The following is a 57,671-nucleotide window of genomic DNA, read 5'->3' on the forward strand; positions in this document are numbered from 1 at the left end:
CCTAAGGTTATAACAAGCCAGTTGGCTGTTTTCAAAAACTGATGCGCTTCCTGTTGTGAAGCATTAATGCCACGCAGGCATTCCTGCAAGTCAGTTTTGGAAAACCGGCTATGGTGTTGCCAGCTTTGCCACACTTCGTTATAGTAAAAAAGCTCTTCGGTTTGATATTGTTTGTTCTGAATATAGGAAACCAGGCTGCTCACTACACTGGCCGGGTCAAACAAAATCCCATTGGGATTTTGCAGCACACTGAATTTAAGTTCATCTAGCTTATCACCTATATGCTCAGTAAAGCATGATCCCATTAAAAGGATGTTGTCCTGGTAGTTGATGGGATTCGACAAAGTGGAGATCTGAATCGGTATCGTTAGGTCCATAATCACTCCCTAATAGTGATTTTCATAAGGTAAATATTTCGTTAGCTAAGGTAAGACTTTTAGCCAGCGCTGATTTATTTAAACCGGGCATTTTCTCATATTGTTCTAAATATGATATGAGCCACTCGGTATCGATGTTGCCTACCAGATCATCATTGGCCATGGGGCAACCGCCAATGCCTTTTAACGCGCCATCGAACCGCCGGCAGCCGGCTTGCCAGGCCGCTTCTATTTTCGCCTGCCGGTTGTGCAAACTACTGTGTAAATGCACCCCGATCTCGTGTTGCGGCAATTTGTTGATCACATAACTGGTAAGGTCGGTCACCTGTTCAGGAGTGGCCAGGCCAACTGTGTCGGCCAGTGAAATTATCTGCACACCCAGCGCCGCGATCCGGTTCACCCAATCAAAAACGATGGCGGGTGAATAAGGGTCGCCATAAGGATTGCCAAAACCCATGGAGATATAAATGACCAGTTGTTTGTTGCTTTGCTCACAAATGCGTTGGATCTCTTTTACCCTTTCCAGCGATTCCCGAATGCTGCTGTTGGTATTTCGCTGTTGAAAGGTTTCACTGACCGAAAAAGGAAAACCCAGGTAACTGATCTCCTCATAAGCAGCCGCGTCTTCAGCTCCGCGTACATTGGCAATGATAGCCAACAATTGGGTCGTTGTATCAACAGGGTGGCTCTTTAATCCCTTCAGCACCTCAGCTGTATCGGCCAGTTGCGGGATGGCTTTGGCGGAAACAAAACTGCCAAAATCAAGGGTATGAAACCCAACCTGTAACAAAGACTGCAGGTATTCGATCTTTTTTTCGGTGGGAATAAAAGTCTTCCAACCCTGCATGGCGTCTCTGGGACATTCAATCAAATGAATATGCTTATTATTCAAGGTAAATGATTTCATTTTACAGGTTCTGTTAACAGGTCCTGAGCGGGCTTGCTCTGAGCGGAGTCGAAGGTCGAAGGACTTGCCAGCCGACCGAGCGCCCTAAGCGGAGCCGAAGGGTCGAGGGCGGCCTTCAGGGTTCTGAGTTCCAGGTCCTGAAGAGTGCCGCGACGAGGGGTCTGCCGTCTGCCTTCGGTCGCCGAAGCCTCGGCGTAGGCGCCCCATTGCCTATTTCCTATTGCCCATCCGTGACTTCATCGCCTCATATAAAACTATCCCGGTAGCCACCGACACATTGAACGATTCAAAGCTGCCTGCCATGGGGATCTTTATTTTTTCATCACATATTTTCATCAGCGCGGGAAAAACACCGTTCTCTTCATTTCCCATAACTAAACAACAAGGCTCGGTATAATCCAGTTCGTACAGCATTTTACTGGCTGTCATTTCAGTGGCAAAAACCTTAATACCATTGAGGTGCAGGGTATCTACCGCCTTCATCAAACTGTTCACCCGGCAAATATTGATCCTTTCCAGGGCGCCGGCCGAGGATTTCAGCGCTTCTTCATTCAGGGCACCTACCCCTTTATCGGGTATTATAATGGCCTGGGCGCCACAACAAACCGCACTGCGGGCAATAGCACCAATATTGCGCACATCGGTTATCCCATCCAGGATCACAAACAAAGGGGTTTCACCATTACCCATCACATGGTCTATCACCTGTTGCAGGTCCATATACTGTACCAGTCCTGCAATGGCAATAGTTCCCTGGTGATTGGCCTTGGTAAATGATTGTAGCTTTTCGGGCGGCACCTGTTGAATAGGGATGTTTTGCTCCCGTGCCAGTTGCCGGATGGTACCAATGGCATCCCCGCTTACGTTCCGCTGAAATAATATTTTGTCTATGGGCCGGCCCGATTGAATAGCTTCAATAATAGGCTGTCGGCCTATGATCAATTGTGACTTGTTAATACCTGGTCTTTTTTTATGAAATCCTTCCATCTGCCAACATCAGTTTTACTTTTAAAATAGCCGCTACCGACATGGAATCGGTGATCTCTCCCCGTTCCACCATTTGATAGGCTTCCTCAAACGGTATTTTCTTTACCTGTAATTGTTCGGTTTCTTCCGGACTGGCCAGATGCTGGCTCAGTTTCCGCGCAAGATACACAACTGCATATTCGTCGGTAACAGAATTACTCAGGTGCATCTCCACTATTTTGGTCCATTCCTCTGCTACCAGACCGGTTTCTTCGAGTAACTCCCGTTTGGCCGATTCTACCGGATCAACGCCCATTTTACCCCCACCTTCCGGTATCTCCCAGCTGTACTGATCTATGGTAAAGCGATACTGGCCAACCAGGTAGGTATTTAACTCCTCATCAAGCACCAGGGCGCCGGTAGCAATGCCCTTAAAGAACACTTTACCATATATGCCCTTTCCCCCCGATGGATTGATCACATCATATTCGTTCACTTTTATCCAGGGGTTTTCGTAGATCTTCTTTTCACCTAAAACCTTCCAGGGATTAAGATGTTCATTCATAGGCCGAAAATAAAGCATCTGGTACAAATAAACAGCCCCCCCGATGTATCGGGAGGGCTGAATAATAAGTTTGTAACTAAACATAATTATTTAAGCTTAAATATTATGGTAACCAATAAACCAGCTAATCCCATCATCATCCCAATGATCCATTTCAATTGCTCTTTAAACCCTTGTTCCATTCGGACTTCCACCCGGTTAATTTCCTTTTTAACTTCGTTCATTTCCTTTTTAACTTCATTCACGTCCTTTCTAACTTCGTTAACAGCATTGTGCAAATCTGATTTTGTAGCTAATCTGTCCCTTTCAACCTCAAACTTACAGTCGATCATGCCTTCTATTTCCTGCACAAGTACATTGGCATCCTCCCCATTCTTGAAGTGTTTATTAAACAACTCATAAATTTTTAAAGTTTGTGATGCTGTAACCATGCGTTCAATCTTTTAACAAATATAAAAAAATCCCCCAATACAAACAAGCATAAAATAAACATAAACAAATTATATTCAACAACTTATGTGTACCGTTATGAGTTCAAATTATTACCGCATACCGAAAACTTGGTTGATCTTTCTTACATAATCTATCTGGTTGAACCCATAGAAGATGCTACAAATAAACAGTCCGATCTCAGCTTTAACCGAGCGGCGATGAATTATCTCTTAGCCATGAAAACCAAACGGTCCGTCATATTTTACAATGTAGTATAGCATATTATGTTATTTTAATGAACCGTAACCTACTCCCGTTGAATTTCCAAATCCCACCTCCCAGGCAAAAGCATTTTGTTCCGGCGTTCCTTCAATAATTACTGGGCATATGTTTACCCTGTAGCTTATTTCGATCCGGTTGGATCAATAGAAGCGACTACAAATAAACAGCCCCCCCGATAAATCGGGGGGGCTGAATAATATGTTGTTCTATAAATTCGAATTATTACCGGATACCAAAAGCCTGTTTGATCTTTCTTACATAATCCAGCTTCTCCCAGGTAAACAGTTCCACTTTTTTCTTTACAGTTTTGCCATCAGGAGCAGTGAAGGTTTTTTCTACTATCTCAGGTTGACGGCCCATGTGACCATAAGCAGCTGTTTCGCTGTAGATAGGATTACGCAGTTTCAGGCGCTGCTCAATAAAGTAAGGACGCATATCGAAGATCTGAGAAACGCGTTTTGCGATCTCGCCATCGGTCAGTTCTACCTTAGCAGTGCCATAAGTATTGATGTACAATCCCATTGGCTGGGCAACACCGATAGCATATGAAACCTGTACCAGTACTTCATCACACAAACCGGCAGCTACCAGGTTCTTGGCAATGTGACGGGTTGCATAAGCAGCAGAACGGTCAACTTTTGAAGGATCTTTTCCGCTGAATGCACCACCACCGTGAGCACCTTTACCACCATAAGTATCAACGATGATCTTACGACCAGTTAAACCAGTATCGCCGTGTGGACCACCGATCACGAATTTACCGGTAGGGTTTACGTGATACTTGATCTTGTCGTTGAACAGGTGAGCATATTTTTTATACTTGGCCTTAACGCGTGGGATCAGGATGTTGATCACATCTTCCTTGATCTTTTTAGCCATTTTTGCTTCCGTATCAAAATCATCGTGTTGTGTACTTACAACAATAGCATCAATACGAACGGGCTTGTTGTTATCATCGTACTCGAGGGTAACCTGGCTCTTTGCATCAGGACGCAGGTACTCGATCTTTTTGTTTTCGCGACGCAGCGCAGCCAGCTCGATCAATAATTTATGGGCAATGTCCAAAGCCAGTGGCATATAATCTTCCGTTTCGTTACTGGCGTAACCAAACATCATACCCTGGTCACCGGCGCCTTGGTCTTCTTTTTTGGTTCTGTCAACACCCTGATTGATATCAGAAGATTGTTCGTGAATAGCAGATAATACCCCGCAAGAACTTGCTTCAAACATGTATTCGCTCTTGGTATAACCAATTTTGCGGATCACTTCACGGGCAATTGTCTGCACATCAAGATATGCCTTAGATTTTACTTCACCTGCCAGAACCACCTGACCGGTTGTTACCAAGGTTTCACAAGCTACTTTTGATTGGGCGTCAAAAGCCAGGAAGTTATCAATCAGAGCATCAGAGATCTGGTCAGCTACTTTATCAGGATGACCTTCCGAAACACTTTCAGAAGTAAATAAATAAGGCATACTAATTTTTGTTTGATGGAATTGTATAGAATATTAATGGGTAAATATATAAGTTCTCCGCTATAAGTGCTAAGTATTATGCTGTTGAATTGTAAACATCATGTTATTAACTTATCACTTATGGTACGTACTACTTATTTGGTAAGATCGTTGTATAGTTGCAGATAATCTGTTAAATCAGACTCGGCATTATAGGTGAGTACCTTCTTGCCTTTTACTTTCCCAAATTCCTCTACCAGTTTCTTATCTACTTTATCAGCACCAAAGGTAATAGCATCAGCATAGGTTGCTCCACCCCGCATCATAGCAGTGGTTGTACCTTCTTTATAAGGTTCCAGGTCCTTTTCTTTTACAACAGAACTGATGGATGCAATTTTCAGAAAATCATCACCCAGCTTTTCCTTTGCCGTATTGTTTCCAATGGTATAGATAACCTTGCTGTGAGAGAACACGGGCTCTTTCTTATACGCCGTCTTTTGATACAGGGGAATTAACCCGGTCATCCAGCCACTGCAATGTATAATGTCAGGAGGCCAGCCAAATTTCTTTACGGTTTCCAGGGCGCCTTTGCAAAAAAATACGGTACGCAGGTCATTGTCTTCATGCCACTTTTCACTTTCATCGTGAAAGATGGTTTTACGCTTGAACAGATCTTCATTGTCCAAAAAGTAAACCTGTAAACGTGCATTGGGTAAAGAAGCTACTTTAATCTGCAGGGGATAATCATCATTACCAACCGATACATTAATGCCCGACAATCTAACCACTTCATGAAGGCGATGACGTCTTTCGTTGATGACCCCAAATCTGGGCATAATACAACGTACCTCAAAGCCATTTTCATTTGCCTTTATTGCCAACCGGTTTACCGTTTCGGAAAATTCCGTTAACTCCAGATAGGGGGACATTTCGTTAGCAATAAATAAAATTCTTTTCTTTGTCAGCATTATAGATAATAGTTAATGAGCTAACTTTTAAAAATCAGGGTGCAAAGTTAAGGTTTTTTTATTAGTTCTAATTTGTATGTTCCTGGACCCCCGCTTTGCTGCCCTTAAACTGAATGAATGATGAACCAGGTTCCCATAGAAACAGGAACAGGGAACCGGCAAAACTTAAAATTTCGTTAAATGATCATATTTAAATATGCCGAACCGCTTGCCAGGTATATTCAGCAGCAGAAAGCCGCCGGAAAACAAGTAGGGTTTGTACCTACCATGGGCGCCCTGCACAATGGACACATTGCCCTTATTGACCAGTCAAAACAGGCTACGGCGGTAACCGTTTGCAGTATTTTTGTAAATCCCACCCAGTTCAATAACCCCAATGATTATCAATTATATCCCCAAACCATTGAACAGGATATAGTTAAACTGGAAGCCGCGGGTTGCGACGCCCTGTTCCTGCCCTCCATAGCTGAAATGTACCCCCAGGGCACTACCGGTTTGGAACATTATGACCTGGGTTACCTGGAAACCCTGCTGGAAGGAAAATACCGCCCCGGCCATTTTCAGGGCGTATGCCAGGTGATGTTCCGTTTACTCAGCATGGTTCAGCCGCATCAATTATTTATGGGCCAGAAGGATTATCAGCAGTGTATGGTGGTTAGCCGGCTGTTGACGCTGATGCAGTCCCCCATCCAACTGATCACCTGCCCTACCCTGCGCGAACCCGACGGACTGGCCATGAGCAGCCGTAATATGCGTTTAACGCCCGAAGACCGGCAAAAAGCCACCGCTATATACCAATGTCTTATCCTTATAAAACAACAACTCAACCAGGGAGTGTTCTGGCCTGTTATTAAAGAGAAGGCTGAAAAAATGCTCACCGATGCCGGTTTCAGGATCGATTATGTGGAACTGGCCGATGCCAATACCCTGCAGCCTGCCACTGCCAACCTGGCTACTGTTTACCAGGGCGCCCGGGTAGCTTTAATTGCCGCCTTCCTGCATGATGTAAGATTAATTGATAATATGTTGATGTAATTGTTATATAATAAATTCACTAGCTTGCGCCCGTTTTAAATAAAACAGAATAACAAGAACTACAGTATGCAAATTGAAATATTAAAATCGAAAGTACACCGCGCCGTGATCACTGAAGCGAACCTGAATTATGTGGGCAGTTTAACCCTCGATGAAGACCTGATGGAGGCGGCCAATATGATCGAAAATGAGAAAGTACAAATAGTAAACGTAAATAACGGTACCCGAATTGAAACCTACCTCATAAAAGGCAAACGCGGCTCTGGCGTATGCTGTTTGAACGGTCCCGCTGCCCGACAGGGCGCCGTAGGCGATATTGTGATCGTTATTTCCTACGCCATCATGGATTTTGAAGAAGCAAAAAAACACAAACCATTTATTGTATTTCCCAAAGAAGGAAATAAATTGTAACTATTTACATGATAATAAGTTCGCATGTTTACAGGCTGGTTGAAAGAACCGGTCCTGCAAAAAACTTGTCAACTTGTTAACCTGTCACTTACTAACTTGTAACCGGCATAACTTAAATTTGTAGTTATAATCGCCCCCGTATGAATAAAAAAATCCTGAGCATATTACAGTATCTCCTATTCCTGGGACTCAGTATTTTTTTAGTATGGTGGTCGGTTCGAAAAATTACCGATAAAGGCTGGGAAGATATTAAAGATGCATTCCGTAATGCCAACTACCTGCTTATTGTTCCGGTAATGATCACCTTGTTATTAAGTCATTACAGCAGGGCGTTGCGTTGGAAGATATTAATGGAACCCTTGGGCTATAAACCCAGGGTTTTTAATATTTACATGGCCGTGCTCATTGGCTATATGGCTAATCTGGCTGTTCCCCGGCTGGGTGAAGTACTCAAATGCACCATACTGGCACGGTATGAAAAAGTGCCAGCAGATAAACTGGTAGGTACCATTGTTGCTGAACGCGCGTTTGATGTGTTATGTCTGGTATTGGTTATTTTGATCACTTTTTTTACCCAGGCCGACCTCATTGGCGGGTACCTCAACGACACCCTGAATACCATTGTTCAATCAAAGACCAGTTCGCTCTCCCTATCCAAAATAATGGTCCTGGTTGGCGTGCTGTTACTGGGCATAACGGCCGTGATCGTTGTATTTAAAAAGTTCTCACACATTAAGTTCATTCAAAAGATCAAGACCATTTTCGAAGGGATCTGGCATGGCATTACCAGTGTACGGTACCTGAAAAATAAAGGCTGGTTCGTATTTCATACCATTTTCATTTGGAGTATGTACCTGCTAAGTGTGCAGATCGGTTTCTGGGCCATGAAAGATACCGCTGTGTACACCATTCCGAACGCATTATCAGTATTGACCATGGGCAGTCTGGCTATGATTGTACCAGCACCCGGCGGCGGTATTGGTGTGTATGCCTGGTTTGTACAAAACACCATGCTGATCTACGGGCTAAAAGAAACCATTGGTTTTGCTTTTGGACAGCTGATGTGGTCGGTTCAATTCTTTTTTGCCTTGCTCAGTGGATTTTTGGCCCTGAGCCTGTTGCCGTATTTTAACAAAAGAACTACAGTAAATGAGAAAAGCTGATATCATCACAACCAGGATCTGTAATTGGAATGAAGCCAAACATAAAATTGCTCAATGGCGGGTTACTGGTAAAACAGTTTCCTTTACCAACGGCGTTTTTGATATCCTGCATCGCGGCCATATTTTCTCCCTTTCGCAGGCCGCTGTGGAAGCAGATTATTTAATAGTGGGGTTGAATTCTGACGCCAGCACTAAACGCCTGAAAGGTAATAGCCGCCCGGTGAATGATGAACAATCAAGAGCACTGGTGCTGGCATCCCTTTTAATGGTTGACATGGTGGTTATTTTCGAAGAAGATACACCACTGAACCTCATTACCACCCTGCAGCCCGATGTGCTGGTTAAAGGCGGTGATTATACCCTCGAACAGATCGTAGGCGCTAAAGAAGTTATGGAAGCGGGGGGAAAAGTGATCATTAATCCTATTGTTGAGGGATTTTCTACCACTGGCATCATTCAGAAAATAAGTTCCTAGTTATTAAGTTCGTAGGTTATTAGGTTGGTAAGTTCTCTTACGAACCTAATAACTCAATAACTTGAAATCGGGAGTGAAGAGAATAATAGCGAGGCTTGCAATTGAATTTACATCCTATGCATTCGTTCAACTTCCTGAACGATCTTTTCAATTTCACTTTCGTCGCCATTAGCATTGTAGGGTTGCTTGAGGTTGCTGCCAAATACAAAGGCAACGGTTTGCCAGGCTCTGGCGGTAAAACCACCTTTATATTCCTTTATAATTTCGTAGCAGTTATTACCGGTTTGCCGGTTAATGAGCTTCATTAACACTTTTCCCTGGTAGATCGACAATTCACTTAATGGTTCAGCAAACTGTTTCTTTAATTCCTTTTCGCGCGATTTTATGTAGGTCTTTTTATCCTTATCAGGCAGATTGGCAATGTGCCTGTTAATATCGTTCATGATGTCACCGGCCCGGCGGGCATAGGGATAACATACATAAACCGCATTACGTAAACGCGTCCACTCCTGTCTTCTTTTTAATAAATGTTTGGGATAGGGGACCTGTACCCAGGTCCACTCCAGCGTTTGTGCCGGCACATATTCATTTCCAACAATCTGTGCCGGAACTGGTATAGTGTCATTGGGCCCCAACTTAGGTAAGGGGATAGTATCCGGGGTCGTTTGGGCAATAGCCGGACGAATTGATACCGCTACTATTGTCAAAACCGCTACTAAAAACCTGAATATTTTTCTTTGTTCAGTCATTCCAGTGGTACAATATAATACAAATTCCTTTGTAATTATAATTCCAAAAGACAGGGCAAGTAACCCCCTTCGCTGCCAGCAAAATCTTAAAAAATGTTTAAGATCCGGCAAACAAAGGTACTATACGAATCACTCAGGGAAAACGGTTGGGTGATACTGATTTGATAGAATAAGACTATTCATTTAGATCTTAGAGATGGCGCTCCGACGAGTCGGAGTGCCTAATAGAAAAGGGTGAGCCCCGCTCTCAGCAGGACCCACCCTTTATTATAAAGACTATCAATAAGCTCTATAACAACTTTACTCTCCTTACCAAACTCATCACAAAACCAGCTATCATCAAAAGGGTTCCCAACCACACCAGGTTGATAAAAGGGAACTGAAGGATCTTCAACGCCAGGAAAGGCGCCAGTTTCGATGATTCCTTTACACTGATTTCCAGATGTTTGTCGTCCGCAATGCGCGTAAGACCAATGGCCAGCCCCTGCGAATACAAGGTATCCAGCATGTATTGGGCGGCATTGTCACGTACATAAAATACGGGCTTGGCAGTAAGCTTTTGTTGGTCACGGGTAATAACGGTCAAATTGGCCATTAAAGCCGTATCCTTGCCGGTGAATTTATATTTTTCGTTGTGCGGATTTACGGTAACACTATCCAGGATCATATACCCTTCTGAGTAAAAGACGGTATCACCGGTTTTTACCACATGATTTTTAAACTGTGACGTATCTGCACCTTCCTGCACCGAGCTGGCATGGTTCACATAGCTGAAAATATCTTTATGCAGATAATGCCTTGAATCAGGGTTGTTCGACATCCCCTCCTGTCCCTTGGTATTCTTGATCAGGTCAGGGTATAATGTAAATTTATCTTTACCATCTTTCCGCTCCATATCAACCTGGAACCAGGTCATTTTACCATTGGTGGAGTCTTTTACATAGGTAGCCCAATAAGCGCCCATATCGGTTTTTATACCGCGGAACAGGGTCAGGTTTTCAAATCCTTCTTTCGGCTTATCGGGACCAAAATTGAGCGGATTGAAAGTATTTACTGAAAGCACTTCTTTTTTAGAAGAAGAGATCAGGATACCAACCAGCAGCAGTCCAAAACCCAGGTGGGCAACAGAGGCGCCGGCAGATTTTAACTTACCATGAAGTCCGGTAAAGATATAACCAGCGTTGGCAATCACGGCATATACGGAAGCAAACAGCGCCAGGTGAATGGCAGCCAGGAAACCAACTCCGTATTTATTATAATTGATGTGTCCAAAATAGCTGATAGAGACCGATGCCACTAAAGAGATCAACGTAGCCCACAAGAGTTTTTTTGTAAAATACGCTCTTGAAGTGTTCTTGTATTTAAGGTACTGGCTAATGGCGGTCAATATGCCAATTACCACCGCAACAAAGATCTGTATCCGGTTATAAGGGAATTCTTTGTCTTCCCCGATCACCAGGTTGGTACCAAACAGTTTATTGATAATGGGGAACGAAGTTGGGATAATAATGGCCATGGCCGACAGGAACAACACCAGTGAACCAATGAACATCCAGAATTCGCGGCTGCTGAATTCCTCCTCTTTAGCAATATGGGGGATCTTTTTGTACCTGGTTATCAATAATGTCAGCGAACCAATGACAAAAATGAGCACCCAGATCCGCATTTGCCAGTTCATGCCCGAATCAACAAAGGCGTGTACGGAAGTATCCTGCAGGTCGCCGCTGCGGGTAAGATAAGTTGAATATAATACCAGCAAAAAGCTCAACACAAAAAAGGTGTTGGTGGCCCGCAGGGAATGACCGGTTGAATTGTAAATAACCTGGGTATGAATACCCGCTACCATCACCAGCCAGGGTACCAGGGAAGCATTTTCCACCGGGTCCCAGGCCCAGTAACCACCAAACGTCAATGATTCGTAAGCCCAGGCCGCGCCCATCATAATTCCCAGGCCAAAGATAGCGCCCGAAAATAACGACCAGGGCAACGCCTGTTTCGCCCAGCCACCGAAATCTTTCTTCCACAAACCAGCTATGGCATAAGCAAATGGCACAATAGTACTTGCATAACCCAAAAACAGCACCGGTGGATGGATCACCATCCAGTAATTCTGTAATAACTGATTAAGACCGTTCCCATTATGAATTTTAGGCAGGCTCAGGTAATTTTCGCCCTGGAATATGGGCGCATCCTGAAACTGATGCCGGGTAAGTAAAAACGGACTGCTTCCCACTTTCAGATCAAACACATACACCCCAATAATAAGGGTAGCCAGACAAAACTGGGCAAAGCTCATCACCGTCATTACGGGTGCTTCCCATTTTTTGGCGGTGGCTATTAATAGAATACCCAGTACCGATTGCCAGAGGGTCCAAAGCAAAAAAGCTCCCTCCTGCCCTTCCCAGATACTGCTAAGCAGATATTTGGGGTTCAGGGAAAGATCAGAATGGTTCCAGGCATAAAAATATTCGTGAAAGTGATTGGCGATAACAAAAAAGAGAATGCTGAAGGTTGCCAGTACCGAACCGGCATTAACCAAAAAAGCAATGCGGGCCAGTTTTCTCCAGCTTTCGTGGTCGGGCAATAAAGTGGCGTTGGAAGCTTTGAAATATGCAATACAGGCCACTAATGATGCTACAAGAGAAAGCACAACCAGGAAATGTCCTAACTGACCGGGTAACAGGTGTTCACCGATATACTTCATTACAGGGTTTTAATTTTGTGTCAGGTTGTTCGCGGCAGCTTTGGGATCGTCTTTATACTTGGAAGGACATTTTATCAGAATCCCGTCTTTACGGGTAATTTCAAATACATTGCCTTGCATTTTTCCTTTCAGCACAATACGATCGCTTTTCTCCATATCCATTGGCTTTTCGAAATAATAACGTACCTGTGCGCGATTTCCAAGCGAATCAACCACGTAAAACTTGGTCAAATTGGGGTTTTTAGCAGGGTCGTACTCAATGGGAACAGCTGCCGATTTATCGAGTTTGGCAATAACGGTCACTGTTTTACCTTCTTTTTGACGGGCAGAGGCCAGGGTTTCATAGGTAGAAAGGTCGGCCATAAAGCTCAAGAGGATCATAATGCAGACCGCAATTCCCACCAGAATAACAATATGTATCTTTTTCATCTGAAATATTTATTGTAACGCCTTGACAGCGTGCCACATTGGGGTATTAGCTCCGCAAAGTTAGGTCAAAATTGAATTGAGGATAGATAGATTTTATTTATGTAAGCAGTATGTTTGATTATTAAGTGTTTCTTTAACGATCCTGCCCCTTAGGTTTGTGGTTTGGAGTTTGGAGTTTTGGGTCGGGTTTCGGGGTCCTGGACGTCCTGAGCGGAGTCGAAGGGTCGAAGGACTTGCCAGCCGACTGAGCAGCGCAAAGGATCGAAATCGAGCCGCAGGCGAGAAAGATATACTTCAACCCTGCCGGCCTGTCCTGGCGAAGGTGGATTGCCGACTGCCGATTGCCGACTGCCGATTGCCGATTGCCGAATGAATGCTCGAACATAGTGAACCCTTTCACGTTTCACGTCTCACGTTTCACTATTCAAGATTGCCGTCTGCCGGCCACCTAACTAACAAACGTAAGCTTGTTTTCATAATTTTTTTGCTGCTAACTGTTCGTGGGCTAACTTGCACCCCGTTTTTTTAGAGTGTGACATATGACAGACCTATCACAATTTGATCCCAACGCGGCTAGTAACCCCAACAACAATATTTTTGGATTACCCTTCTCTGAAGAAGATGCCCGTTTGGTTATATTACCTGTTCCCTGGGAAGTGACCGTCAGCTACAATGCCGGTACCGCCCGGGCTGCCGATCATATTTTTAAGGCAAGTATGCACGTTGATCTTTTTGACCCTGACACCAAAGAATCTTGGAGAGAGGGTTTTTTTATGCGTCCGCCCGATAAAAAGATCCTGCTGAAAAGCGATTACCTGCGCAAAGAAGCGGAATTATACATCGATTATATTTGTCATGGCGAGGTGCTGGAAAAGAACCTCTTCATGTGTAAATCACTTCGGGAGATCAATGAAGGCGGTGGGTATTTGAACAAATGGGTGTATGAACAATCCAAACAACTGCTCAACCGGGGCAAACTGGTTGCCATTTTGGGCGGAGACCACAGCGTTGTTTTAGGTTTTTTCAAGGCCATGGCCGAACAGCATGGCGAATTTGGCGTATTGCAAATTGATGCCCATTGCGACCTGCGTGCTTCGTATGAGTTGTTTACATACAGCCACGCCAGTGTTATGTACAATGCCCTGAAAGAAATTCCTACCCTCACCCACCTGGTACAATTGGGCGCCCGCGATTATTGCCAGGAAGAATGGGAATACATTCAGAATAACAAGGGCCGGGTAATCCCCTTTTTCGATAAAGACATAAAAGAACGCCAGTTTGAAGGGGAAACCTGGAAACAGATCACCGATGACATCGTAAGCAAACTACCCGAAAAAGTACTGGTAAGTTTTGATATTGATGGGCTTGATCCTAAATTGTGCCCTAATACAGGCACACCCGTACAGGGCGGATTCGAAACCGAACAGATCTTTTACCTGTTAAAAAAGATCGTGCAGAGTGGTCGTAAATTCATTGGTTTCGATCTGGTAGAAATTGGGGTAGGTGATAACAATGAGTGGGACGCCAACGTGGGTGCGCACATTTTGTGGAGATTAGCCAACCTGCTGGTAGCCAGCAACCAATAAAACACTATGTTATTTAGAAGAGCAGTAGTATACAAATACGTTGTTACCCTGAAAAATCAAAATCGCCGGTATCTTGATATACTGGGACTGCTGCTCAGTATTATATCCATTGTTTGTTTCACCCAGGAATTGCTGCGTAGCCAAAACGTAAGTGTAGGCTACCTCTTGGGCACCCTCGCAGTGCTGGGCTTTGTGATTTATAACCTCACCCAGCAGGCCAAAAAACGGAAAGTTTTTTACAGCCGTGCCCTCCTCATTGCCGGACTGGTATGGATGAAAATGCCGTACTTTTCCTGGCTGTTGTTTGTTTTTGTGATCCTTGCCCTGCTGGAATACCAGGCGAAATATGCGATCGAGATCGGGTTCTCTGATAATGAGATCGTTATAAACACCATGCTCCGGAAGAGGTACAACTGGACCCAGTTCAGTAATATCGTACTCAAAGATGGTCTGCTCACCCTCGACTTTGTCAATAACCGCATTTTACAACGCGAAGTGGAAGACGATGAAGATGATGATGCCGATGAAGATGAATTCAATGCATACTGCAGTCATCAGCTGGCCCTGCATCATAATAGTGCTTCCAGGCAACAATAACGCCATTCCCTGTTTCAAATTACTTAGGTATTGCTTTCTAGAGTCCTGCTATTTGCGCAATGAGACTCTAGTGAGATAGTATTGTGTAGCTATCGAGATATAGTCAATAGCCTATACATACGCTACCGGCCTGCCGGCAAAATAGCACCCGAATGGCACTGGATATGGGGGTTCAGTGCGGGTTTAGTGCGGGTTCAGTGCGGGTTTTAATAGGGAAATGGCTATCTGGAGTGAATCTGGCCAGAACTATTAGCGTATCTGACCAGAATATTTAGCGAGTGAGTTGTAGTTGTTAATGACTCGCGATTATCGTGACTAAGAACTACCTTGTGGCGCCAAAATTCTTTGCCTTCTGCCTTCTGCCTTCTGCCTTCTGCCTTCTGCCTTCTGCCTTCTGCCTTCTGCCTTCTGCCTTCTGCCTTCTGCCTTCTGCCTTCTGCCTTCTGCCTTCTGCCTTCTGCCTTCTGCCGCCCCCTTGCCTGCTTTTGCACACAATGAATTCCACTATATTCCATTGATCATTAACAACTTCCGCACCCTTTCTTCCAATTACCTTACATTTGTTTAAAACGAACTACATGGATTTTCTTGCTCCATTAAAAATAGCCGAAAAAAATTCCGGCGTTTCAACAGGCATCACTGCCTTGCCTGCTCATGGTGAACTTATACAATCCCATTCACCCGTTGATGGTAAACTGATCGCCACGGTTCAGGCCGCCGATAAAAACGATTATGAAGCCGTAATTGTCAAAGCGCAATCTGCCTTTTTGGAATGGCGTACCTGGCCGGCGCCTAAACGGGGCGAAGTGGTGCGCCAGATAGGGGAAGCATTGCGTGCCCATAAAGAACCACTGGGTAAACTGGTGTCGTATGAGATGGGAAAAAGCCTGCAGGAAGGGTATGGCGAAGTTCAGGAAATGATCGATATCTGTGATTTTGCGGTTGGCCTTTCCCGCCAGTTGTATGGTTTATCCATGCACAGCGAACGCCCTGCTCACCGCATGTACGAACAATGGCATCCACTGGGCATTGTAGGCATTATTTCCGCCTTTAACTTCCCTGTGGCTGTATGGAGCTGGAATTCCATGCTGGCCTGGATCTGTGGCAATGTATGCATTTGGAAACCTTCAGAAAAAACACCGCTGTGCGCAGTGGCATGTCAAAATATTATTTCCGAAGTATTTAAACGCAATAATGTGCCCGATGGTGTAAGCGGACTGGTAACAGGTGGCCGTGCCGTTGGTGAATGGCTGAGTGCCGACACAAGGGTACCCCTGCTATCGGCAACCGGATCTACCCGTATGGGCAAAGCCGTTGGCGCTACGGTGGGCGCCCGCCTGGGCCGCGCACTGCTGGAGCTGGGTGGCAACAATGCTATCATTATTTCAGAACATGCCGATCTGGACATTGCCATCCGCGGATCGGTCTTTGGCGCCGTGGGCACTGCCGGTCAGCGATGCACAACCACCCGGCGACTGATCATTCACTCAACGGTATACGATTCTATAAAAACCAAACTCGTAGCGGCCTATCAGCAATTAAGTATTGGCAACCCGCTCGATGAAAACAATCACGTAGGCCCATTGATTGACAAAGATGCCGTTGTAGGGTATCAGAAAGCACTGGAGGCCTGCAAAAAAGAAGGCGGCCGGTTTATTGTGGAAGGCGGTGTATTGGATGGTGATGGTTTTGAAAGCGGTTGTTATGTTAAGCCATGTATTGCCGAAGTGGAACCACATTTCAACATTGTACAACAGGAAACCTTTGCGCCCATTTTGTATTTGATGAAATATAACACCATCGATGAAGCGATTGCCATTCAAAACGGAGTGCCACAAGGTCTGTCGTCAAGTATAATGACATTGAACCTGCGGGAAGCAGAACAGTTTTTATCGGCCAGTGGCAGCGATTGCGGTATTGCCAATGTAAATATTGGCACTTCCGGCGCTGAAATTGGCGGCGCGTTTGGTGGAGAAAAAGAAACCGGTGGCGGTCGCGAAAGCGGCAGTGATGCATGGAAAGCCTATATGCGACGCCAGACTAATACGATCAATTATTCTACGCAACTTCCTTTAGCCCAGGGTATAAAATTTCATGTTTAATTAGACCGATGTAAGAAGTAAGAAGTAGGAAATAAGAAGAAACCTCTATTTCCTACTTCTTACCTCCTACCTCATTCTTCATCCCACCACTCCCAATCGGTTCAGACACCCATCCCATCCATCCCACAGACTCCCAGTCCAGACAATCATCCCAACCATACCAGTTCAGACAACCATCCCGGTTCAGACAATATAAAGCGTTTCAAAAGCGTTACTACCAGTCTTTTAAGCTCAACCGGTATGAAGAAATTTTACACACTGCTGTTATTGACCTCTACCCTACATTTTGCCCACGCTCAAATGCGGGTGGGAATTTTAGGAGGCCCTCAATCTTCCTCAGTAGTTGAAAAAAACTATATACCGGACTGGGAAAATACCACCAAGCCCTTTTACGAAAAAAGAGGCGGGCTCCATGTGGGACTTATAGGCGAAATCCCGTTGGGTTATTCAAATAAAGTTTTCTTTCAACCAGGGGTCATTTTTTCAAATAAGGGTAGAAAATACCAACGTTACTTTGACACCACCAAAGTAAAGACCGATACACTGTTCCATAGCAGTACATTCTACACAAACTATATTGACATGCCGCTAAACATAGCGGTAAAGCTGCCACTGAGTAAGAAAACCAATTTCCTCATCAGTGCAGGTCCTTACTTATCCTTCTTTTATGGTGGTAAACAGAATTTCGAAACAAGGGATACAAATAATCGCTATAAACAGGATGAATCAAGTATTCAAACAGGTAAAAATCCCAATAGTGTTACCACTTTCGATCTGGGGTTGAATGCCCGGATTGGTTTTGAAATAGGTAATGTGCTGTTGACCGGCTTTATTAGCCAGGGACTTACCAATTTTTATAAAGCTTCTTACGATGGCACCTTTAAACACAAAGTGATTGGCGCTTCTCTTGGTTTCTGGCTGAACAAAAGAGTAATCCTGACCAACGATCAGGACCATGATGGCGTGCCCGATAAATCAGACGCCTGTCCAGATGTACCAGGTTCGGCCAAAGCAGGCGGTTGCCCCGATAAAGATGACGATGGTGTTGCCGATGCCGTGGATAAATGTCCTGATGTGCCCGGATTGCCACGCGACAGGGGTTGCCCCATCCTTGACCGGGACCATGATACTGTTCTGGATGACGTTGACCAATGTCCGGATGTGCCAGGTACTTTCAAATACCATGGCTGCCCAATACCCGATACAGATGGCGATGGCCTGAATGATGAAACAGATCTTTGTCCTGACAAAGCTGGTCCTATTGAATTTAATGGATGCCCCATACCTGATACAGATGGCGATGGCATAAATGATAAAGAAGACAAATGCCCCACCGTAGCCGGTTCCATAGCTACAAAGGGTTGTCCGGACATAAAGAAAGAGATCGTTGATAGAGTGAATTATGCCGCTAAAAGAATATTCTTCTTAACGGGCAGCGACAAGATCGCCAATGAATCGTACAGCGCGCTGAATAGTGTTGTGGCCATTCTGCGGAACGATACCACGATGAAACTAATGATTGAAGGGCATACTGATAATGTAGGTAAACCGGCCACCAACCTGCTGTTATCGCAAAAACGTGCGGATGCCGTTAAAAACTACCTGGTGCAAAAAGGCCTTGATGCCAACCGGTTAGAAGCAAAAGGTTATGGACAGGAAAAACCTGTTGCCGACAATACCACACCGGAAGGCAAAGCAGCCAACCGTCGTGTAGAATTGAAGCTATCCCAACAATAGAAAAGAGACACCTGGTACCCCTGCTTTGCGGGGGACCAGCTTTACAAAATATTACGAACAAATTCCCAGCCACTCATGTAATAACATACATGCGTGGCTTTTAATTTTATATTTTGTGGCTTCACAAAAAAATGAACGTTTGTAAAGGCGGGGAAAAACTTCAAATGTTAAGAATTAGTAAAAAACCAGATATTTGAGCCGTATATACCGTTAATAAACTTACGTTACACATCTGTAAATCTGTAAAGCAAAAAACACTTGTAAATGAACAAACTGGTAAAAGTAGCAGGACTATTAACTGCCTTTGTGATTGCTGACCAAACCTCTTTTGCGCAGCAGGAGAAAACCATTAAAACTGGCGATGTGCCGAAGGGATGGCATCTGCTCGACAAAACCAAGGACGGATACTATGGGATCAGTGTAAATAAAGCCTATGATTTCATTCATTCCAAGAACCTGAAGGGTAAAACCGTAGTGGTAGCGATCATCGATTCAGGTATCGATACCCTGCATGAAGACCTGAAGGACATCCTTTGGATAAATTCCAAAGAGATCCCGGGGAATGGCATCGATGATGATGGCAATGGCTACATTGACGATATCCACGGCTGGAACTTTATAGGTGGCAAAGACGGCAAGAACGTAAAACAGGATTCTTACGAAGGCGCCCGCGTTTACCATATGTACAAAAGCAAATACGGCGAGCAGAAGGTAGATACTACCAAAATGAACGCCGATGATAAAGAACAGTATAAAATGTGGCTGAAGGCCAAGGCAAAAGTGGAAGGCGATGGTAATGATGAGCCTATTGACCTGAGCAGACTGAGAAAATATTTGACAAATGCCCAAAAAAGCGACAGCCTGTTACGTGTTGCCATGGGCAAAGAAACATATACTGGTAACGAACTGGATACTTTCAAAACGGAATCTCCCGAACAGAAAGATGCCAAAGGTTTCCTGATGTTCCTTTTCAAGAACAACCAAATGATGGAAACCACCAACAAGGAATTCCTCGATGGTTTTGATGAGTTTGTAAGTGGCGAAGAAAGAAAGGAAGAAGCAAAATCAAAAGCACCTGAAGATTACCGCGGCGAAATAACCCACGATAACGAACAGGACATTAACGATCGTTCTTATGGTAATGCCGATGTAATGGCTTCTACCCCCTTCCACGGCACTCACGTGGCCGGTATCATTGGCGCCATGCGTAATAATGGTAAAGGTATGGATGGTGTTGCCGATAACGTACGCATCATGATGATCCGTGCCGTGCCCGATGGCGATGAGCACGATAAAGATATTGCCCTGGCCATTCGCTATGCAGCCGACAACGGCGCCAAAGTAGTGAACATGAGCTTTGGTAAAGACTTCTCGCCCCAGAAAAAATGGGTAGATGAGGCAGTTAGATACGCAGAAAGCAAAGGCGTGTTACTGGTACATGCGGCAGGTAACGATGCCAAAAACATCGATACCGCAGATAACTTCCCCAATTCAATAATGCAGGATAACCATAAAAAAGCAGCAAACTGGATCACAGTAGGCGCCAGCGGCGACCCCAATGCCGGTGGTTTTACAGCCAGTTTCTCTAATTATGGTAAAAAACAGGTAGATGTATTTGCTCCTGGCGTTAAGATCTGGTCGAGCATTCCCGGTGGCAACACCTATGGCAATGCTCAGGGTACCAGCATGGCCTGCCCGGTAGTAGCCGGAACAGCCGCCTTCCTGCTGGAATACTTCCCTTACCTCACGCCACAGCAATTAAAATATTGCATCATGAAATCGGCCATGTCTCCCGGGGTGAAAGTAAACAAACCAGGGACCGACGAAACCGTGGCCCTGAGCGATATCAGCATCAGCGGTGGCATCATTAATGCCTACGAAGCTGCGAGGGTAGCCGCTACGCTTAACCCATCAGGTAAAAAGGTGGCACCTAAACCGGCGTCGCCCAAACCAACGTTGAAGAACAAAAAAGGATAAGTTTTAATAATAGGTGCAGGGTACAAGGGCTCGCAAAATGAGACTTTGTACCCTGTTTCTTTGTTACCAGGTACCGGGAACCGGAAACTTGAAATGCCGCCCTCGACTATCCGCTAAAGGTGGACACGCGTTCGGTCGACTGGCAAGTCCTTCGACCCTTCGACTCCGCTCAGGGCAGGCCCGCTCATGACCCGCTTACGGCCCCCCTAAGGTGGGGCAACCGGGACCGACAACCGGAAACTTATTCTTAAATATCGGGGACGCCTGATTGCACCATCTTACAACTTGAAACTTTTAAGTACATTTAGAAAAAAAAGTATGGTGAATAAAAAAGACATTACCGTACCTGACTTTTACAAAACCTATATCAATGCCCTGCAGGAAAATAATTTGCAGGAGGCCCTTGCCAACAACACCCGCCGTTTTAGAAAACTTCTGAAACAAATCCCCCACAAAAAGATCAACTATGCCTATGCGGAAGGCAAATGGACCATCAAAGAATTGTTGCAGCACATTATAGACTCAGAGCGGGTATTCGTTTACCGGGCCCTCACCTTTGCGCGGCACGATCCGGCTCCCCTGCCCGGTTTTGACGAAAACAACTGGGCCATAACCGCCAAAGCCCCCAAACGCAAATGGAATGAACTGGTGGAGGAGTTTAAGGCGCTCCGCAGCGCCAATGAATTGTTCCTGAACTCGCTCGATGATGATCAACTACTACAAACCGGTTCTGCTAATAACAGCACCATTAGTGTGGCCGGACTGGCATTTGTTTGTGCAGGCCATGTAGCCCATCACATGCGTATTATCAGGGAAAGGTACCTGGGTGAACAAACAGGGAAGAAGGAGAAAGGGAAGGCCACTCAAAAAGAGATAAAATCTATAAAAAAGAAGAAGAAAAAAGCAACAGTCAAAGTAAAAGTGAAGTAGCAGGTTGAGTTGTGAGTTGTAAGTGAACTCGCGATTGTTGAGATCAATAATTATCTTGCACCGCCTAAATTTTTTTGCCGATTGCCGACTTGTTCACCGAAGCCTTGGCGACGGTGAATTGCCGATTGCCTACTGACCTACTGTCTATTATGCATCTTTTTGATGCTTTCGGTGAACATAATATACATTGTTTTAAGCGCGGGATGCTGACGTAAAAGAGTCAGGTGTTTTTGAATGGTAGCTTCGTCGTTTCGTACAGCCGGGCCAGTTTGTACGGCTGCCGGTTCGTACTCATGCAGTCGCTCTGCTACGGATGTAATAAGCGGCAACAGCATGTTGAAGTCAACGTGTTCCTGTAAACAATAAGCTTTTGCGAGTGCATATAAGTGATTGGTAAAATTACTTACCATTACAGCCGCCACATGCAGCTTCAATCGTTCTTCATCACCGGCCTGCTGCACCTGGTTCGAGATGGTATTGGCAAACTCGGTAATAAGTGCCAGGTCGTCTTCCGTATTTCCATCAACCAGAAAAGGAATATCCGGCAATTCGTTTAATTCGCTGCGCAGACTTTGCAACGGGTACAGAATGCCATAATTCTTACTGCAAACGCTTAAAACGTCTTTTGATACAGCACCAGCCGTATGTACAACCAGCTTGTTATTTACCCGCAGTTCCGATGCAATGGAGGCAACAGCCGTGTCGCTAACGGCCAGCACATACAGATCGGCAGCTGGATTGAGATTATTAAGATCGGTGGTGAACGAGGCAGATAATAAGTCGGCCAGTTCTTCAGCATGCAATTGATCTCTTCCGTAAACCTGAACTATTTCATGGTCTGCCGTTAAAAACCTTTTTCCTAATATAGTGGCAACATTCCCTGTACCGATAATAACTATTCGCAAGCTGAGCTATTTAGTTTGTAAGTTATTTAGTAACTGTAAGTTGTTTTCATTAGGGATTTTTTGTTTAGTTATTCTTGCCTTCAAGCATGGGTACAAATGAAAAATTGTCGAATAACTCTTCTGTTACACTACCATCGCGTTGTTTGGTGAGGCGTAACATACGTTGTATATTTCCCTCGCCTACCGGTATAACCATTTTGCCACCTACTTTTAACTGTTCGATCAGTTTAGGTGGAATATAGGGGGCGGCCGCCGTAACAATTACCTTGTCGAACGGGGCATAGGTAGGCAGGCCTTCATATCCATCGCCATAAAAATATTTGATGTTGGGGTATTTACTTCTCAGTACAAAACCGCGGTGTTCTTCGAACAGTTTCTTCTGTCGTTCAATAGTATATACCTGGGCATTCATTTCGCCCAGAACAATTGCCTGGTAACCACTGCCCGTACCAATTTCCAGTACTTTTTCGTAAGGCTTTACCTCCAACAACTGGGTTTGATAAGCAACAGTATATGGTTGAGATATAGTTTGTCCTTCCGCAATAGGAAAAGCCCGGTCTTCATAAGCGACCCTGTCTAAGGCTGAATCTAAAAAATAATGCCTTGGAATCTGTAGAATAGCTGTTAGCACCCGTTCATCGGTAATGCCTTTCTGTTTTAATTGATCAACGAGCTGTTTACGCAATCCTTTATGCCGGTAAGTATCTTCAAACGTTCTCATTCCCTGCAAAGATAGCTCAATTGTGGTTAACGAGGCAGAAGGCAGAGGGCAGAGGGCAAAGAAAAATACACTGAAAAGAAGGTTCTTAAAATAAAACGCCTAACGCAGTATTGCGTTAGGCGTTTTTATCTTTGCCTTTTGCCGTCTGCCCTCTTCTACAACTCCCCACGTGAAGCGGTATATAACTCATACCAATCCTGGTGATCGAGGTCAATAGCAAATGCATTGGCAATATTGCGGATCCTTTGTTCATTAATGGTGCCTATTAATGGCAACGCACCTAATTTAACCAGCCACGCAACAGCAAGGGATTCTATATCAGCATTGTATTTTTTGCCGATCACTTCCAATGCCGAACGCACTTTTACTGCCTGAGCATCGGTGCCATTAGCAATACGGCCGGCTGCCAGCGGTGCCGAAGCCAGCGGACGCATATATCGTTGTTTGCAATAATCAAGCTGGCCATTGTCGAGCGCGGCCGTGTTCAACAGGTTCAGTTCAAAATGATTGGTAACTATGGGCGTTTTTAATAAAGAGGCCAGTAACTGATGTTGGAACACAGTGAAATTCATTACCCCAATATTTTTCACTTTACCGGAATCTTTCAGGCGTTGTAATGCCAAAGCCGTTTCTTCCACATTTGATAAAGGATCGAGGTGATTGAGCAGAAAAATATCGATATAGTCGGTCTTCAGTTTCCGCAGTGAATTATCTACGCTTTTTAAAATATGTGCGGCAGATGTATTATAGTGGTTAATGCGTACCTCAGGCTGCTCAGGATTTGGTGTAACAAATCCGCATTTTGAAAACAACACTATGTCTTCCCGTTTGAACGACTTACGGTTGATCAGTTTTCCAAACAGTTCTTCGCACTGGTAATTGCCGTAAATATCCGCATGATCGAATGTGTTTATACCCAGTTCCAGACAAAGATTAACGATCTTTTCCATGGTTTGAACTGCATCGCCTGTTACTTCATTCCATCTGTAAAATCCATAAATAGCTGGTGATACTTTGGGGCCCGAATCACTAAGATAAATTTTTTGCATTCGATTACTGTTTTTATACAATTACAATAATCGGGATTAAATTAATACAATACAAACTTTATGGCTTACCAAATTTGTAAGGTGCCCCTGGTAAATAGAACGGGCGGACTCTGTAAATAGGTCCGCCCGTTCTAATTATTTAATATATCAACACCTTAAACTCCCAACACAGCCTCTTCTGCCAGTTCTTCTTTTGTGCTGTTTTCCACTTCAACAATTTCGATCGCCCCATCTGTTTGCCGACGACCAACAAATACCCAGGTAAGCGCCAACGCAACCACCAGCAACAGAATGCTTATCCAGATCACCTCGTGAACGCCAAACCGGGTTATGATAAGACCACCCAGGAATGTGCCTAACGTTACCCCTGCATTACCAAACGATACCATTAAGCTGGCAGCCAGCTCAGGCGCTTCCGGCGCTTCGGAGGTAGAACGGGTTTGACCTATTAAAAATCCGCCGGTATGAATGAAACCCCAAATACCAATGATAGCTGTCATAGGAACAAACAATCCACCAAACATATATGCCAGCATATGCACCGCAATTAACGACAATAGAAAAAAGCGGGTAGTCAGCAATACATTTTTACTCAATGCCAGTCCCGTAACCCAGTTACCGGCAATACCAGTAGCGCCAAACAACAACAGCATAAGGCTTATTTCTTTGCCGTTCATGCTGCTGATCTTGCCCAGGTATTCGGCCAGGAAACTATACGTAGCAAATATGCCGGCGATCATGATCATGGTAGCTACCAGGTTCACCCACATTTGTCCTTTTTGTAAGATCACCAACTGACTTTTTACCGATTGTTTTTCTGTAACCGGCATCGATGGAACAAAGGCCAGCAACGCAGCAAATGCTATCAGATTAATAACCCCCGAAACAACAAAAGCAGCCTGCCAGTTTATTAATTCAGCTACATATGTGGTGATAGGCACTCCCAATACCGTGGCTACACTCAGCCCGCCCAGTACTACGGAAACAGCCTTCGGTGCATCTTTGGGTTCCACCTGTTTTGATGCGGCTACTGTGGCTACTGCCCAGAATACCGGGTGTAAAAATGCTGGCAGGATCCGGGCTATCATCAGCACTGTGAAATTGGGCGATACAGCCGATAAAATATTGGAGGCCACAAACGTCAACAGTACCAGACACATCATCCATTTTCGGTTGAATTTTGATGTTAGTAAAACCGAAAAGGGACCTGTTAATGCAATGGTCAATGCAAAACCACTTAACAGCCAGCCAGCCGTGTCAATTGACACCTGAAAATGTTTAGCAATCGCGGGCATGATACCAATAATTCCAAATTCTGTTGTAATAATGCCAAAAGCCCCCAACGCCATAATGTAAATAGACTTCTTCATAGATTCAATTATTGAAATATTTCGATATAATGGTCAATAAGTTTACCTGCCGCATTATGCAGCCGGTCTTCCCGACAAGTCGGGAGAGTGGGTTATTTTGTTAACTTTTTTTTCTTACCCCTTCAGGGTTGTAAGGAAAGCAATGTAATCGTTGAGTACTTCCTGGTTTAAATTGTACTTGAGGTTGCGACCTTCTTTTTCAGGGATCAACAGGTCGGCTTCTACCAGTTGTTTCAGGTGATGTGATACAGATGGCTGAGCCAGGTCCAGGAAATCGTGAATTTCTGAACAGTATAATGGATCGTGTTTCTTTTTAAATTTCTCCAATATCCGCAACCGGTGCGGATCGGCTAAAGCCCGGGATATTTTTTCAATCTTTTTACTGTCCATACCTGCACATTTTAAATACCAGCACAAATATACATAGATACATCGAAATGTTTCGATGTATTTTTTGTTAAATAAAAATAAACCCTCCCGATAAATCGGGAAGGTTTCAAGATGCGAAGTATGACCGTTTGCTTAAAATTTAGAAATTATGCCGCCCATATTCTCGTAGCCCGTGAGCGATGGGCCCCAGGCCGAGCCATTCCACCATTTATGGTACAGGGCAGAATTGGTGCCGATTACAAATACATCTAACCGGTTCGAACCCCAGGAGGCTACCTTCGGCTGGCCAATAATGGTACCGCCCATATTTTCATACCCGGTGAGCGAAGGCCCCCAGGCTGTGCCATTCCACCATTTATGGTACAGGGCAGAATTGGTGCCTACTACAAATACATCGAGGCGGTTCGGGCCCCACGATACCACTTCGGGTGAACCAACGATGGTGCCGCCCATATTTTCATACCCAGTGAGTGATGGACCCCAGCTGGCGCCGTTCCACCATTTATGGTACAATGCTGAGTTGGTTCCAACTACAAATAGATCGAGGCGGTTCGGGCCCCATGCTACTGCCTTAGGCTGGCCGAGGATGGTGCCTCCCAAATTTTCCCAGCCGGTAATGGATGGTCCCCAGGCTGAACCATTCCACCATTTATGGTACAGGCTCTTGTCGGTACCAACTACAAAGATGTCTATGCGGTTTGGTCCCCAGCAAACAACCTCAGGTGAACCAACGATAGTTCCGCCCAGGTTTTCATAACCGGTGAGGGAGGGTCCCCAGGCTGAGCCATTCCACCATTTGTGATACAGCGCCCTGTCTGTCCCAACTACAAATACATCGAGGCGGTTTGGTCCCCACGACACAACTTTAGGCTGGCCCATAATAATGCCGCCCATATTTTCGTACCCGGTAAGGGATGGTCCCCAGCTGGCGCCGTTCCACCATTTATGGTACAACGCAGAATTGGTGCCTACCACAAACACATCAAGGCGGTTAGGCCCCCACGATACTACTTCTGGTGCGCTTATAACCGTTCCCCCCATATTTTCATACCCATTAAGTGATGGCCCCCAGCTGGCGCCATTCCACCATTTATGGTACAAGGCAGAATCAGTACCAACCACAAAAACATCTAACCGGTTAGGTCCCCAGGCCACTACCGGTCCTGAAGCGGATGGTGATGCCGAAATAGATTCCAATGCCAGTTTTGGCCGTATTATCCCGGCGCCGGAGTGTTGGTCCCAGCCGGAAGGGCCAATGTCCTTGGCTGTATTTTTAAGAACGGTTTTTACCTGATCTTGTGTTAAGGAGGGTTTTGCCTGTTTTAACAGGGCCACGCAACCTGCGGCAATAGGTGTAGCAGCAGAGGTGCCGCTATCGCTGTTAAAGAAACCGGTAAAGTGTGTAACGGAGCAGAAGTCGGGCTTTTGCGGATCAAGCGATCCAGGTCCCTGGCTGCTATACCCTACAAACTGTTCGTTTTTATTTACGGCACCTACTGTCATAACGCGTGGATGGCTGTTGGCGCCCCAGATGCTATTACCCGGGCCGTTATCAGTTCCGCAGCGTCCATCGGGGCAGGAACCACCGCAGTTACCGGCTGCAAACAAAACAATAATACCTTCATTCAACGCATCTTCCACCTTACGGGTGAATGGATGGTTTGGATTGGTGGCATAATCGGGGTCCCAGTTTTCCTGGAAGATGCCCCAGCTATTGGTTAAGATCTGTGGCGTGCCATCGGCTTTGTGCTGATCGATGGCCCATTGAAAACCAGCTATGGCTTGTGAAAGCGTGGCCCCCATATCGGGCGCATCAATACGAATATCATAGATCTGCGCGTTAGGCGCCATGCCCAATACATCGGTAGAGGTCATGTTGCCATGCCAGCCCCAGTTGGCGCCTGTGGTGCCCCAGCTGTCAGTAGGAAAACCGCCAATAACACGGGACACCAGTTTATTTGGCCAGCCTGGCGCGGTTGTATCATTATTATTAATAGTGCGGCCCTGTGCGGTTATCCCCCCGTCAACTACACCGACCACTATGCCTTCCCCCTTAAAACCGGCACCCCAAATTTGACTTACGCCCAGGTAATTGGCCACATCGGCCATATTGCCTTTAGGACTACCCGGATCACAATCGCAGGTGCCTATTGGGCAGGTACCCGTACCCTCCATCGGCATGGGCAATATCTTGATCTTTTGTTGCTCTTCTTCCAATAGAATGTCGGCATCAAATTGAAAATGTTCTACCCTGGTATCATTCCATACTTTAATTACGTTTGGTTGTTGCTCCAGTTCGGCAATGCGGGCAGCAGGAATGGTGCCGCGAACCAGTACTATTTGTCCATCGGACTCTGTTAAGGCGTTTGGTGCATGAGGATTGCTACTAACGGGCACCGGTTCATAGTTATAGTCTAACTGAAAGCCATACGCTGTTAACCCGGCCCCCATCTGTAACCCAAAGGAAGCTTCCCGTGCAGAAGGTACGCGGATCTCAACAATTACATTTCGCATGTCGGCCTCACCACTCTTTTTGGCATCAGACATTTCTGCACCAGGCATTGCATTGGTTGTGGAAGGTGGAGCGCCAACTGACGCGCTACCCGAATAGATGCCACCCCCCATTCCAGCTGTAGGTTGTTTTTCCACAGCTTCCCCGGGCATTTTACCCATGTTCGCAGTTTCTTCCTGCGACATGCCACCCGTGGGCATTTGGTTTTTCTCTTTTCTCATAAAATGGTATTTTAAAGATTCTGAAATAGAATAAGTGCTATTTGCTACCAATCATTACATAACCATTATTGTTACCATTATACTGACAACAATCATTGTTTGCATGCCAGTACCGACAGCAACTACCATGTGACGAAAAGTTCAGATAGGTGGATGGCTTTTTGAACGCTATGATGAAAATAATACGGTCAACGAGCGATTCAAATTGTAATAGTGCAGGTTTTTACGATCACCTGCTTACCAGTAGATAAAACGATTTATTTATTCGATAACTGCTAATAACCAGGCCGTACGTTAGAGAGTGTTACCCGTGCTTTGAGTAATATCCCGGGTTAGTTTTGAAATGTGAACGAATGTAAGAAAATAAATATATAACAACAATATTTTATGACAGCTTTATATAGCCTATTTATTCACAAAAGGGGTGGTTGAAGTTGAAACAAAAAGAGCCACCCATGAACAAACAGGATGGCTCATTCCCCTCCGGGTTTCTGATATAAACCGCGCTGGTTGATCTGCCTTTAATCAGGAGCAGCAACCCTCGCAGCCGGGAACCCATGGGACGAAGCAGAACCTTAACAACACCAGGTGTTGCCTAAACAAAAACATTTCACTTAAGCTTTCTGTCTTTCAGATATTGTGTAAATACCAGGTGTATTATTTTCATATAGTCTACATCAAAAAACGAACTGATGCTAACGATCTCCTGCACCGTAAGATCATCCACTTCTGTAGTAAGGCGGGTTATTCTTGGATTATTGGTATGAAGGTGTTTACCCAGCGGACTCTTTGGCATGTAATTGAAGATCTGCCTGAATTCGGTTATATGTCCGGTTTCGATCATGAACTTAATACTTTCATATCGCTTATCCATACTCATTATTCAAAATAAAATAGAAATAGTGATTAAAATGAGAAAATCACCTTTTCGTAGTTTTTTTGTTTTGAATGAATAGGAATCTGTTCCATTCCGTACTTTTTTTCGAACCGATTGAATTGGTTATCTGGCCGACTTTTTACCAGGTCTTGTTCGTTTGTGCTCATCGTGCAAAGCCAGGTCTACCAGCACTTTTGTTTCCACGCCAATGGCTTTGGCTATTTTTGATAATTCTATTAACTTAAATCCAAGGGGATCGCTGATAAGCCGGGTAAAGCGATTATTGTTGGTCTTTAGCTCACGGCTGACAATTGATTTGGGAATATAATCGAAGATCTGTTCAATCGTTTTAATCTCTCCTTTCTCAATAAAAATACGGGCAACATTATAGCGATTATCTTTGATCATGTTATCAAAGTACCTCATATTCATTCAAACTAAAGCATAATAGTACAAAGGCGAATTAAGAAAGTACAATGTATCCGATCTTGTTCAACAACCGTATTTTTTATTATGCTGATCCGTACTTTTTCAGGACTCGGTAAGGCGTTCAGGCTGAAAACTATAAGTTAAAAACGGGGGCACCGAATTGAGCGGGATCATTTTTTATGTAATCCACATACGACAGGAACGCCATTAACGCCACCAGCCAACACATATAAATAAACCCACATTTGAGGGAAGCCGGGAATTTATGCTACTTTTATTTGATGATCCCGCGTAGTAAAAGCCTGGTTTTGTTTATTTTAATAATACTCCTCTCCCCTTACTGCATTGCCCAGAAATGGCGCACACAAGCCGACAGCCTGCTGCTGGCTTATAAAAAGGCTGCTACCCCGGTGCAACAGGTAAAACTGTTAACAGATGCTGTCTGCATTTTTGTTTTGCAAAAACCCGATACCGCCCTGCTTTTAAGTAATAAAGCCGAAACCATTGCCGAAAATAGTAACAACGATACTTCGCTGGCCATGGTATACGCCGCTAAAAGCGCCGTTTATCTTATAAAGGATAACAATGCGCTTACTCTCGATTACGCCTTAAAAGGTCTAAAACTGAGTGAACGCGCCACGTTACCGCCCGATGTATTGGCTGCCCTGTACCGGAAATTAGGGTACGTATACCGGAACAGCAATCGTTTTACCGATGCCGTACAGGTTTATAAAAAAGCGCTGGCTTATTCTGAGGCCGCGCACAACCTGTACGAAATGGCTACCACCTCTTCCAATATCGGCAACATTTTTAATTCGTTCAAACACTACGACAGCGCGCTGATCTATCACAACAAAACCATTGAGTTTGCCCGAAAAGCCAATTTTAAAGACATCATTGTGCGGTCGTATATGCAGATCATCAATTCCTATAATGGGTTGAAGCAATACCCCAGGGCTTTTCAGGCAGTGGCGAGTATGCAGCCTTACTTAAGCGATCCCGAAGTAACACAGGTTACAAAAGGGCTTGTGTATACGGTCATTGCCAGTCTGGATATGCGACATGGCGACCAACGCCATGCCCTGGCAGCCCAATATCTCGATAGTATGCGGCGCCTGATAACACTTACATCGCCCGGCAAAGACAACCTCATCGATTATTACCTCAACCGGTCGTTGTTGGAATTCAGTTTGAACCATTATGATTCAGCCAGCGCAGCCCTTGAAAAATACAATGAGCTAAAAAAGACCCGCGATGATGAGATCATCAGCGGTCATGCCCAGGAACTGGCCACCCGGTACGAAACGGGTAAAAAAGATGCCCAGATAAAAGACCTGGACCAGCAGAACCGACTGCGCAAAAAATTATTATTAAGCTCCTTCACCGCTTCGGCCATCTTTCTGGGTTTGCTGTTCTGGGTTTGGCAACAGAATAAAAAAATAAGAAAACAGGAAGAACACCTCAATTATCTGATGAAAGAACTGCATCACCGGGTTAAAAACAACCTGCAGATCGTCAGCAGTCTGCTGCATCTTCAAAGCGCCAAGATCGACGATCCCCTGGCCCAAAAAGCCCTGATGGAAGGTCAGCACCGGATAGAAGCCATGAGCCTGATACACCAAAAACTTTATCAAACAAAAACAACCAGCCGGGTAAATATACAGGAGTTCATTGCCGAATTATCAGAGAACCTGATGCACGCCTATGGCTATAAAGCACACAGTTTTGACCTGCAATTACAGATAGCAATAAAAGAGCTGGAAGCCGATATTGCCATCCCCCTGGGACTGATACTGAATGAAGTGGTGACCAATGCCTTCAAGTATGCCTATAAAAATGTAACCAGCCCTGCCTTGTATATTTCATTACAGGAACAGACTAATAAGCTGGAGTTAGCTATTGGCGACAATGGCCGGGAGCTTACAGAAAAGGCCTGGAAACATTCCACCTCATTCGGGCGACAGCTCATACTTTCGCTCACCCAGCAACTGGAAGGGACCATGCAAATGAATTGCGATACCGGTTCTGTATTTACTTTTACATTTCCTGTTAAACCAGTACAAGCATGAACGACAAAGTAAGGATCATGATCGTGGAAGATGAATCCATTGTAGCGTTGGACCTATCGATGCGCTTACAAAAAGAAGGCTATGAGGTTGTTGGCATTGCTGCCAGCAGCGACGATGCCATTTCCCTGTATACCGAAGAAAAACCTGACCTGGTATTGATGGATATTAATATCAAAGGGGCCAAAGATGGCATTGAGACCGCCGCCGCCTTGAAAAAGATACAGGAAGTGCCGCTCATCTTTCTCACCGCATTTTCGCAAAATGAATATGTAAACCGGGCTAAAGCAGTAAACCCCTCGGCGTACCTGGTAAAGCCGTTCAATAATGACAGCCTGCATACCAGCATACAGATAGCCATTCATAATTTTGCCGTTCCGGGTAAACCTACCGATCCCCAACCAACAGATACCACAAAGGAAGAAGTCAATAAAGAGACCCTGCTTTTCTTCAACAACTATTTCTTTGTAAAACATAATTACCGGTTCAACAAGTTCTCTATAGATGAGCTGTTGTTTGCTGAAAGCGATAACAATTACATCAAACTGGTTACTGTCAATAAAAAGATAACCTTACGGGTATCGTTACAATACATAGCTGAAAAATTCAATCATCCGGCGCTGGTGCGTGTTCACCGCAGCTTTATTGTAAACATCAAGAATATCGACAGCTTTAACGAAGAGGAAATTATTATTGGGCCGCACCAGATCCCTATTGGCCGGAATTATAAAGATGATTTTCTGAAAAGCTTCCGGTATCTGTAAACGTATCATATACAATAATCACCAGGTACCTGAGTTTATATATAAACCAAACAGGATAAATGAGCTTTTTAAAAAGACTATTCAGTAAAAAAGCACCCATACATACCTATGCCGATTTCTGGAACTGGTTTCAACAGCATGAAAAAATGTATTTCAATGCTGTAAAAACAGGCGGCACCCGTATTGAGAAGGACCTTTTTGACAAACTCTCGCCAAAATTACATGACTTAAAAGAAGGCTTATTCCTGGTTGCGGGTATGTACGACGAGCATACCGCCGAGCTGATCATTACACCCGATGGCGTAATAAAAAACATTGTATTTGCAGAAGAGATCATACAGGCCGCCCCGGCCATTGCAGGCTGGAAGTTCACCGCTCTGAAACCCGCCCTGGATATGATGGATGTACGGATAAAAATGGAAGGGTACGTATTCGACAAAGACCATTTATCATTCTATTCAAATGATAATCCGGCTTATCCCGATGAAATTGATATTACCGTGTTGTACCAGGATTATAAAAAGGAAGATGAAACAACCATCATAAATGGCACCTATATTTTTCTCGATAATACCCTGGGCGAGCTCAATTCAGTTGTAACCATCGATAATCTTACGGTAGCAGGTGAGCATCAACCGGGGCAGGAACTGATCCCTATAGAAAAGCTAAAAGACTTCCTGATCTGGCGGCAAAAGGAGTTCCTGGAAAAATATGATGGCCACCGGCACGATACAGAATGTGATAGCTATGCCGGGCTGGAAGCGCAAACCACCAAAGGCTGGCCCCTGGTTGCAGTAGTGAACTCCACGTTATTGGAATGGGACGCCAAAGCATCACATCCCTGGATCCTTCATTTTGACATTACCTACGATGGTACCCAAAGAAATGGCTTACCCGATAATGACAGTTACCAGTTAATGGCCGTTTTTGAAGAAGAGGTAATGCATGAACTAAAAGACTTTGAAGGTTACCTGAACATAGCCAGGGAGACTGCCAATAACAAAAGAACGGTCTATTTTGCCTGTAAGGACTTCAGGAAACCTTCTAAAGTACTGCATCAGCTGATTAAGGAATATAACGGCAGACTCACGATAACATATGATGTTTTCAAAGATAAGTACTGGCAATCGTTGAATAAGTTTATGTCTAACTAAGAAAAGAAACATTTCATCGTAAATAGTTGCACAACAAAGTATAATTACTATATTTACTTTATATAAAAATTGTTGAATATCCAAATCAGCTTTTTTTATCACAATAACCCACTGTCCGAGCCGGCAGTTGTTTAAAATCCATAATCCAATATCTAATATCTAGCCTATGCAAGCAGATAGTATGAAAACCGTTCCGCACGCGTGCGGAACAATTGCCATCGTTTATTCCGAAGCGGCCTCTGGCCCCCACTCCGCCGCTACAGCCTTAAAAGACGTATTACAGACCCGCAATCCCAATTGCCATGTACGCCTGGTGAATATCGCTGAGATATTCGATCATCATCCCCTCTTCGGAAAGTTCGTTCGTACTGCCATCAGGTTCTTTAACTGGCAATTGAGAAATGACAGTGTAGTTGGTTTGAAAAAATTGATCGACCTGTCCCTGTTTTGCCACAACCTCGTAGGTAAAAGAGGCATCCGAAAAATAGCCCAATACTGGAAATCGTCCCCAGCCGACATGGTGGTGTCTGTTACGCCTATGTATAATCCGGTACTTTATCGCAGTGCCCAGCTGGCTAACCCCGACGTGCAATGCATTACTGTGCCGGTTGATTTTGAAGAAGCGCGCAGTAACTATTGGTTTACACCAAACGTGAAACAGCATTACCTGAATGGCAGCGCCCGGTTGCAATTACAGGCTGCCAAGGCTGGTATCCCCGAAAAAGAACGCTTCCGCATCGATGGTATGCCCGTTGGTATTTGTGCTTATGAATGCACTCCGCACAATCGCAATGAACAATTAAGAGCAATAGGATTGAACCCCTCATGGCCCGTTGGCTTTTTGTCATTTGGTGCACAGGGTTCCCGCGGCATAGTGGCCATTACAAAGGCATTGGCCCAACAACACCGCCACCTGAACCTGATCATCATGTGCGGCAAGAACAAGAAATTATACAAACAGGTAACGGCGTTAAAACTGCCATTCCCTGTAGCTGTATATACGTATTTACCAAAAACGCCTTTACGCCACCTGCACCTGGCCGATTTTGCCATTGGCAAACCAGGCACCATGACCATTACAGAATCCCTGATCACCCAAACGCCTTTGATAGTACAACAAAGCAAAGGCATGCGTCCTATACAAAAAGCCAATGAAGAATGGCTTAAACAGGCAAAAACCGGTATAGTAGCGTCAACCCCAGAAACAATAGCTGCTTCAGTCAATGAAATTGTAAACAACCCGGTTTTCAAAGAACAGATGGATGAATACCATCACCAGGCACTTTATCAAATGGCGGCGTTTATAGAAAAGATTGGAAAATTAAACCAGATACATAAGCCCTATTTACATGTCACAGCCTAACCCTTTAAAAACAAAAAAGAAAAGAACAAAAAAACAACCGGCAGACTGGCCAGCCAATTACAACCCGCTTGACCTGGCCAAGCATGATCTGCCACACGACTCATCGACCCTTGAATGCTGGAACCAGAACTGTCATCTGGCAACCATAAAAGGCCAGCATTTTTCCCTGTTCGCCTCCTTTACCAGAACGGTTATAGGAAAAGACGAACAAACCGGCGAAGCCATCTATACACATTCCGTTTTCTGGGCGCTTACTGATACCGATACGAACAAATACCATCCCTGCTCCCTGGCCGATCGTGCCGATGCCCAGTTTAACAATTCCACTTTGCAATTGGCAATAGACCATAACAGCTTTCAAAAAATACAGGAAGGAAAATACACGCTTCAACTGCACAACCCGGTAACCGGTGTTGGTTGTGAGTTGAATTTTATGCCCTTTGTAAACCCGGTATTACATGGGAGCAATGGCGTGGTTACCGGCCCCCGTGGGGAAGACCTGTTCTATTATTTTATTCCGGCCTGCGAAGTGAACGGCACTATTACCCTTCCCGGCGAAGACCCGTTAGAGGTGGAAGGTTGCGGCTGGTACGATCATCAATTTGGCAAACCCAAAACCGCCAGAGCCAAAAAACAACAGTTGTCCTTGAACTGGTTCTCCATTCAATTAGATAACAGCTGTCAGATAACAACCTACGAATTATTCGATACCAATAAACAACCCGCATTATTCGATAGCGATAAACAACCGGTTGGCCGGTGGGGCTTTCTCATTGACCCGGAAGGGAACGCCGCTCCCCTCGCTGATTGTCAGTTATTGCCCCGCAATACCTGGACCAGCGCACGCACGTTTATAGCTTATCCCATACAATGGAAGCTAACCATTGCAGAATATTATATTGATCTTGACATTCACGCTCCCCTGCCCGATCAGGAATTTATCACCGTTGTTGATAAACCCGCATTCTGGCAAGGCCGGGTGCAAGTAAACGGCAGGTTTGGCAAGAGAACAGTAAATGGACTGGGATATTTTGAAAGAAGTTAAATCTACAAGGGTGAGCCTCCGCCTTTAGCGGAGGCTCACCGCTATTTCCCTCACACCTCCCCGCTTTCAGGAAATGCATTATATTTGAAGGTCTTGGTAACCACAAGCATACAAAAAAACAGCTCCCTTATGACCTTACAAAAACCGCTACTGCTCGCAGTCTGTTGTTTTTTATTTGCCCTGGGTTTCCAACTTAAAAAAAGCCTGTTATATGAAAATATGGGCACCTCTGATCTTCGAAACCGGATTGTGGGAGCGCGCATGCAAAAAGATGGGTTGTCGCCCTATTTTTTTGAATGGAAAAAAGGCGATACTACCCGTTATTATGATGGAGCGAACATGGCCTATACAGGCGTTTCCAACATTACGGCCTCCCCATTCTTTCATACCTTATTATATCCAATAGCAGACCTCCAACAACGCACCATCTCCTATATCTGGTTTGTGCTGGAATATATTTCCATACTGCTTATCGGATTATTGGGTTACCTGCTCGCCAAAAACAATGCGCAAAGGATAGCTGTCTTGCTTTTTTTCACCCTTTTCTTATTTACAGAAGCCTGGAAGATGCATATTGCCATGGGGCAGCTTTATGTACTGATACCCTTACTGGCTACCATTATATATTACTGTTTTACCAGACCTGACAAGCTCCTTGCTGCGGGCATGGCAGGATTGGCCTCCGTTGTATTGGTCTTGATAAGACCGAATGCAGTCATCTTTTTTGTACCCCTGCTTTTTCTGGCAGGGAGCTTTAGCAGAAAATACCTGCTGACCTATATTGTTCCGATCATTCTGATACCAGCAATATACTTTTCCTTTCAAAGTAACAGGACTTACTGGCAGGATTATGCCAAAGGTATTAAAGCATCGATCAACGTACATCAACAGGATGCCGCCGGCCTATTGCAGGCCCAGCATCATCCTGAAAATGAGATCCGTGCTTATGAAGGCTGGGATTTAGATAAGATTGAACAAGAGAACAAGATCAATCAACTCGGGTGGCATACTGAAAACGGGAATGTATTTGTTATTTACAAACTAATTTTTAAACGCCCCCTCCCGCTTGTTTACCTGAATTTGCTTTGTCTGCTATCAATAGCGGCATTACTGGCCGTATTCTTTTTGGCACGCAAAAAGTACAATCTGTTAACCCTTCCCAATGCCGCCCTGTTTGGGTATTGCCTGTATATGGTGGTAGACCTGTTTTCGCCTGTTCACCGACACCAGCATTACACTATCCAATGGCTCTTCCCCGTATTACTGGCGGCGTCGGTTTACAAACCAGTCAATAAATGGTTTTATGCGGTATTGCTGGCTGGTCTGTTGTTAAATATGATCAATTCAGACATCATAAAAATGGAACACACCATAGGCGAATACCTGATATTGCAGGCGCTACTTTGGTTGTGTTTAACCAGGAAGCTGTTCGCAGAATAGGATCATTGAAGGCAGTTTTTTAATATTGTGCAGCATCCGGGGCTTTCTTTTTTCGGGAATCGCTTTTCTCCTTTTTAATAACCGGTTCCCCTTCCCTGTACTTTTCTTTATATGCTTCGGTACCACCGGAATAAGTAGTTATATAACCAGATAGTTTGTCCTTCTTATAATTACCGGTCCGTTGTTTATCACCATCGGGGGTGAATTCCTGAAATTTGCCTTCTTTTTTACCGGCTTGCCATTTTGTAACGGATTGTAGTTCGCCGTTGCTATACCAGCTTTTCCATTCACCGGTTTTTAAACCAGCTTTAAAGCGGCCGCTTTCCTTTAAATTTTTGTTGGGATAAAATGACTTGTACTCTCCATTCAGCAATTTGCCATCAAAACCGCCCCGGGTTACCAGAATGGTATCGGGCCGAAACCAGTAATAAAAAATAGATTGGTTAACCTTGGGATTCTTTTCAGCTGGTTTAACCGCCTGGAAATGATAGATCGTATCAGATTTTTGCAGTGTAAACCTGGTCAGGGCATCTGTTTCCAGATCATATCCTGTTTTACATCCAGCGCCCAAATACAGCAAAAGAAAGCAAAGTGTGGTTGACTTACTACGCATTTGGTTAGAATTAGCAGTTTAGAAAATCTTTCACAAAGGCGCGGATGTTTTATACTGTTTCAGGAGCAGGTTTGCGAGGGAATTACAAAAGTAAACAAGGAAGAGAACAAAAAAAATATTTTGATTTGGGATAAAGGTGCATGTTTTGAATTGTACAAACCAAGCAATATACCATTCCATTACATTAAGTATCAACAGCATCTCGCTACCACAAACGATTTATCTAATTTTCTCGGTTATCTATCACTGATCGTGTGTCAAAATATTTTTCTGATTTCATAACGGTGAACAAACCATATTTCCTAAATTTCACTTGCATCGTAACCGGTTACCGTTAGTATGTTGCCTTTGAATAACCACCTGCTTTAAACCGCACCTTACATTATAAACCTGATTGTGCAATTATTAAACCTTTCCCATGTATCAAGTTCATCTTTCCCTGAAGGACCTACAGAAGGTTCGTAATGCTGCCCAGATCATCACTGAAAAGATAGAGCAACATTATACTATTCCAATTCTTTCTGAAATGGTTGATCTGCCAGAAAAGAAACTAAAGGCAGGCTTTAAGCACCTGTTTAATAAAGGGGCTTTCAGATACCGTTGTGATTTTCTCTGGAATAGAGTTAAAATATTGTTATTGGAAGACAGGCCACTTAAATCGGTAGCCATAGATACCGGCTTTAAGGATAAAAGCGCTTTAATAAAAGCCTTTAAAAATGAATTTGGCCTAACGCCTATTCAGTGGAAGAAAGACCACGAGAACGATGTGGTTCAGCATTAAGGCTATTGCTATTATTTAATGCAAATACAATTGCAGTTACCTGATAGTTTTCAGTACTGACAGGAAAGGTCCTGCCAGTACTGTATAGCAACAGGCATTACTCGTTACCTGGCAAATAAGGTCCGCCGGTTTCACCCCAACCCCATTTGGGCATGGGCTCGGCATTTTGCATGGGATTTTCTGATAACTGGGAATTGATCACCGCTATCCGGCTCCCCCATTCAAGATAACCAACAAAAGCAGAACGGAATTCAGGATCGCTTTTAAGGCCTACCTCATCTGCAGTTTGCAACAACAGGTTTACCCATCGTTGTCGCTTTTCTTCGGTAAGCATTTTACCAATATGCTTGCCGATCATTTTTGCATGACTACCGCCTTCCCGGGAATATAATTTTTCACCCCCAAACACTTCTGCAACAAAGTGAGATACATGTTTTACATGCTCCGGTGACATATTCCTGAAAACGTCACCCAGGAGATCATCTTTTAACACTTTATCATAAAATGATTTGAATAAGGCATCAAAGGTTTCCTGATCACCTGCCCATTCGAATAAGGTAGGAACGTTTTTCATTATATACTTTTTTGCAATTTACTGAATGCCTCTCGTTAACTATTACCACTTGAATATCTAAAATGCGGCTACAAATAAAAAACCCCGACGATAAGTCGGGGCAAAAGTTACTTTCTCATGATACAAAACCCTGTTACAGCATCACCTTCTTCACTTCATTCCATCCTGCATTATTGTTCAATTGCACCAGGTACATTCCGGTAATATGATTGCTTATATTGATGGTCATGCGGTAAGAAGCCTGTTGGTTATCTTTTTGACCGATCACCCGGCCATTCATATCAATAACACGTACAGTTACGGTATTCTTTAAGTCCTGATTAAATTCAACATTCACTGTATTACCATTTGCATAGATCTTTGTAGCCGGAGCTGCTTCATTGGCGCGGACCGTTTTTACGATTGAATATTCATATCCACCGTTTATATCTACCTGACGGATCCGGTAGTAAGCAACGGCCGTAGTCATATTCTTATCGGTATAACTGTACTGTTGTATGTTATCAGAATTACCAGCGCCTGCCAGGCTAGCTATCACCGTCCAGGTGCTGCCATCAAAGCTGCGTTGTACTTCAAAATTTTTGTTGTTATGTTCCATGGCAGTGCTCCAGTTCAGCACCACATTATTATTGTTTCTTATTGCATAAAAACCGTTAAACACTACGGGCAGAATACTTACGCTAAAACCATTAGGCGAAATACCTGTATTGCTGGCGGCAAAAGCAATTCCGAGAATGGAAGCAGCTGCATTTTGATCGTATTTTATCACGCCACCAATTGAAATAATTTCATTACTGCGGTTAACATTCCATGTTCTGAGGTTACCTGTTGCCGCTAATTCTATTACAGAAGAAGCACTCAATCTCAACTTTTGCTTTATTATAAAAGTTCCAATCACTTTTATATACACATTGGCCAGCGTATCCTTTTTATCGAATAATACGGTTTTGTTTTGAGGGATAACGATAGAATCGCCATCCGTGGGAATGCGGTTCAGGTTCCAGCTGGAAGCATCTGACCAGTCGCCAGTAGCAACAGAAAAAGTGATCACCGGTCTGCTTTGTGCAACAGCAGAAAAAGTGATGAAGAGGATGGCGATAATTGTGTAGATCTGTTTCATAAGGTAAACTTTTTGTGTTCAAATGATTCGCAGTAGATAAATCCAATGGCATACCTGATTTCTGGCACGGGGTGGAAAGTGGTTGGTTTTTATCGGTAGTGGCTTGCCGATAGACAGATAATAGCCTCAAAAACAACTAAATGAAAAAACCCTTAGTGGCTAAATTAAAATGGCGGAGGTGGAATTACGAGTCATAAACAATGTGAAGACCGTCCCAAATCGGGATTTTACTATATAATTTGGAAAGAAAGCCCTGCCTGGGGCCAGATGGAAATATAAATGCCGTTCCGATAAAGCCGGAACGGCATTTATAATAAGATAAAAACGGACTTCGACCCTTCGTTAACTGGCGAACTGATCAACTGGTCAACTCTTCTCCCATACTATTTCGCCTCCAATACCAGGGTTACCTTATTGAAATCTGCTGAGGCATTGATGATCTTTTTAAAGTCTTCGTACCAGGCCAGCGGGTACTGGATCTTCCGGTACTGTTCCAGTACATGCACTTTTATTACATTACCTTCCTGCGTGTAGGAAGATTCAAAACCCATGGCCACTTCATTATTATCCTTATAAACCTTGCTGATAGTAAGGTCATTCAGGTTCTTTACCTTATATCCATCGGGGATGGTGAATTCAATGGTCCTTTCCAACACGTGCGGATAATTTACATCCATATCAAACTGCCGCGGTTTCTCCTGATACATCTCCACCTGGGGCCCAATGATCTCGCCGATCTTTACCAGTATTTTATTGCCAGCTTTTTCAACCAGTTCGCTGGCGTTTACTTCCATATCGAGAATGAAAGGTTTGTTACCCTGGTAATTCTCCATCTCCTTGTTTTCAATTTTAGAGGAGATCACCTTTTCTGAACTGGTGCCGAATTTCACCAGCTCCTTCATCAATTCCTTTTGATTTTCTTCAGAAGAAAAATTAAAACTGGTACGGAAGAACACTGCAGAATAACCGGAATACAACTGACGGCTTTTCACGATCAGCGTATCCAGGGTTTTATTCAATTGCAGTCTGGCTTCAATATTATTACTGCTTTGCGTATAATCTTCGCCCACGATGGGTTTTATATCGGCTATCGCAGTTGTAAAATTACCAATCACGGTGTTTTTACAATAAACGCCATTGGTGCCTATATAGGATGGGTTGAACAATGGGTAACGCATTTCTATGGAGGTTGGCGCAATAAACTTCTTTAGTTTGGGAAAATAGATCAACTGGTTATCGCAGTTGTTCCAGTTTTCGAATGATCTATCAACAGCAAAATCGTCGCGCGAACCGCACATTACAAATTCATGATTTACGCCCAGTTGTTTGAATATGGCGCCATACAGGCGTACAATGCCCTGGTAACTGGTTATCTTGTTTTTAATGATCCATTCAATGTTCTCGGCATTTGGCTCATTAATATCGTCACGCGTGCCGATATTCGTCTTCAGAAAATGTTCAACCGCTATAACAGTGGCTGCTTCATTGCCGCTGTTCTTCCAGTTATTGCTATTGATGAGGCCATCTACTTTCTTTAGTTCCTTTTCTGAAAAATTACCATAAATGGAATAGGCCCTTTTGGCCAGTTCGTTCCAGGTAAATAACCGGGCGGCGCTTACATTACTGTTGTTATAGGACAACTTGTATTCCACCCTTTTCAAACTGGCAGTTAAGGCCGCATATTTTTCATTATTGGCGCCGGGGATGTTTTCCTGATGCACGGTAAGAAAGCGCTTTTTACCAATGACAGTATCCGCAGAAGGGTTCACCTGATTATAGCCCTTTGATTCAAAGACCAGGCGGTCGGGGCCCACCACTTCAACCCTTGAATCAAGTATAGGGAAGGAACGTTGCAATACTTCGCGGCCAAAAAAAGAAAAGTTGGCTTTATAGATATAATAATATTCCACCTCGCAGCCTTTTATTAACCCTTCCATGGCGAAGATCTTATACAGCTGCTCGTCTTCCTTCAGGTCTTTGATATTCTTTTTATCCAGTTCAATGATCTTACCGCCCGGCAATACGGTGCGCGCTTTTATATCAACGATATCGTCGTTACTGGCAACGGGCAAATAGATCTTATTATAATTTTCTATGCCCTTATCATCGTTTATATGAATACGGGTATGGTAGGTTTTATAAGCTACTATATCCTTATTTACATCCACATATTCAATACGTCTTTTTTCAAAAAGGATAACAGCAGATTCATTGTCGTATTTATTATCGAGGGTTTGGATCCCATACTGGCTGCTCCATTCTTCCTGCTCCAGCACCGGGGCGGTTTGGGCAAAAACGGGCACACTACAAATCAGAAAACAGGCCGTTATTACTTGTTTGTACACGTGTAACATGTAAGGTCTTATTTTTTTGAAAGACTGATTGATTCTTTATACAACGGGAACAGGTGCTCCAGCACTTCATTCCAGGCTTTAAAATGGTCGGCCGTTAACAACAAATGATCATTGTAAAATTCCTGGGTAAGAATGATGGTATTTCCCTTTTGCTCATAATTCAGCGAAAAACCCCAGACATCGTTCTTAAAGGTTTTGCTTTGTGGCAGGGAGCTTACCGCATAGCCTTCAGGAATGGTGAGCACTGTCACGTATTTTTTAATGAACCGGTAATCATATTCTACCGGCATTTTACGACGCGGATAATCTATTTCCTGGTGTTCATACAATTTCAGCAGGTTGATATTCAAATACCATTCATCACCGATCTTACGGGCATAATCCTGTAACTCAAACTTACCGGTGAGGGTAACTTTGTTTTTATCACTCAGGTCGCCGGTTTCATAACTGGTAAGCTGGAATTTGTTAGAACCACGTGCAAAACGGCTGCGCATATAATCGTCCCTGTCTTTTCCTTTTACGTACAGCAATACGCCATGCATGCTCATGGAATAATAGCCGCTCATTTGCATATTGATACGGCCGGTAAGTCCTTTGTCGGTCAATTGCATAAAACAGGAATCCACCAGCTGGTTGGTCTCTTTTGCGGGCGATGGCACTTTTGCAATATTGTATTTATCGGGCCCCATGGCAACCAGCGCTTCTTTATCCTGAATGTGGGAAGAAGGAATGCCAAAAACACAGGTAGGGTCGGTACCATCTAGGAAAATAAACTCGCCTTTCTTTAGTTGTATGGCGCAGATCATGTGATTATCCACAATGGGCAAAGGCGTTTCCCGGTAGGTATATGGCAGTGACCGGGTGCCTATCCAGGTATAGTAAGCGGGTACGCCAGCCGTATTCAACATCATGGTAAGAATACTGCTCATGTCTTTACAATCGCCAAAACGCCGGCTGCAAACAAAATTGGCATCGCGGGGAACAAAGCCTTCCATCCCATCTTCAAAGGCAACATATTTTATATTACCCTGTACCCAACTGTAAATACGCCTGGCTTTTTGTTCATTGTCTGTAATTCCTATGGTAAGTGAATCAACCAATCGCTTTAGTTCTGGTCCTGCTTCCTTATTGATATCCTTAAGAAAACTGCTGTTCAGTTTGTACAGGTCGTTTGTATCTGACAGGTACGTCACTTCATCGCCGTTGCCGTTTTTATATTTCTCAATATAAAAAACAACATGCGGGGTATAGTAAGCCGCGCCTGGGGCATCGGCATACCCCTTTTCAGCCGGCTGATCTTTTACCTGAAAGGTGTAAATAGTTTCCCCGCCTCTGCTATCCTGGGTAAACTTGATCTTATCGGTGTCCTGTCCTTTCAGAACATATTTTACTGTTACATCTTTGGGAAAGGAGATCTTTAGTTCATCATCCACCACCGGAATGCTGCGACCAAAGTAGTGCGGGGAAAGCAGGTACGGGTTCTTATGAATGATCTGCAGGTTCAGGTTACCGGTAGCCCCCTGTCCAATGGCGGGAAAGTCGAACATGGTTTCCTGCATGTCGTCATAAAACACCCCATCCGACTTACTGCTGCTGGTTTTAAAATTGGTTACTTTTATTTTCTTGTTATCGGCCGTTTGGGTAAAGGCCTCATATTCTTTTACCTGGTGAAAACTGCTATGGCCAAAACCGTAACGGCCCAGATAGGCAGCTGCATTGGCCGACAGGTACATCAACTGCTGGCTTTCCTTGCTTTCAACATAAGGTTCACCATCCTTGATCCTGATCTTATACTGGGCCGATGAATGCAGCATAACAGCTTCATCACCGGGAAAGCGGCGTTTCAGGTCCTCCATATTTTGGGCAAAGGCCGTTGTACACAACACTCCCAGCGCAGTCGATAAAAGTATTTGTTTTACCTTTTTTTCACTTCTCATTTTTTAATACTCAATAATTGTCCGTAATAATAGGTCCTAACTTCTTTTAATTTTCCATTGTCATCAAAATAGCGCTGCTCACCATGCAGGTCGCCATTGTAATAATTCCTTTCTTCCACCAATATTCCTTTTGAATTATATTCTTTGCAATTGCCATGCAGGTTATCGTGCAGGTAATTAGAGACGGAACGTTGGGTACCATCGGTATAGTATTCTTTTAAAATACCTTCCGTATTACCATAGTTCTCGGCGTTCTCTACCATGATCTTGCCGGTGGGATGATAGAATTTATAAAGTCCGTTTGGCGCTCCATCCACATACATTACATCGATGGCTACATTCCCGTTGGGGAACAGGGGCTTGAACTGACCGTTCCCACCTGACAGGGGAATTTCAGGCACCAATTCATTGTTCTTACCCGGATAGGAATACCCCACCATCAGGTCATCATCAAATCGTGTTTGATAAACAAGGGCGCCTTCTTCTGAATACTTCTTATATAAACCCCGGCGATCGCCATTCTCAAAATCTACTTCTACATCCTTTTTACCATTCTTAAAGTAATAGGTCCGTTTTCCATGGAGCCGGCCCCATTTGTATTCCTCTACCCTTGACAGACTCCCATCTTCCCGGTAATATTTCCAGGTACCCACTTTATCACCCATTTTATACAGGCCTTCTGTACTGATCTTGCCGCCAAAGTGAAAGGCGCGGTAGATGCTGTCGCGCAAACCCATTTTAAAGTATGCAACCGCTTTGGCAGAGCCATCGAAATAATAATAGTTATATATGCCGTCTAGGCTTCCATACCGGTAAGACCCTACACTGTTGATGGTCCCATTCACGTACAGGGAGGTGAGCTTGCCAGAGCCGTTTTTCAGCTTTACCTGGTTTATTACCCTGCCTGTAGTATCATATTCGGTCATTTCAAGCATAACGCCCATATCGTACAGGTATTCGCTTTCTTTTTTACCGTTTGGCCAGTATCCGGTTTTTAATCCATTCAACTCACCGTTCAAAAAGTTCGACCGGGTAATAAGGCTTCCTGTTTCATTATAATTGAACCATTCTCCTTCTAACTGTCCATTTTTATACCATCCTTCCTCTTCTTTACCACCATGTATAAACCTGGAAATATAATAACCGTCTTTATTATCGGCTACATAGTTAATTGTGATCTTTTTTTGCCCATTGCTATAATAGGTAACCGCTTCCCCATTCAACTCACCATTGGCGTAAGTATTGGTCTCTTTTTCCTTACCGGAACCATAATAATACACCAGGGAGCCTTCCACTATACCCTTTGTATTGTATGGGGTTAACACTTTTTTATTGCCCTCAGGCGTGTAAGCGAGCATGTTGAGCCTGCCTTTACTGGTTTCGGAAATACTGATCTGTTTTCCCGTTTTATCAAAATATTTGGCTGTTCTCACTTTATCATCATCAAACGTAAGGATCGAATACATTTTTCCGTCCTTGTCATAATACTGTACATCCCCGTTAACCTTTCCTTTTTTGTTGGTATAGCGGGTATATGCCTGGCCGTTTTCGTAGTAGGAAACGTATTCCCCCTCCAGCACACCATTGTTATAGGTTTCCACGCTTTTAGGTTTTCCATTGGCATGAAACTTTTTCAATTCCCCCACCAGATTATCCTGATCATACTGCGCCACCAATGACACTACTCCATCTTCAAAGTAAGCCTTATAAGGGCCGGTCAACTGTTCCTCAGCATAACTGCCTTCCAGTTCTACAGCCCCATTAGCATAATAACTTTTAAATGGCCCGTTCTTTTTGCCATTTGTATACATGGCCACAGATTGCAAAACCCCGCTTTCTGTAAATACTTTTTTATTCCCGGTCAATTTTCCATTTTCCTTTTGTTCAATGGTCTTTACGGCGCCGTTCTTATAATAAAAAAAGTGCTCGCCATTGGGCTGCCCATCCTTATAATAAACGGAGGAAGAAACAAGGCCATTCTCATAGAAGTAGGTTTCCTTTCCTTCCTGTTTGCCATTATGGTATATTTCATCGCCCTTTAACTGCCCGGTAAAATAATAATATTTCCAGGAGCCTTCCTTTTCCCCTTTTTCATTGTAGGTACCGACAGCCTTTTTATTTCCCGAGGGGTAATAAAATTCCCAGGTGCCGGTGAGGGTTGTACCATTGTCGGGGCTCACTCCTTTCCCTATCAATTGACCGTTCTGAAAATAAAAACAGGCACCTTTGTAATTCCGTTTAGCCAATTGTAATTCGCGGGTAGCCCTTATCAGCTTTAAGTACTCCACCGTTTCTGTAACGAATGTTTCCAGGTCTTTTTTATGCTTCTGGTTGTACTCCTTAATGGCCGGGATATTTACGCCCGAAAAGGCATAATACACCAGGTTATTGAATTTCTTTTCTTCAAATGCTTTGCGGAAAAAGGGAACATAGAACTGCATCCAGAAATCAGGGTCGTTTTCATCGTAGTCAAGTTTTTCACAGATCACCTGTAATTGTTTTGAAATGGGATCGTTCAGCTCGATGATGGATTTATAATTGTTGTCCAGTGCAATTTTCGACAATACGATCTGTTCAATTGTACGGAAGTTCTCTGACTGTTCTTCCTTGCGATTATTCACCAGCTCTACCACATAGTCTTTGTTTTTTGCAATATCATCCAGCATATTAATGGCGTTAGCAGACCACCTGCCATCGGGTTCCATAATGATATTGGCCATCAGGCTCAGGTAGGCCGGCACTACATTACCCTGGTTTAATGCACAAACGCCCAGTTTATAATGGGCACTTGCGGAAAAAGGGTTTATCAGCAATGCCTGCTTAAACAGCTGTTCGGCTTCTTTATATTTTTTCATTCGAATGAATGTAGTGCCCTTGCTTACATATAAACCTGTATAGGCCGGGTAAATGGCCAATGCCGAATCAAATAGCTGAAGGGCGCGTTCCTGTTGGTTATCATAATCGAGCAGGTTGCCGTATTGCACCAGGAGTTCAGGACTACGCTCTTTCTCTGTATTAAGAGAAAGCGCTTCCTTACACACCTGTATCCCCCGGGTATACTGGCTATCGGCCGAACAGGTCATCGCTATTTCATACAATGCCATTACATAATTGGTGTCGCCAACTTTTACCCGTTCATATTCCTTCAACGCTTCCTTGTATTTACCATCATCAAAAAGTTTGACGCCGGCCTGAATGGCCTCTGCAGAATTTATAAGCGGATTATTTTCTTGTGCTGTAGTGTACAGGCAGGCAAGGCAGAGTACGGTGAACAGGGTTAGATGTCGGTTCATGGGTATATTTTACCTTTTCTTCAGGTGAAGTTATATATGAAGTTGGTAAAAAAGAAATGGCTCAAATGGAATATTTATATAATAAGGATTCCGGCCAAAGCGTTCTTAGACCTCGGTATTTTTAAAGGTTACGACAGATTATGCTTTATTGAAATATCACCTTATTTCCCTTTTTTCTTACACATTTATAATCAAAAATGACACACGTATGGTCGAAAACTGCACGGATATCAACTTATATTAGGTGCTTTCAATGGTTTTGTTATTTTTACCAGATTTTATGCAATTAGCTGTTAAAACCTGGCTTGAGGACCTGATTATTCACCCCAGCTATTACCCCTTTTAGCCATTGAAATGAAAATTTTACCCTACCTACTTATTGGGTGTATACTTACACTATGTTGTAATTATGCCCATTCGCAAACCGTAACCTTGCAAATAAGCGGCAACCCTATCACCTGTCATGGATCTGAAGGGTTAATTACCTTTAACGGATTTACTGCCAATACCTCCTATCAGGTAAGCTATTCTGCAGATGGTATAGCAAGAGGACCGATTACCTTACTTACAAACGCGTCAGGTCAGTTAACGATCCCCAATTTATCGCAGGGAAGCTATCGCAATTTTAAATTCACCTCCGGGGGAACGACGTTGACTTATACGCAGATCGTCCCCCTGCAAGACCCGTATTTAATACCAACCTTCAACCCTATTCCGGATGTATGTGAAGGAGACCCGGCGCCGACTTTGCCCGCTGTCTCACTCGAAGGGTATGGTGGAACCTGGAACCCATCAACGGTAAATACAACAATACCAGGTACTTACACCTTTACATTTACTCCGTTTAGCCCTTGCGGCAGACCAGCTTTTTTAACTGTGACGGTGAATGCCAAGGAGGAGCCGATATTTTCGTTTGGGAAAAGCCAGATAATCTGTAATAATGGTACTGTACCTCTATTAACAAATACATCAACGAACGGAATTACCGGATTCTGGACCCCGGCAGTGGTTGACCCCACCCGTTCTGCCACTTATGTATTTACGCAAACCACCCCCGGCTGTTATAAGGGTACCACTTTTTCGCTTACCGTAAATCCGACTGTAGTACCTGTTTTTACCTTTCAAAACACGCATTCTATCTGTAAAGGCGATGGCGTTCCAACCCTGCCCAATACGTCCACCAATGGTATCACCGGCACCTGGACCCCGGCAGTGGTTGACCCCAATAATACCGGTACCTACCTGTTCACACCCGATAATCCCAGTCAATGTGGTATTCCCGTGCCTTATACATTGACTGTCAATCCCATCATACCACCCGTATTCAATAATTTTCCCAATTCAGTCGATACCATTTGTAATGGTGATCCGGCGCCGCTTTTGCCCGCTAATACCGACAATGGCATGACCGGCACCTGGACCCCGGCTGTTGTAAGCAATACAAAAAGCGGAACCTACGTTTTTACAAGCACCAGCGATCCCTGTGCACCTAAAATGACGTTAACCGTAACGGTGAACCCGATACTTACACCTACTTTTTCACTCGGGCCTTCCCAATCTGCCTGTATAAACGCAAGATCACCAGTGTTACCAGGCATTTCGAAAAACGGGATCACTGGCACCTGGACACCAGCCATTGTAGATGATCAAAATTCCGCCCTGTATACTTTTAAGCCGGCAACGGGACAGTGTGCTGTTGACGCGTCTTTTGATTACCAGGTGAGCCCAGTCCCTTCCATCATTAATGTAAGAAAAGACACCTCGGTGTACGATGGCGCGGTCCTGCCCTACTACGATTTCCCGATAGATATTCCGGTTACAGGTATCAACTGGAACAATAACAACCCGGGCATTGGACTGGCAGGTTCAGGCTCAGGCGTGGTACCCTCGTTCACCGCCACCAATATGACCAACGATCCCATTTCCGGTGTGGTTACCGCCACCCCCTATGTAAATGGTTGTATAGGCGCCACCCAGTCGTACAAAATAACCGTGCTGCCGCTTGATAAGGACATCTTTGTGCCCAATGTATTTTCGCCCAATGGCGATGGCAAGAATGACCTTTTATATGTGTACAGCAATTACATCGCCACGTTTGAGATGCATATTTTCAATCAGTGGGGGCAGAAAATGATAAGCATAACCGATAAAAAACAGGGCTGGGATGGCAAGTTCAAAGGCAGCCCACAACCGGTAGGCGTGTATGTTTATATCCTGAAAGCGATGACTACCGATGGACGGCAGATAAACAGGAAAGGTTCTATTACTATCGTACGATAAATAACCCAATCCCTGTAACCACACTTTACTACTGCAATGAATAAAAAATTGATCATACAAACCGTTTGGTGCACAGCCTGGTTGTTGCTTGTATCTGTTGGAAAAACAGTGGCACAAACAGACCCGCACTTTACGCAACACTATACATTCCCCATGTACCTGAACCCGGCCCTGGCCGGCAGCGCCGATGGAGACTACCGGGTGTCCGGCATTTTCAGGAACCAATGGGGAAGCATCACCAATCCTTACCGCACTATGGGTCTCTCATTCGATGCCCGTACCAACAAGAACGTGGGGTTAGGTGTAAACCTGTTGAATCAGTCGGCTGGTGATGGTGGTTTTAACTACCTTACTACCTCCGCCTCTTTTGCCTATACCGGCATTAAATTCGGCCCTGCACTGCGGCACCATGTTGTGCTGGCCATGCAGGGTGGTATTATTAATCGCCGGGTAAACAAATCAAAATTCAAATGGGGAGAACAATGGGACCCCATCACTGGCTACTCTGCCAATAACCCAACCACAGAAACGTTTTCCCATACTTCTTCAACGGTACTGGATATTGGTGCCGGCGCTATGTATTTTGATGCGGCAGCTGATAAGAAATTCAACCCGTTTGGCGGCTTTTCAATATACCATCTTAATAAACCAAAAGACCCCATCATCAGTACCCAAAGCACAGAATTGAATACCATCCCCATGCGGTACTCGATCCATGGAGGCGTAAGCTATAATTTATCGGACCGCACGCGCATTGTTCCGCATATCCTGTATATGCGTCAGGGCACCGCTTCTGAAGCCATGGTTGGGGTATACGGACAAATAAACGTTGATGCAGATACCGATTTTATGCTGGGTGGTTATTACCGCGGTAAAGATGCGGTAGCACCTTATGTAGGTATTGATTACAAAAACTTTGTCATTGGCCTGAGCTATGACGTGAATAACTCGAAGCTGGGTTCCATGACTAAAAATGTAAACAGTTTTGAACTAAGCCTGTCTTACGTTAAACGGTCGGGCACAAGAAGCGTTGTTGACTTTATCCGTTGTGCCAGACTTTAATTGATTACTATGCGAATGCTTACATTTTTCAAAATAGTTTGCCTGGTTGTCTGCCTCAGCTGGTTACCCTGCCGGGCCCAGCAGGTAATGGTAACAAAAGATCCGCTGTTACTGGCCGATCAATATTTTGCCGCTGGTGAATATTATACAGCCGCTAATTTATATGAGCAGGTGTTGAACCCACCAGCCAATACCCGGAATGACGAGGTTTTCCCCGTATATTCAAAAAGAGGTAAACTAAACTACAGGTTACCTAAAAAGGTATCCCGCGAAGCCGTTTTGTACAAACAGGCCGAAAGCTATCGCCTGGCGCATTACTGGCTGCAAGCTGATTCTACTTATAAAAAATGTACAGACAATATTGACGCATTATACTGGATGGCCGTGTGCGAACGCAGCCTGGGACAATATGCGGAAGCATCTGACAACCTGCGCCAGTACCTGGAGTCAACCAATACACATAAACAGTTTATGGAGCCGGCTGAACAGGAATGGGCCACCTTGCTGTATATCAAAAAACAAATAGACCGGCCCGACACCGTGTTGGCTCGCTTAAGAAAACTCACTATACCCGACAGTTATGAAAGGGGCACCTTCGCAGTTACCCCCATTCAGGGTAATCAATACCTGGTCAGCAGGACCAAAACCGACTCCCCGGAAATAAAAGGCTATAACCCGAATAACAGCCACCTGTTTCAGGCGGTTCTGAATAATGACACGCTTACCCAGATTACCCAATTGAAATTACCCGATGCAGGCCCGTTGATGAACCAGGGTGCTGCCAACATTACTGCTAATGGCAACAGCATTTACTTTACCCAATGGCAAAAACAAAACGGCCGGGTTGTATCGAACATCTATGTTATTAAACAGGTAAATGGAAGCTGGTCAGCCCCACAATTAGTGGACGGCATAAACACCAATGGATACAGCAGTAAGCAACCCTTTTGTACGGCAGACGGCAAATACCTGTATTTCACCTCAGACCGCCCAGGCGGTACCGGTGGTTTCGATATTTGGTATGCAGCGCTTAATGGAGATGGCAGCGTGGGTGAACCGGAGAATGCCGGCAGGACCATTAATACCACCGGAGATGAACAGGCGCCTTTTTACCACAGCAATAGCAATACGCTGGTATTCTCTACCAATGGCCGTCAGGGCATGGGGGGCTTTGATCTGTTTTCTGCCCAGGGCAATACCATTACCTGGAGCACGCCGGAAAATATAGGTTACCCGGTTAACTCCTCAAGGGATGATATTTATTTCTATGCCCTTGAAAAAAATGCCTTGTTGAGTGATGCCCTCATCGGTTCTGACAGAGGCAGTGGTTGCTGCCTGGAAACCTACCGCATAAACAAACTACCCAAATACAACCGCATGAGCGGTGTGGTGCTTGACACCAGGACCCATAAGCCCATACCTGAGGCCAATGTGGTGCTTACAACCCCTGATGGCAAAACCACACAAACCACTACCGACATAAACGGTAATTATGTATTTGACAACGTAGATAATTCGTTCACCAATGAGAACGTGGCGGTATCTAAACAAAATTACCGCGATACGGCAGCGCTGGTCGCCATCAAAAAAACAGACAACTCCAATCTGCTCACCGATCAGCATTTCAATACAGAGATCTTCATTGAGAAAAAATTTATATTACGCGCGGAGAATGTTGTTACCGTTTACTTCGACTTCGATATGTATAACCTGAAGAAGGAAGCGGTACGCAAACTGGATTCCGTATACAATGTACTGCTGGAAATACCTACTGCTACCTTGCAGATCTCCGGTTATACCGATGGTAAGGGTAGCAATGAGTACAATGCAATACTTTCTGACCACCGTGCGCGGGCCTGTGCCGGGTACTTTATTCAAAAAGGCATTGCAGCCAGTCGCATAACCTTTGAATCATTCGGAGCCTGCTGTCCGCTTGAAATGGAATTGATCAATGGCCGTGATAATCCTGATGGACGTAGCAAGAACCGGCGTGCGTTGATCAATATTACCAAGGAATAAGAGCTCCATACCTCATTATACCCTCATTGGGACCTCTACAATGGCGCAAGCGTCCGCTTGTGCCATTGTATTTAAAGGTAATCACACTTTATTATAACCGCTTTGGGCCGCTTGTGTCATTGTAAGATAACTTGGCAGCAGCTTGTTGCCAAAATCTTTACAATAGTGCGACGGCTTGTCGCACTATTGTCCTTGCCCTATAATGTCACAGTTTTACCACCTCCTCAGTCGCTTGCGCAGTAAATGCCCCTTCCATAACCAAAAGCCTGAAAGGATCAGTACTGGCATAATGATCCATTTTACTACCATGGACTGGCGCGGCATGGTGGCCAATGGACCGTATATATAACCAAGAATAGGAATGCTCAACACGATGTGTAACAACCGGATTATCTTCCTTTCGGTTGATGCTTTCATAGATCTAGGTTTATTTATTTACAGTTGAATCGGCAGGTAAACGGTCACAACGTTCATAATAATGATGGCCGCGGTAATCGCGATACCGGTTCCAGCCAAAACGCATACTCAACCCGGTAGTAGCGAAAAACAATACGATCACCAGAATGGCGGCTACCTTACTAAAAACACTGAGTGTTCTTCTTTGCGAAAAATTGCCGAAAATGGCGCCAATAATAAATACCATACAGGCTATAAAAAGCACACGTAATAAAATGAATAACGGGAACATACACTAAATTTTAGATTTAAGAAATGGCCCTTCGACTTCGCTCAGGGCCTTTTACCGACTCTTCGACTCCGCTCAGAGTACGATACAAAGCTACCCCCATGGCTTAGCTGTTCCCGGCGTGAGTAGAGGAAGGAGGAAGATGTGTAGACAAGCTTACTTATTAAGGGGAAGTACCGCTTCAACAGCCGCCCTATAACTTTCACTAAGCGGTAATTCAATGCTGCCCAAACAAATGATATCACGTTTAACCGCTGTTACTTTATCGGCGGCAATAATGTAGGATTTATGTATGCGCACCAGCCGGTATGGGAGTAATTTATCTTCCAGTGCCTTTAAGCTCATTTTGGTGATCACGGGTTTGGTAGTTGTGATCACATGTATCTTCACATAATCCTTCATCCCTTCTATATACACGATCTCATTTATATTGATCTTTATCTGATTGTATTCAACATATACAAAAAACGAGGACGGCAGTTCTTTGGTGGTGGTTGCTTTTTGTTGCAGGCGGAATAATTCCTGCGCCTTGTTGCAGGCCTTTAAAAAACGTTCGAACGAAACAGGTTTTAACAGATAGTCAACAGCTGCCAGTTCAAAACCTTCCCAGGCATGTTCTTTATACGCGGTAACAAAAATGATCATGGGCGGGTGTTGCAGTGATTGCACGAATTGAATGCCATCCAGTCCGGGCATTTGAATATCCAGAAAAACAAGGTCCACGTCTTCGCGGTGTAACATTTCCGTAGCTTCCAGGGCATTTTTACAACGGCCCACCAATTGTAAAAAAGGCACCCGGCTGATATTATCAACCAGCAGGTCCAACACCCATTTTTCATCATCGACGGCAATACAACGCATCATAACAGTTTACAATTTAAATGAAGGGAATAAATGCCGCCCTTGTTGACTATGTTTAACTGGTAATTGTTCGCATACAACAGCTCCAGCCTGTTCTTTACATTGTTAAGGCCAATACCTGAATGCCTGTCCTTAGACAGATTTGCCGCATTATAATTGTTCACCACCCTAAAATCGAGTTGATGTTCTTTTACAACAAGGGTTATATGTATAAACGGGTCCTTTACCATGCCAATGCCATGTTTAAAGGCGTTCTCGATAAACGGCACCAACAGCATGGGTTCTATCATTCTTTCGGGGTAATCGTTTTGAATTTCCAGCGAAATGGCCACATCTTCTCCAAACCGCAACTGCTGCAGCGAAACATAGTTCTCTATTTGTTCTATTTCCTTGGCAATGGCAATTTTTTCTTCATTGCTTTCATACAACATGTACCGCAACAACTCCGACAACCGGATCAAAGAAGGTTCCAGCAGGTTCGATTGCAGGCGGGCCATGGATACCATATTGGTGAGCATATTGAATAAAAAATGCGGGCTCACCTGTGATCGCAATAATTTCAACTCGGCATCCAGCCGTTGCGCACGGGCTTCTTTTTCCATTCTTTCAAACCGAATGCGGTCATAAATCAGGCGGTAAATAATGCTGGCAAATAAAAACGGCACCAATGGGAAAAAGATCAGCCGGCGGTTAATGGGAGTAATCTGAAACCCGGGATTAAGCTGCAAAAAGAACACTTTGGCAAAACCGGAAATACAAACGATGGCCACCAGGCAAATGAGGTACAACCACCAGGTCCTTTTATTCAACAGTTTGGGATACAGGTAAAAGGCATTAAAATAAAACAGGCCAATATGATACAGGGTGGTCAACAGGTAAAAAGTGACCGACAACCCAAAAAAGCGCGTGTCCCATAACAAAAAGCCGGGGACGCCCAACAGCAATATCCATACGGCCGTATGGATCCATTTTGAGGAAAAAGCAGGTTGTGCCGGTGTCATTACATCAAATTTACCAATGCCCTGTAAATTAAGCCGTAATGCGGTATACAACATCAATGCGTAGACAAAAAGGTAATATGAGTAGAGGAGATAAAAGGGGCAGTAAAGGCCGCAAACAGGGTATTTGTTTTTTAGCTATATTTGGCCCTAATTCTATATCTGTATTACCTGAATGGCAAATTCTTCACTGCGCCGGAAAATCCTCTACTCCCTCTATCTTTTTATTGTGGTATTTGCTCTTCTGGAAATTTTATTGCGCATATATAACCCTTTAAATTTCAGGATCCGGGGCAATCAGATATTGCTGCCAATTAACCAAAAGCAGATCATTAACAATAAGATCAACCCCAAACTGGACCCAGTCATAACAAATTCCAGAAACAGCCTGGGTTTCCGAGGGCCGGAAAAACCTGCTACCTGGAACGATCACCTCACCATTTTAACCGTTGGAGGAAGTACTACCGAATGCCATTTTCTGGCAGATAATAAAACCTGGCCTTACCAGCTTGGGCAGCAGCTAAACCCTTACTTTAAAAACCTGTGGCTTAATAATGCCGGGTTTGATGGACATTCCTCTTTTGGCCACCAGGTATTGCTGAACGATTATCTGATCAAGCTCAAACCCAAAATGATCCTGTTCTATGCAGGTATAAATGACATGGAAAATGATCAGCCTACCTTTCATGACGAATTGAACAGGAAAGGCGGGTATTCAGACCTGAAACATTATATTTTCAATAACAGCGAGGTCTTGAACCTGGGGCTGAACCTGGTGAGGGGCTGGCGAGCGCAGAAAATGAATAATACGACCAACACGATGATCGATCTGTCAAAAGGCAAGGTCAAAATAATGACCGATCAACAGATCGCAGTGCGTAAGGGGCAACAGCAAAAATATCTGACCAGCTACCAACAACGGCTGGGGCAGTTGATAGATA

At 44.2% G+C, this 57,671-nt stretch carries 49 protein-coding genes (2 of these 49 cut by a window edge); 21 read left to right on the forward strand and 28 right to left on the reverse strand.

Annotated features, from left to right (window positions below):
* The 7 genes from J7I42_RS18635 to J7I42_RS18665 form a co-directional block, all read right to left on the reverse strand.
* Positions 1-377 carry the 5' end (the start) of a GSCFA domain-containing protein gene (locus tag J7I42_RS18635; protein ID WP_209140353.1) on the reverse strand. It extends 628 nt beyond the left edge of the window, so the window shows 377 of its 1,005 coding nt (coding positions 1-377); it begins with the start codon at positions 375-377; its stop codon lies off the left edge, out of view.
* Between the two features lie 22 nt (positions 378-399).
* Positions 400-1,284 (reverse strand): hydroxymethylglutaryl-CoA lyase, encoded by an 885-nt coding sequence (locus J7I42_RS18640; RefSeq protein ID WP_209140354.1) that lies wholly within the window; start codon positions 1,282-1,284, stop codon positions 400-402.
* Positions 1,285-1,494: 210 nt separating this feature from the next.
* The gene (gene rlmB / locus J7I42_RS18645; RefSeq protein WP_209140355.1) at positions 1,495-2,271 is read right to left on the reverse strand and encodes a 23S rRNA (guanosine(2251)-2'-O)-methyltransferase RlmB; all 777 of its coding nucleotides are present in this window, start codon (positions 2,269-2,271) and stop codon (positions 1,495-1,497) included.
* Positions 2,255-2,815, reverse strand: coding sequence for an NUDIX domain-containing protein (locus J7I42_RS18650; protein WP_209140356.1), 561 nt, complete (start codon positions 2,813-2,815; stop codon positions 2,255-2,257). Before J7I42_RS18650 ends, rlmB begins: the two co-directional genes overlap by 17 nt.
* Before the next feature lie 86 nt (positions 2,816-2,901).
* Entirely contained in the window at positions 2,902-3,246 is a 345-nt protein-coding gene (locus J7I42_RS18655) for a hypothetical protein (RefSeq protein WP_209140357.1), read from the reverse strand.
* 505 nt (positions 3,247-3,751) lie between these two features.
* Positions 3,752-5,005 carry a methionine adenosyltransferase gene (gene metK, locus J7I42_RS18660; protein ID WP_209140358.1) on the reverse strand — a complete coding sequence of 418 codons (1,254 nt, stop codon included), beginning with the start codon at positions 5,003-5,005 and terminating at the stop codon, positions 3,752-3,754.
* Positions 5,006-5,139: 134 nt separating this feature from the next.
* Positions 5,140-5,952 carry a glycogen/starch synthase gene (locus J7I42_RS18665; RefSeq protein ID WP_209140359.1) on the reverse strand — a complete coding sequence of 271 codons (813 nt, stop codon included), beginning with the start codon at positions 5,950-5,952 and terminating at the stop codon, positions 5,140-5,142.
* 180 nt (positions 5,953-6,132) lie between these two features.
* On the opposite strand from J7I42_RS18665, the gene panC reads away from it, so the two are divergent.
* The 4 genes from panC to rfaE2 all read left to right on the forward strand — a co-directional run bounded on the left by panC (position 6,133) and on the right by rfaE2 (position 9,036).
* Complete coding sequence (panC, locus tag J7I42_RS18670) at positions 6,133-6,987, forward strand: pantoate--beta-alanine ligase (RefSeq protein WP_209140360.1); 855 nt, start codon at positions 6,133-6,135, stop codon at positions 6,985-6,987.
* Between the two features lie 66 nt (positions 6,988-7,053).
* Positions 7,054-7,398: an aspartate 1-decarboxylase gene (panD, locus tag J7I42_RS18675; RefSeq protein ID WP_209140361.1), complete on the forward strand. Its 345-nt coding sequence runs from the start codon at positions 7,054-7,056 to the stop codon at positions 7,396-7,398.
* 140 nt (positions 7,399-7,538) lie between these two features.
* Entirely contained in the window at positions 7,539-8,561 is a 1,023-nt protein-coding gene (locus J7I42_RS18680) for a lysylphosphatidylglycerol synthase transmembrane domain-containing protein (RefSeq protein WP_209140362.1), read from the forward strand.
* A complete protein-coding gene (gene rfaE2 / locus J7I42_RS18685) occupies positions 8,548-9,036 on the forward strand; it encodes a D-glycero-beta-D-manno-heptose 1-phosphate adenylyltransferase (RefSeq protein ID WP_209140363.1) in 489 nt (162 codons plus the stop codon). The genes J7I42_RS18680 and rfaE2 overlap by 14 nt, the downstream gene beginning before the upstream one ends.
* Before the next feature lie 107 nt (positions 9,037-9,143).
* On the opposite strand, the gene J7I42_RS18690 is transcribed toward rfaE2, so the two are convergent.
* The 3 genes from J7I42_RS18690 to J7I42_RS18700 all read right to left on the reverse strand — a co-directional run bounded on the left by J7I42_RS18690 (position 9,144) and on the right by J7I42_RS18700 (position 12,918).
* Positions 9,144-9,785, reverse strand: a complete 642-nt coding sequence (locus J7I42_RS18690; protein ID WP_209140364.1) for a DUF4294 domain-containing protein — start codon at positions 9,783-9,785, stop codon at positions 9,144-9,146.
* A 289-nt stretch (positions 9,786-10,074) separates the two neighbouring features.
* Complete coding sequence (gene ccsA / locus J7I42_RS18695; protein ID WP_209140365.1) at positions 10,075-12,489, reverse strand: cytochrome c biogenesis protein CcsA; 2,415 nt, start codon at positions 12,487-12,489, stop codon at positions 10,075-10,077.
* Between the two features lie 9 nt (positions 12,490-12,498).
* Entirely contained in the window at positions 12,499-12,918 is a 420-nt protein-coding gene (locus J7I42_RS18700; RefSeq protein ID WP_209140366.1) for a cytochrome c maturation protein CcmE domain-containing protein, read from the reverse strand.
* A gap of 539 nt (positions 12,919-13,457) precedes the next feature.
* Between J7I42_RS18700 and J7I42_RS18705 the strand changes: the two genes are divergently transcribed.
* From J7I42_RS18705 to J7I42_RS18730, 6 genes are all read left to right on the forward strand, one after another.
* Positions 13,458-14,504: an agmatinase family protein gene (locus tag J7I42_RS18705; protein ID WP_209140367.1), complete on the forward strand. Its 1,047-nt coding sequence runs from the start codon at positions 13,458-13,460 to the stop codon at positions 14,502-14,504.
* Positions 14,505-14,510: 6 nt separating this feature from the next.
* The gene (locus tag J7I42_RS18710; protein WP_209140368.1) at positions 14,511-15,101 is read left to right on the forward strand and encodes a hypothetical protein; all 591 of its coding nucleotides are present in this window, start codon (positions 14,511-14,513) and stop codon (positions 15,099-15,101) included.
* Positions 15,102-15,679: 578 nt separating this feature from the next.
* A complete protein-coding gene (gene amaB / locus J7I42_RS18715; RefSeq protein WP_209140369.1) occupies positions 15,680-17,203 on the forward strand; it encodes an L-piperidine-6-carboxylate dehydrogenase in 1,524 nt (507 codons plus the stop codon).
* A 240-nt stretch (positions 17,204-17,443) separates the two neighbouring features.
* The gene (locus tag J7I42_RS18720; RefSeq protein ID WP_209140370.1) at positions 17,444-18,940 is read left to right on the forward strand and encodes an OmpA family protein; all 1,497 of its coding nucleotides are present in this window, start codon (positions 17,444-17,446) and stop codon (positions 18,938-18,940) included.
* A 264-nt stretch (positions 18,941-19,204) separates the two neighbouring features.
* Positions 19,205-20,917 carry a S8 family serine peptidase gene (locus J7I42_RS18725; protein ID WP_209140371.1) on the forward strand — a complete coding sequence of 571 codons (1,713 nt, stop codon included), beginning with the start codon at positions 19,205-19,207 and terminating at the stop codon, positions 20,915-20,917.
* A gap of 318 nt (positions 20,918-21,235) precedes the next feature.
* Complete coding sequence (locus J7I42_RS18730) at positions 21,236-21,847, forward strand: DinB family protein (RefSeq protein WP_209140372.1); 612 nt, start codon at positions 21,236-21,238, stop codon at positions 21,845-21,847.
* Positions 21,848-21,984: 137 nt separating this feature from the next.
* On the opposite strand, the gene J7I42_RS18735 is transcribed toward J7I42_RS18730, so the two are convergent.
* From J7I42_RS18735 to J7I42_RS18770, 8 genes are all read right to left on the reverse strand, one after another.
* Complete coding sequence (locus J7I42_RS18735) at positions 21,985-22,752, reverse strand: Rossmann-like and DUF2520 domain-containing protein (RefSeq protein WP_209140373.1); 768 nt, start codon at positions 22,750-22,752, stop codon at positions 21,985-21,987.
* A 64-nt stretch (positions 22,753-22,816) separates the two neighbouring features.
* A complete protein-coding gene (locus J7I42_RS18740) occupies positions 22,817-23,473 on the reverse strand; it encodes a protein-L-isoaspartate(D-aspartate) O-methyltransferase (protein WP_209140374.1) in 657 nt (218 codons plus the stop codon).
* 155 nt (positions 23,474-23,628) lie between these two features.
* A complete protein-coding gene (locus tag J7I42_RS18745; RefSeq protein ID WP_209140375.1) occupies positions 23,629-24,522 on the reverse strand; it encodes an aldo/keto reductase in 894 nt (297 codons plus the stop codon).
* A 155-nt stretch (positions 24,523-24,677) separates the two neighbouring features.
* Positions 24,678-25,892, reverse strand: a complete 1,215-nt coding sequence (locus J7I42_RS18750; protein ID WP_209140376.1) for an MFS transporter — start codon at positions 25,890-25,892, stop codon at positions 24,678-24,680.
* A gap of 114 nt (positions 25,893-26,006) precedes the next feature.
* Positions 26,007-26,282, reverse strand: coding sequence for an ArsR/SmtB family transcription factor (locus J7I42_RS18755; protein WP_209140377.1), 276 nt, complete (start codon positions 26,280-26,282; stop codon positions 26,007-26,009).
* 132 nt (positions 26,283-26,414) lie between these two features.
* Positions 26,415-29,015, reverse strand: coding sequence for a S8 family serine peptidase (locus J7I42_RS18760; protein ID WP_209140378.1), 2,601 nt, complete (start codon positions 29,013-29,015; stop codon positions 26,415-26,417).
* A 610-nt stretch (positions 29,016-29,625) separates the two neighbouring features.
* Positions 29,626-29,889: a hypothetical protein gene (locus tag J7I42_RS18765; protein WP_209140379.1), complete on the reverse strand. Its 264-nt coding sequence runs from the start codon at positions 29,887-29,889 to the stop codon at positions 29,626-29,628.
* Positions 29,890-30,015: 126 nt separating this feature from the next.
* The gene (locus J7I42_RS18770) at positions 30,016-30,300 is read right to left on the reverse strand and encodes a hypothetical protein (protein WP_209140380.1); all 285 of its coding nucleotides are present in this window, start codon (positions 30,298-30,300) and stop codon (positions 30,016-30,018) included.
* 329 nt (positions 30,301-30,629) lie between these two features.
* On the opposite strand from J7I42_RS18770, the gene J7I42_RS18775 reads away from it, so the two are divergent.
* The 6 genes from J7I42_RS18775 to J7I42_RS18800 all read left to right on the forward strand — a co-directional run bounded on the left by J7I42_RS18775 (position 30,630) and on the right by J7I42_RS18800 (position 38,153).
* The gene (locus tag J7I42_RS18775; protein WP_209140381.1) at positions 30,630-32,390 is read left to right on the forward strand and encodes a sensor histidine kinase; all 1,761 of its coding nucleotides are present in this window, start codon (positions 30,630-30,632) and stop codon (positions 32,388-32,390) included.
* Positions 32,387-33,151 carry a LytR/AlgR family response regulator transcription factor gene (locus J7I42_RS18780; protein ID WP_209140382.1) on the forward strand — a complete coding sequence of 255 codons (765 nt, stop codon included), beginning with the start codon at positions 32,387-32,389 and terminating at the stop codon, positions 33,149-33,151. Before J7I42_RS18775 ends, J7I42_RS18780 begins: the two co-directional genes overlap by 4 nt.
* A gap of 59 nt (positions 33,152-33,210) precedes the next feature.
* A complete protein-coding gene (locus J7I42_RS18785) occupies positions 33,211-34,305 on the forward strand; it encodes a DUF695 domain-containing protein (protein WP_209140383.1) in 1,095 nt (364 codons plus the stop codon).
* A 166-nt stretch (positions 34,306-34,471) separates the two neighbouring features.
* Positions 34,472-35,668, forward strand: a complete 1,197-nt coding sequence (locus J7I42_RS18790; protein ID WP_209140384.1) for a glycosyltransferase — start codon at positions 34,472-34,474, stop codon at positions 35,666-35,668.
* Complete coding sequence (locus J7I42_RS18795; protein WP_209140385.1) at positions 35,655-36,713, forward strand: lipocalin family protein; 1,059 nt, start codon at positions 35,655-35,657, stop codon at positions 36,711-36,713. Before J7I42_RS18790 ends, J7I42_RS18795 begins: the two co-directional genes overlap by 14 nt.
* 129 nt (positions 36,714-36,842) lie before the next feature.
* The gene (locus J7I42_RS18800) at positions 36,843-38,153 is read left to right on the forward strand and encodes a glycosyltransferase 87 family protein (RefSeq protein ID WP_209140386.1); all 1,311 of its coding nucleotides are present in this window, start codon (positions 36,843-36,845) and stop codon (positions 38,151-38,153) included.
* Between the two features lie 19 nt (positions 38,154-38,172).
* Here the strand turns inward: J7I42_RS18800 and J7I42_RS18805 are convergent, their stop codons facing one another.
* Positions 38,173-38,766 carry a toxin-antitoxin system YwqK family antitoxin gene (locus J7I42_RS18805; RefSeq protein ID WP_209140387.1) on the reverse strand — a complete coding sequence of 198 codons (594 nt, stop codon included), beginning with the start codon at positions 38,764-38,766 and terminating at the stop codon, positions 38,173-38,175.
* Between the two features lie 418 nt (positions 38,767-39,184).
* Here J7I42_RS18805 and J7I42_RS18810 point away from each other — a divergent pair, with 418 nt between their 5' ends.
* Positions 39,185-39,547 (forward strand): helix-turn-helix domain-containing protein, encoded by a 363-nt coding sequence (locus J7I42_RS18810; RefSeq protein WP_209140388.1) that lies wholly within the window; start codon positions 39,185-39,187, stop codon positions 39,545-39,547.
* A gap of 97 nt (positions 39,548-39,644) precedes the next feature.
* Here the strand turns inward: J7I42_RS18810 and J7I42_RS18815 are convergent, their stop codons facing one another.
* The 5 genes from J7I42_RS18815 to J7I42_RS18835 all read right to left on the reverse strand — a co-directional run bounded on the left by J7I42_RS18815 (position 39,645) and on the right by J7I42_RS18835 (position 48,825).
* A complete protein-coding gene (locus J7I42_RS18815; protein ID WP_209140389.1) occupies positions 39,645-40,121 on the reverse strand; it encodes a group II truncated hemoglobin in 477 nt (158 codons plus the stop codon).
* Positions 40,122-40,254: 133 nt separating this feature from the next.
* Positions 40,255-41,241, reverse strand: a complete 987-nt coding sequence (locus J7I42_RS18820) for a T9SS type A sorting domain-containing protein (protein WP_209140390.1) — start codon at positions 41,239-41,241, stop codon at positions 40,255-40,257.
* 383 nt (positions 41,242-41,624) lie between these two features.
* Positions 41,625-43,595: a DUF3857 domain-containing protein gene (locus tag J7I42_RS18825; RefSeq protein ID WP_209140391.1), complete on the reverse strand. Its 1,971-nt coding sequence runs from the start codon at positions 43,593-43,595 to the stop codon at positions 41,625-41,627.
* 8 nt (positions 43,596-43,603) lie between these two features.
* The gene (locus J7I42_RS18830; protein ID WP_209140392.1) at positions 43,604-45,532 is read right to left on the reverse strand and encodes a DUF3857 domain-containing protein; all 1,929 of its coding nucleotides are present in this window, start codon (positions 45,530-45,532) and stop codon (positions 43,604-43,606) included.
* Positions 45,529-48,825 carry a tetratricopeptide repeat protein gene (locus tag J7I42_RS18835; RefSeq protein WP_209140393.1) on the reverse strand — a complete coding sequence of 1,099 codons (3,297 nt, stop codon included), beginning with the start codon at positions 48,823-48,825 and terminating at the stop codon, positions 45,529-45,531. Before J7I42_RS18835 ends, J7I42_RS18830 begins: the two co-directional genes overlap by 4 nt.
* Positions 48,826-49,179: 354 nt before the next feature.
* Here J7I42_RS18835 and J7I42_RS18840 point away from each other — a divergent pair, with 354 nt between their 5' ends.
* Genes J7I42_RS18840 through J7I42_RS18850 form a run of 3 tightly spaced genes read left to right on the forward strand, consistent with a single transcriptional unit; the run spans position 49,180 to position 54,186 of the window.
* A complete protein-coding gene (locus tag J7I42_RS18840; protein WP_209140394.1) occupies positions 49,180-51,105 on the forward strand; it encodes a gliding motility-associated C-terminal domain-containing protein in 1,926 nt (641 codons plus the stop codon).
* Positions 51,106-51,141: 36 nt separating this feature from the next.
* Positions 51,142-52,167 carry a PorP/SprF family type IX secretion system membrane protein gene (locus J7I42_RS18845; RefSeq protein WP_209140395.1) on the forward strand — a complete coding sequence of 342 codons (1,026 nt, stop codon included), beginning with the start codon at positions 51,142-51,144 and terminating at the stop codon, positions 52,165-52,167.
* A 9-nt stretch (positions 52,168-52,176) separates the two neighbouring features.
* Positions 52,177-54,186, forward strand: coding sequence for an OmpA family protein (locus J7I42_RS18850; protein WP_209140396.1), 2,010 nt, complete (start codon positions 52,177-52,179; stop codon positions 54,184-54,186).
* A gap of 213 nt (positions 54,187-54,399) precedes the next feature.
* Here the strand turns inward: J7I42_RS18850 and J7I42_RS18855 are convergent, their stop codons facing one another.
* The 4 genes from J7I42_RS18855 to J7I42_RS18870 form a co-directional block, all read right to left on the reverse strand.
* The gene (locus J7I42_RS18855) at positions 54,400-54,603 is read right to left on the reverse strand and encodes a hypothetical protein (protein WP_209140397.1); all 204 of its coding nucleotides are present in this window, start codon (positions 54,601-54,603) and stop codon (positions 54,400-54,402) included.
* 10 nt (positions 54,604-54,613) lie between these two features.
* Positions 54,614-54,874 (reverse strand): hypothetical protein, encoded by a 261-nt coding sequence (locus J7I42_RS18860; protein ID WP_209140398.1) that lies wholly within the window; start codon positions 54,872-54,874, stop codon positions 54,614-54,616.
* Between the two features lie 153 nt (positions 54,875-55,027).
* Entirely contained in the window at positions 55,028-55,735 is a 708-nt protein-coding gene (locus tag J7I42_RS18865) for a LytR/AlgR family response regulator transcription factor (RefSeq protein WP_209140399.1), read from the reverse strand.
* Positions 55,732-56,733, reverse strand: coding sequence for a sensor histidine kinase (locus J7I42_RS18870; RefSeq protein ID WP_209140400.1), 1,002 nt, complete (start codon positions 56,731-56,733; stop codon positions 55,732-55,734). Before J7I42_RS18870 ends, J7I42_RS18865 begins: the two co-directional genes overlap by 4 nt.
* Positions 56,734-56,905: 172 nt before the next feature.
* Here J7I42_RS18870 and J7I42_RS18875 point away from each other — a divergent pair, with 172 nt between their 5' ends.
* A protein-coding gene (locus J7I42_RS18875; RefSeq protein ID WP_209140401.1) for an SGNH/GDSL hydrolase family protein crosses the window boundary here: on the forward strand, positions 56,906-57,671 show its 5' portion. 350 nt of this gene lie beyond the right edge of the window; the window shows 766 of its 1,116 coding nt (coding positions 1-766); the start codon lies at positions 56,906-56,908; the stop codon falls past the right edge of the window.

This window comes from Niastella soli, assembly GCF_017742245.1.
Taxonomy (GTDB): domain Bacteria; phylum Bacteroidota; class Bacteroidia; order Chitinophagales; family Chitinophagaceae; genus Niastella; species Niastella soli.

Excerpts from the sequence above, each read along its gene's own strand:
- J7I42_RS18640 (WP_209140354.1), bottom strand. The coding sequence starts at position 1,284 with ATGAAATCATTTACCTTGAATAATAAGCATATTCATTTGATTGAATGT.
- rlmB (WP_209140355.1), bottom strand. The coding sequence starts at position 2,271 with ATGGAAGGATTTCATAAAAAAAGACCAGGTATTAACAAGTCACAATTG.
- J7I42_RS18650 (WP_209140356.1), bottom strand. The coding sequence starts at position 2,815 with ATGAATGAACATCTTAATCCCTGGAAGGTTTTAGGTGAAAAGAAGATC.
- J7I42_RS18655 (WP_209140357.1), bottom strand. The coding sequence starts at position 3,246 with ATGGTTACAGCATCACAAACTTTAAAAATTTATGAGTTGTTTAATAAA.
- metK (WP_209140358.1), bottom strand. The coding sequence starts at position 5,005 with ATGCCTTATTTATTTACTTCTGAAAGTGTTTCGGAAGGTCATCCTGAT.
- J7I42_RS18665 (WP_209140359.1), bottom strand. The coding sequence starts at position 5,952 with ATGCTGACAAAGAAAAGAATTTTATTTATTGCTAACGAAATGTCCCCC.
- panC (WP_209140360.1), top strand. The coding sequence starts at position 6,133 with ATGATCATATTTAAATATGCCGAACCGCTTGCCAGGTATATTCAGCAG.
- panD (WP_209140361.1), top strand. The coding sequence starts at position 7,054 with ATGCAAATTGAAATATTAAAATCGAAAGTACACCGCGCCGTGATCACT.
- J7I42_RS18680 (WP_209140362.1), top strand. The coding sequence starts at position 7,539 with ATGAATAAAAAAATCCTGAGCATATTACAGTATCTCCTATTCCTGGGA.
- rfaE2 (WP_209140363.1), top strand. The coding sequence starts at position 8,548 with ATGAGAAAAGCTGATATCATCACAACCAGGATCTGTAATTGGAATGAA.
- J7I42_RS18690 (WP_209140364.1), bottom strand. The coding sequence starts at position 9,785 with ATGACTGAACAAAGAAAAATATTCAGGTTTTTAGTAGCGGTTTTGACA.
- ccsA (WP_209140365.1), bottom strand. The coding sequence starts at position 12,489 with ATGAAGTATATCGGTGAACACCTGTTACCCGGTCAGTTAGGACATTTC.
- J7I42_RS18700 (WP_209140366.1), bottom strand. The coding sequence starts at position 12,918 with ATGAAAAAGATACATATTGTTATTCTGGTGGGAATTGCGGTCTGCATT.
- J7I42_RS18705 (WP_209140367.1), top strand. The coding sequence starts at position 13,458 with ATGACAGACCTATCACAATTTGATCCCAACGCGGCTAGTAACCCCAAC.
- J7I42_RS18710 (WP_209140368.1), top strand. The coding sequence starts at position 14,511 with ATGTTATTTAGAAGAGCAGTAGTATACAAATACGTTGTTACCCTGAAA.
- amaB (WP_209140369.1), top strand. The coding sequence starts at position 15,680 with ATGGATTTTCTTGCTCCATTAAAAATAGCCGAAAAAAATTCCGGCGTT.
- J7I42_RS18720 (WP_209140370.1), top strand. The coding sequence starts at position 17,444 with ATGAAGAAATTTTACACACTGCTGTTATTGACCTCTACCCTACATTTT.
- J7I42_RS18725 (WP_209140371.1), top strand. The coding sequence starts at position 19,205 with ATGAACAAACTGGTAAAAGTAGCAGGACTATTAACTGCCTTTGTGATT.
- J7I42_RS18730 (WP_209140372.1), top strand. The coding sequence starts at position 21,236 with ATGGTGAATAAAAAAGACATTACCGTACCTGACTTTTACAAAACCTAT.
- J7I42_RS18740 (WP_209140374.1), bottom strand. The coding sequence starts at position 23,473 with ATGAGAACGTTTGAAGATACTTACCGGCATAAAGGATTGCGTAAACAG.
- J7I42_RS18745 (WP_209140375.1), bottom strand. The coding sequence starts at position 24,522 with ATGCAAAAAATTTATCTTAGTGATTCGGGCCCCAAAGTATCACCAGCT.
- J7I42_RS18750 (WP_209140376.1), bottom strand. The coding sequence starts at position 25,892 with ATGAAGAAGTCTATTTACATTATGGCGTTGGGGGCTTTTGGCATTATT.
- J7I42_RS18755 (WP_209140377.1), bottom strand. The coding sequence starts at position 26,282 with ATGGACAGTAAAAAGATTGAAAAAATATCCCGGGCTTTAGCCGATCCG.
- J7I42_RS18760 (WP_209140378.1), bottom strand. The coding sequence starts at position 29,015 with ATGAGAAAAGAGAAAAACCAAATGCCCACGGGTGGCATGTCGCAGGAA.
- J7I42_RS18765 (WP_209140379.1), bottom strand. The coding sequence starts at position 29,889 with ATGGATAAGCGATATGAAAGTATTAAGTTCATGATCGAAACCGGACAT.
- J7I42_RS18770 (WP_209140380.1), bottom strand. The coding sequence starts at position 30,300 with ATGATCAAAGATAATCGCTATAATGTTGCCCGTATTTTTATTGAGAAA.
- J7I42_RS18780 (WP_209140382.1), top strand. The coding sequence starts at position 32,387 with ATGAACGACAAAGTAAGGATCATGATCGTGGAAGATGAATCCATTGTA.
- J7I42_RS18785 (WP_209140383.1), top strand. The coding sequence starts at position 33,211 with ATGAGCTTTTTAAAAAGACTATTCAGTAAAAAAGCACCCATACATACC.
- J7I42_RS18790 (WP_209140384.1), top strand. The coding sequence starts at position 34,472 with ATGCAAGCAGATAGTATGAAAACCGTTCCGCACGCGTGCGGAACAATT.
- J7I42_RS18795 (WP_209140385.1), top strand. The coding sequence starts at position 35,655 with ATGTCACAGCCTAACCCTTTAAAAACAAAAAAGAAAAGAACAAAAAAA.
- J7I42_RS18800 (WP_209140386.1), top strand. The coding sequence starts at position 36,843 with ATGACCTTACAAAAACCGCTACTGCTCGCAGTCTGTTGTTTTTTATTT.
- J7I42_RS18805 (WP_209140387.1), bottom strand. The coding sequence starts at position 38,766 with ATGCGTAGTAAGTCAACCACACTTTGCTTTCTTTTGCTGTATTTGGGC.
- J7I42_RS18810 (WP_209140388.1), top strand. The coding sequence starts at position 39,185 with ATGTATCAAGTTCATCTTTCCCTGAAGGACCTACAGAAGGTTCGTAAT.
- J7I42_RS18815 (WP_209140389.1), bottom strand. The coding sequence starts at position 40,121 with ATGAAAAACGTTCCTACCTTATTCGAATGGGCAGGTGATCAGGAAACC.
- J7I42_RS18820 (WP_209140390.1), bottom strand. The coding sequence starts at position 41,241 with ATGAAACAGATCTACACAATTATCGCCATCCTCTTCATCACTTTTTCT.
- J7I42_RS18825 (WP_209140391.1), bottom strand. The coding sequence starts at position 43,595 with ATGTTACACGTGTACAAACAAGTAATAACGGCCTGTTTTCTGATTTGT.
- J7I42_RS18830 (WP_209140392.1), bottom strand. The coding sequence starts at position 45,532 with ATGAGAAGTGAAAAAAAGGTAAAACAAATACTTTTATCGACTGCGCTG.
- J7I42_RS18835 (WP_209140393.1), bottom strand. The coding sequence starts at position 48,825 with ATGAACCGACATCTAACCCTGTTCACCGTACTCTGCCTTGCCTGCCTG.
- J7I42_RS18840 (WP_209140394.1), top strand. The coding sequence starts at position 49,180 with ATGAAAATTTTACCCTACCTACTTATTGGGTGTATACTTACACTATGT.
- J7I42_RS18845 (WP_209140395.1), top strand. The coding sequence starts at position 51,142 with ATGAATAAAAAATTGATCATACAAACCGTTTGGTGCACAGCCTGGTTG.
- J7I42_RS18850 (WP_209140396.1), top strand. The coding sequence starts at position 52,177 with ATGCGAATGCTTACATTTTTCAAAATAGTTTGCCTGGTTGTCTGCCTC.
- J7I42_RS18855 (WP_209140397.1), bottom strand. The coding sequence starts at position 54,603 with ATGAAAGCATCAACCGAAAGGAAGATAATCCGGTTGTTACACATCGTG.
- J7I42_RS18860 (WP_209140398.1), bottom strand. The coding sequence starts at position 54,874 with ATGTTCCCGTTATTCATTTTATTACGTGTGCTTTTTATAGCCTGTATG.
- J7I42_RS18865 (WP_209140399.1), bottom strand. The coding sequence starts at position 55,735 with ATGATGCGTTGTATTGCCGTCGATGATGAAAAATGGGTGTTGGACCTG.
- J7I42_RS18870 (WP_209140400.1), bottom strand. The coding sequence starts at position 56,733 with ATGACACCGGCACAACCTGCTTTTTCCTCAAAATGGATCCATACGGCC.